This is a genomic window from Polaromonas sp. P4_F9 (assembly GCF_056401235.1).
Map to the genome: position 1 here is coordinate 114,671 of NZ_JBFUJT010000003.1, position 57,671 is coordinate 172,341.

The window sequence follows — 57,671 nt, forward strand, 5'->3', positions numbered from 1 at the left end:
TGAAGGGGTCAACAACAGCAAGGGCTTGGCCTTCGTTATCACGCCGGACAGTCCGTGGTATGAGCGACTCAGAAACGAACCCGATAGCCTGCTGCGGCCATACATCACCGGCGACGACATCACCAGCTCGGCCTTGAATCGAATCGGCCGTTGGGCATTGGACATCGGCGACCGCAGGCTGAATGAGATCGCTCGACGTTGGCCGGTTGCTCACCGCTTCATCACTGAAGTGGTGCAACCCACTCGCACGGTCGTAGCACTCAAAAGTTACAAGGGGTTGATCGATCGATGGTGGCAATTCTGGAACCACCGAACGGACCTGACGCGCAGACTGCGGCAGCAAGAACGCTTCATTGCTTTTGCAAAGGTCACGAAGTACCCGTTTTGCATGCTGGCGCCATCGGACTGGATTTACACGAACAAGGTTCTGCTAATTGGCTATGAAAGAGCTGATATTTTCGCCGTTTGTCTAAGTTCATTATTCCGAAATTGGCTTTATGCATTCTCGGTGCGCAGCCTAGGCGCTGATACCAACACGCTCACTCTTTCGATTCGAGAGTCCGTATCGACGTTCTCGCTTCCGAATGAAACTGTATCTGAAACAGGTTGCCAGTCGGCAATACGCTTTCAAGAAGTTGCCGTCGCATGGAGTGCGACGCATGGATGCGGATTGACAGATGCTTTAAATGCAGTGAATACGCCAAGCTGCGATGATCCTGTAATTAATGAGCTGCGCCAGCTAATAGCTTCTATCGATACCGAAGTCGTATTGGCCTACGGTTGGGCTGATCTTGGCATCGCCTACGGATTCCATGAATTCAGCGGTGGTTCTGTCAATGATCCTTGGCGTTGGGCGCTCTCGGACGATACAAATAACGAGATATTGCGACGCCTGACCTCGCTAAACAGGGAGCGTTATACCAATGGCCTCGCGGAGGTGGCGCAAGAGGGGCGGAATAGCCGGACGACTGGCGGCCGTAGGGGACGAAGGCCAATACGCCAGCCTGATACTCGAAACGATGGTCTTTTCTAATAGGGACGACACGTCAATGACAGACATCTACAGAATGACGGTCGATCTGAACGTGCTCGACCACCTCGGGATCAACCTATACAGCAACATCGCCGCCGTTCTGACCGAGGCCGTCGCGAATGCCTGGGATGCCGACGCCGAGACCGTCGACATCAAGATTGACCCGGACGGCAATTGGATTGAGATCGTCGATGACGGCATCGGTATGTCGGTCCAGGACATGAACGGCAAGTACCTGCGGGTCGGTTATCGGCGGCGTGATGAAGACGTCGAGCATGGCAAGACCACGGCGAAGGGCCGACCCGTGATGGGCCGCAAAGGGCTTGGCAAGCTCTCACTGTTTTCGATCGCCAACGTCATTGAGGTTGAGTCGGCCAGGGATGGAGCAGCTCATGGCCTTCGCATGACCGTGGCTGGAATCCACGAGTCGGTTCAAAAGAAGGAACCGTTCTATAGCCCCGAGTCCCTGCTTGCTGAACAAATCACCGCCACCAAAGGCACCCGAATCGTCCTGCGCGACATCAAGCGGCAGCGGCTCGGCCGTGGAGCGCTGGCGCTGCGCAAGCGCCTGGCTCGCCGGTTTTCCGTGATCGGTGAGGCACACGGTTTCAAGATCAATCTCGACGGCCAGCCCATTACGTCTTCCGATCGTGGCGACCTACCGATGGTGCAGTTCCTCTGGCAGTTCGGTGATGGCGCGCTCGACCTGACTCCCGCCAGTCAGCTCCTGGAGCAGGAATCGCTGCCGAACCGCTTCGATGCCTGGGACACTGGTTGGATGGTCAGCGGCTGGATCGGCACAGCCAGGTTCCCCAAACAACTGGACAGTGAGGATGCCGGCAATCTGAATGGCATCGTCGTGTTCGCCCGTGGTCGACTGTTCCACGAGAACATCCTCGACAAGCTGAATGACGGGCGGCTCTACACGAAGTACCTGACCGGGCAGATTGAGGCCGATTTCCTTGATGCCGACGACGCGCCAGATATCGCAACCAGCGACCGACAGCGCGTGCAGGAAGATGACCCTCGATACGGGCAACTCATCGCCTTCCTGAAGTCGCGCCTTACGCAGGTCGAGAAGCGCTGGACGGAGTGGCGCAAGAAGCATGAAGTCGAAAAGGCGAAAGAGTCATCACCTGCCCTTGCAGAGTGGCTCGACACGCTCCCCGAGGGATACAAAAAGAGTGCAGAGACGCTGATCGCCAAGCTCAGTGCGCTGCCGCTTGATGAGGAAGAGGACAGGAAGCTCATGTATAGGCACGGCATCCTGGCTTTCGAGCGCATGAAGTTGCGTGGATCGACCGAGGAGTTCGTGACAAGCATCGAGAGTGCCGACAGGCTCCTGGCCGTGCTCGCCGACAGAGACTCACTTGAGGCTTCCCTATATCGGGACATCGTGAAGTCCCGTCTGGATGCGATCCGGGATTTCCAGACCATCATTGATGAGGACGCAAAAGAACGCGTGCTCCAGAAGTACCTGTTCGATCATCTCTGGTTGCTGGACCCGGCATGGGAGCGCGCCACAGGCAGCCCGATCATGGAATCGCGCCTGACGACGGAAGGCGTGTTGATCGAAGACATGACCGAGAAAGAGCGTTTGGGCCGCGTCGACCTCGCCTATCGCACCAATGCAGGCAAGCACGTCATCGTCGAACTCAAGAAGGTCGGTCGCAAGATGGGGTTGCTTGAGCTGGTGGAGCAAGGCCAGACCTACGTCGACAAGCTGAGAAAAATCCTGCGCGAGCAAAGCGATGTCAGCCCCAACATTGAGGTGATCTTCGTCCTTGGTAAAACCGTCGACGAAGAGGCATCGAACCCCGACCGCCTCAAGTCATCAATGACGTCGATCTCGCCGGGCAGCCGCATCGTCCATTACGACACCCTGATTCGGGGTGCTCAAGAGGCGTATTCGGCTTACATCGAAAAGAGCAAGTCCCTCGACAAGCTCGAAAAAATCGTGGACAGGATTTGAGGTAAGCGAGCTATGACCAAGACTCAAAATGCATGGATCGCCATTGATCATGGCCTAGTCACCGATTCGACGCTGGCACCCTATGCGCTACGACTGAAGGGCGAGCGTTCGCTTTACCAAGCCATCGCTGAAGACGATTGGGTATTGATTCAGAACACCGCTGGCCACATCACGCGAGTCGGTCGTGTGCTGCGAGTTCGTTCTGATTTGGAGACCACCACGATCTACTTCGATCGCATGTTGTTGGTCGATCCGACGGTTTCGATTGGTCTGACATCACTCACGCCGCCGTCCTCCGGCAGTGTTGGACGCATTCAATGGGCGGATTTCCTTGAGGCGCTCTCCAAGGCACTGCACAAGACCATCGCCGAAGTGCCGACTATTGAAGATCAGGCTTATATCCGCGAACTGCTGCAACTAGCAGTGATGGACGACTTGCTCGGCCCGGCTGGTGGTCCCCATGAGCGCATTGTCGACATGGGCGTGCGTGATCGCTACTTGGTTGGAAAACTGGCCCCGCGCGAGGCCGCACAGGGTGGGATTGAGGGGCTGGACGGGCCTTTGGCAAATGACGACACCGAAGAGCCCTCAGAGGCCAAGGCTCCCGGGCGGCACGAACCCGGTGCGGAGTTTGGAACGACAACGGGGCGTGTGGAGCCAGAGTCAGATTCGGCTGACGAGATTGATGCCGCCAGCAACCAGTCACTGGTGCCCAGCAGCGTCGGCATGACCTTTTGCGTGGATGGTGACGCCGACCGGATTGAGATTGAGGCCCGCTGGGGTCGGTATGAGCGCAGTGACGAGCACGAAATATTCCGCACCCGCAAGAATAAGGAAACCGGGGTCGAAGTGCAGACCAAAGCCAAGGTCTGGCAGCGCATTCCTTGCGGCGGCAAGATCGTGTTGCCGCTTACCGAAGGGGGCATTCCGCATCAGGCACCTGATCGTGCGTTTCCTGAAGTCCGGGTGCAGGGCTCCATTCGGGCCAAGAACGCCAATGGCGACCGCCTGGTCACGCTATTCCTGGTGAATGCACAGGAAGAGCCAGACACCAACCGCGATACAGCATGGGTGTTCCAGCCCGAACTGATCGTTCGTTCTGAGAAAGATGCTTCCAAGCGCGCCATTTTCCGGCGCAGGCCGGTGCTAGACGCAGACGGCATGGACCCTGAGCGCGAAGCGCTGGAGATGATTTACCGCAACCGTGTCGAATTCGCGGTAGGCCATGGCGTTGCCGTCCACGCCGAAACGGCGGATGACGTAACGCTGGCCACCGAGGTACGCACTACCGTGATGCCGCAGTACGAGGTGCAGGTGACGGAGACGCCCGGGCTTGATCCAAGCGATCGCCCTGCGATGCGCCAGATGGTCAGCAGCGGCCTACTCGACATGCAGCGGCTTGCAACGTTGGAAATCAACCCGCTGGTCGACGCATTGAGCATGCTGACCAAAGACTACGCGGCATGGATTGATGAGCAGCGTGCGCGCGTTGGAGCCGAAGTAACCGGCTACGACACGCAGTCGCAACAAGCGATGGATCGCTGCCAGGAGATCCACGCACGCCTGCAGCAGGGTATCGACACACTGAAAAGCAATGAGAAAGCGCTTGCTGCCTTCCGGTTTGCCAATCAAGCGATGGCCACACAACGTGTGCGCAGCCAATACGCGCTGGCCATGCGCCGGGGCGAAGATGTCACCATCGAAAAGTTCGACGTGCTGAAAAACCGCAGTTGGCGTCCATTCCAGTTGGCGTTTCTGCTGCTCTCAATCCCGTCACTGGCAGACCCAAGCCACCCTGATCGTGTTGAGGCTGTCGAGGCCTACGCCGATCTGCTGTGGTTCCCTACCGGCGGCGGTAAGACCGAGGCCTATTTGGGCGTGGCGGCCTTCACCATGGCCATCCGGCGCATGCAGGGCAATCTTGGCGGGTACGACAGTTCACGCGGTTTAGCCGTGATCATGCGTTACACACTCCGCCTGCTAACGCTGCAGCAATTCCAGCGCGCCACAGCCTTGATCTGTGCGATGGAAGTGTTGCGACGAGAGGCGCTGGACAAAGGCGACAAATCCCTCGGCACAGAACCCTTCACCATCGGCCTTTGGGTTGGCAATAAGGTCACGCCGGGAACGACTGAGGACAGCCACCGCGCCATTGAGGATGTACGCAACCCCGGCAAATACAATGCCGGAGCGGCATCGCCCGCGCAGCTCACCAGTTGCCCGTGGTGCGGTTCGGAAGTGACTCCCGGACGAGACGTTGAGGTCGATAGAGGCTCCGGCCGCACGTTCGTCTACTGTGGCGACAAGAAAAGCCACTGTGACTTTTCCAAGGGCAAGTCCTGCAAGCAGCCGCATCCGGGGATTCCGGTATTGGTTGTAGATGAAGAGATCTACCACCGTCCACCCACCATGATGATTGCGACGGTGGACAAGTTCGCCATGATGGCGTGGCGCGGCCAGGTGCGCACGCTGTTTGGTCGCGTGGGGCGGGAATGCGAGCGCCACGGCTTGCTCTGGCAGGGTGCCGATTGCAACGGCAATCACCAAGCTGGCAAGGGGCTACCGTCGACGAAGGTAAAAACCATCAGCCCGATCCGCCCGCCTGATCTGATCATTCAGGATGAGTTCCACCTGATCAGTGGGCCGTTGGGCACCATGGTGGGTTTGTACGAAACTGCCGTTGATGAGTTGTGTGGATGGACACTTGGTGGCAAAACCGTCAAACCGAAAATCATCGCCTCCACGGCGACGGTGCGCAAAGCCAAAGAACAAGTGAACAACGTCTTCATGCGTCGTGTTTCGGTGTTCCCGCCGCATGGCTTGGACGTGGAAGACAACTTCTTCTCGGTCCAGCGACCAATCGAGGACAAGCCAGGACGGCGCTACCTTGGGGTGTGCTCACCGGGTAGTTCACGGCCTGCGATGCTGATCCGTGTCTACACCGCATTCTTGACGGCAGCACAAGAGCTGTTCGACCACTTTGGTGAGCCTGCTGACCCGTACATGACCATGGTCGGCTACTTCAATTCCCTGCGTGAATTGGGCGGGATGAAGCGATTGGCAGAGGATGACGTGCAAACTCGTTCCTACCGCGTGCAGATGAGCATGGTTGAGCGGCCCGCACTTGCACAACGCAGTATCAGCAACATTCGAGAACTGACATCGCGTGTATCGAGCCAGGACATTCCTAAGTATCTGGATAATCTTGAAGTCAAGTTTAAGTCTGAATTCGACGCTGCAACGGGCAAGTATGTAACCCGCTGGCAAGAGGGTGACACACGTGCGATTGATGTGGTGCTGGCGACCAACATGCTGTCTGTGGGTGTTGACGTGAATAGACTCGGCTTGATGGCAGTGAACGGGCAGCCCAAAGGAACAGCCGAATACATTCAGGCCACCAGTCGTGTTGGGCGTTCCTTCCCAGGCTTGGTCTGCACGGTGTTGACTTGGGCCAGACCACGAGACCTGTCGCATTACGAAACCTTCGAGCATTACCACGCCACGTTCTACAAACACGTCGAGGCGCAATCGGTAACGCCATTCTCACCACGAGCGATGGATCGTGGTTTGACAGGTGCAATGCTTAGCCTGATGCGCCTGGAGAACGATGTCTTCAGCCCGAACGAAGGGGCTGGCCAACTGAGCATGTCCAATCAAGCCGAGATGATTGATGCAATCAAGATATTGGCGACTCGCGCGGGCAATGTTGCTGAAGACAATTCGCGCAAGCAATTGGCTGAGACTGAACTGAAAGAGCGTGCCGACGAGTGGGCGAAAGAAGTCAGCAAAGGTGGCCGCATCTTGGCCTACGAAAAACGCGGCCCTCAGAAAGACAGGACTGTTGCCCTGATCAAGTCCCCCGGTCTGCAAGCGTGGGATAACTGGACCGTGCCGATGTCGATGCGAGAAGTCGAGCCAGGCGTGCGCCTGATTATGAACACGAGCCATATCACGGACGATCACGATTGGAAGCCTCGTCCCGCAACGAAGGATGAGGATTAAACATGATCATCAACAACAAAACTCCAGTCGGAGAAGTACGTCCCAGCCAGTTGCTGTGGACCTATGGGCCAGGTGCATTGATTGACCTGCCGAGCCTGTCCGTGGTGACGCTTGGTATTGATAGATGGGAAAAGGACCGCTGCCAGCCAATTCAAGAGGCTCGGCTGCTCGCCGCCGTTCGGAAGGTTCTGGGGGCGCAGGTCGAGAACCTGCGAATGCCGCCATTCCAGAAGAGTGAACTCGCCGACGTCTGGTCGGCCGAGGCCAACATCGGCGTACCTGTGCGACCGTTTCCGCGCTGGATGCGCTGCGTGAAGTGCGGACTGCTGTCGCCCTTTGATGCCGGGCTGTTTGAGATCAAGGAAAACCGTTTCAGGCCGGAGAGAACCCGCTTTGTTCACAAAGGCTGTCGTGGCTCCAAAGGCGACCAGCCTGCAAAGGACGCGGATGCAGTACCCGCACGTTTCCTGCTGGCTTGCCGTGACGGTCACCTTGATGATTTTCCTTGGCACTACTTCGTCCATGGCGGCAACAGTTCGTGCAAGGGAACGCTGCGCTTCTTCGAGAGCGGTGCCTCACTGCAAACAGAAAATTTGTGGGTGAAATGTGATGCCTGTAGTGCGTCGAGAAGCATGGCCCATGCATTTGGCAAAGCAGGCAAGGAGAATCTACCGGCTTGCCGAGGACGCCATCCACATCTGGATCACTTCGATAACGACTGTGACGAAGAGGCTCGTGCAGTTCTGCTGGGGGCCACGAATAGCTGGTTCCCGATCACGCTGTCTGCGCTCGCGATCCCGCAGACGAAAGACCCTCTGAGCCAGTTAATACAGGATGGCTGGGAGTTCTTCGAAGAACTGGAGTCAGAAGCCGAAGTTTCCGTAACGGCAAAGACCTTGAAGAAGACCGGTGCGCTGCCTGGAATCGACAAGTACCCCGCGTCGGCAATCTGGTCTGCCATTGAGGCGCATCGATCCAGTGGCGGACAAGAAGTCGTAGGGGAAGCGGACATCAAGGGTCCCGAGTGGGATGTGTTGACCGAGGCCAACCCACCTACTGACTATCCCCATTTCATGAGCAAGAAGGTCGGCACGCCACCGAGATTCGGAGGCCATATCAGTCGAGTCTTGCTCCTTGAGCGACTGCGCGAGGTGAACGCATTGCTGGGCTTCACCCGTGTCGAAGCACCCGAAGAATCGGGCGATCCCAATGAGCGACCGCAAATGGCCAACCTCTCGCGCAGCAAACCCGATTGGGTGCCGGCCAACCAGGTCCATGGTGAAGGTATCTTCGTCCAGTTTGACGAGGCCTCTCTCGTTCAGTGGGAGGCCTTGGATGGCGTCAAAAAGATTGATCAAATGCTCCGTGGAGGCCACAGAGGATGGCGCAATTCACGTCATCTCGACCAGGATGAGGGCTACCCCGGCATTCGCTATGCCATGCTCCACACGCTCTCACATCTGCTCATTCGAGAGTTGGCCCTTGAGTGCGGGTATAACGCGGCGAGCATTCGTGAGCGAATCTACGCAGACACTTCTGCCGAGCAATCTCAAGCAGGTATCCTGATCTACACCGCCGCTGCTGACTCTGATGGAACGCTGGGCGGTCTCGTCGATCTTGGCAAGCCAGAAAATCTCGGTCGATTGCTGGAGCAGGCGCTGAACCGCTCGAAGATCTGTTCGTCAGACCCGCTTTGCTCAGAGCATGATCCAGAAAAAGACCGGTCATTGCATGGCGCTGCTTGCCATGCCTGCTCCTTGGTGGCTGAGACTTCATGCGAGCGCGGCAATCGCTACTTGGACCGGTCACTGCTGATACCAACGCTCGAATGCGCTGACGCAGCTTTCTTCAAGGGCTTCTGACATGGAGAAACTCTTGGATGCTATTGCAGCCGTAGTCTTTTTGGTTTCTCCTGATAAGGTCCAAGCGATTGCTGCGCGAGTTCGCCGGACCGAAGCCAATAAAGCCGCTACGGCACTCGCTGGTGTCGTCGGGACACCGGTAGCTTCAGGAGTGATCGATCAACTTATCCAAGCCTGGCGCTCCACCTCGGTCAGTGCTGAAGAACTCGCGTCAATGCTGCTCGCAGCCGTTCATGTTTTTACAAAGGCATCGAACGAACAGTCCACCGAACTCGTCTGGACCGGGCCGACAACACCCTTCGTTGCAGCTCGTCGAACGGAACAGGCGCTTCTGCAAGTGATCAATGTCGCCAATTCAGCATTGTTCATCACGAGTTTCGTCGCTTACGACGTCTCCTCAATTGTGAAAGCATTGAATGCAGCGTGCGAACGAGGCGTGGTTATTTCCATGTTGCTGGAATCTTCCCAGGACCACGGTGGAAGCATCAACATTGATGTGATCGGAAAGATGCGCACGCTTGTCCCAACGGCCCAACTCTATGCCTGGCGCGAAAAGGCCGATGCATTTTCCGACGGTCGAGTACATGCAAAAGTCGCTGTGGCTGACGGTAGCACGTGCTTTATTACCAGTGCGAATCTGACCAGGTACGCGATGGACAAGAACATGGAGGCTGGAGTGCTCATCTCAGGAGGACGCATTCCGAAATTACTATACGAGCACTTACGTTCCCTCGTTGACACGAAAATTGTCGCTCCAGTTTGACAGCGCTGCACTTGAACGGTTTTTTTATACTTTCAGGTAGGCGGCGACCTCCTTAAATGTAACGATTTCTCCATTCTTGTCGATTATCGTTTCATCCGTAGTGGTGGCCTACGGTATCAATCTTATAGCGGGCTTGCGTCATACAAGCAGCATATGACGATTCAACGGCGGCGACAGGCCGTACGTCAAATGGTTACTACGGACGCGGGTTCGACCGTGAAAATGCCACGAGATAGGCTTCACGATTCGTGCCTGCGACAGAAATAATCATCGTTGTACTCCCCTCTTAGCCGACCCTCGCCGGAGCAGGTTTTTCCATACTCGCGGCGCCCCCAAACTCGTGATGTCTAAAGCGGTGCCGCATCGGTGCCGCTTCGAACCTTGACGACAGGCCGATCCTGAGTCGCGAGTAACGCGCTGATGGCACATCGAAATGGGTTGAATCGAATAATCACAAGAGGGGATGCGGCATGGTGCCGACCGGCGTACTGACTGGCCAGATCATGATGGTCTTCGCCACCGTATTGCTGGGGCTATGGAGTGCAACCCAGTGGACGGCGGCTGCACTGGGATACCAGATGCGCCTCGGCGCGCCATGGTTCGACCTGCTGGGCACACCCATCTATCACCCGTGGCGGCTGTTCGAGTGGTGGTATTTCTTCGATGCCTATGCGCCCGACATCTTCCTGCGCGGCGGTGCCATCGCAGCGTGCAGCGGCTTCGCCGGTGCCATGGTGGCCATCACCATGGCGGTGTGGCGCGCCCGGCAATCCAAGCTGGTCACGACCTACGGTTCGGCGCGCTGGGCGCTGCCCGCTGAAATCCGCCGTTCCGGGCTGACCGGCCCTGCCGGCGTTTTCCTGGGCCGCAAAGATGGCGACTACCTACGTCACGAGGGTCCCGAGCATGTGATGGCCTTCGCGCCGACCCGTTCCGGCAAGGGTGTCGGCCTGGTGGTGCCGACGCTACTTTCGTGGCCCGGCTCCGCCGTGATCCACGACATCAAGGGCGAGAACTGGACCTTGACCGCCGGTTGGCGCTCACGCTTCTCGCATTGCCTGCTGTTCAACCCGACCGACGCACGCTCGGCTGCGTACAACCCGCTGCTCGAAGTGCGGCGCGGCATGCACGAAGTACGCGACGTGCAGAACATCGCCGACATCCTGGTCGATCCCGAAGGCGCGCTGGAGCGGCGCAATCATTGGGAGAAAACTTCGCACGCACTGCTGGTCGGCGCGATCCTGCATGTGCTCTATGCCGGCGAAGACAAAACGCTGCGCGGCGTCGCCAATTTTCTGTCCGATCCGGCCTGCCCGTTCGAGGTGACGCTGCACCGGATGATGACGACACGGCACCTGGGCGAAACGACGCACCCGGTTGTCGCATCGGCGGCGCGCGAGGTGCTCAATAAGAGCGACAACGAACGCTCCGGCGTGCTGTCCACCGCGATGAGTTTCTTGGGCCTGTACCGCGATCCCACCGTGGCCGAAGTCACCTCACGCTGCGACTGGCGCATCGCCGACTTGATTGATGCCGACCACCCGGTGTCGCTGTACCTGGTGGTACCGCCCTCGGACATCAGCCGCACCAAGCCGTTGATCCGCCTGATTCTCAATCAGATCGGCCGACGCCTGACCGAATCACTCGATGGCTCGGACGGCATTGCCCGCCGCCACAAGTTGCTGCTGATGCTCGACGAGTTCCCGGCACTGGGTCGGCTCGACTTCTTCGAGTCCGCCCTGGCCTTCATGGCCGGCTACGGCCTGCGTGCCTTTCTGATCGCCCAGTCCTTGAATCAGATCGACAAGGCCTACGGCCAAAACCATTCGATCCTCGACAACTGCCATGTGCGGATCGCGTTCGCCACCAACGACGAACGCACGGCCAAACGTATTTCGGAAGCACTGGGCACGGCAACCGAATTGCGCGCGCAGCGCAACTACGCGGGCCATCGGTTGGCCCCGTGGCTCGGTCACTTGATGGTATCGCGGCAAGAGACGGCACGACCGCTGCTCACGCCCGGCGAGATCATGCAACTGCCACCCGACGACGAAGTGGTGATGGTGTCCGGCCATCCACCGATCAAGGCGCAAAAAATCCGCTACTACCTGGATGCGAATTTCAAGACGCGCATGCAGGCACCGCCGCCATTGCAACTCGGGCACTACGCCGATGCCCCGCCACCGCGGCCGGACGACTGGGCCGGACTGGCGATACCCGCCGCACCGATTCTCGGCTTGGTCCTCGCCGCACACGGCGAGACCATCGACGACGGTGGCCACCAGCAGCAGCCGGAACTGGCCGAAGTCGTGTTCACGCCAGAGCGCGAACACGCAGCGGACGACCTGGGTCTACTTGATGACGACGACTTGCCGTTGCCCACCCAACTCGATCCACGCCTGCAACGAACGGCGCGGCTGGCCGCCCTTGACCCTGATGACGGAATATCCCTATGAGCCGCACACGTCTGAACCTTTTCATCGAGCACGAGCACGCCAAGCGGCTTGACGAGCTGGCGACCATGAAGGGCTTGTCCAAGTCTTCGATTATTGCCGCCGCACTGGCCTCGTTCCTGTCACCCGACTCCGGCGACCAGCGCGAAGCGGCCATCGCCAAGCGGCTGGATCGCTTGTCTCGCCAGCTCGACAAACTGGAGCGGGATCAGAACATCCTGATCGAGACGCTGGCGCTCTACGTGCGCTACTTCCTGACCGTCAGCACCCCAGTGCCGGAAGCGCATCAGGAAGCAGCACGCGCTCAGGGCCGCGCACGCTTCGAGCAGTTTGTCGAACAGCTCGGTCGGCATCTACTGCGCGGGCGCAGCCTGGTCAAGGACGTGGTCGAGGAAATCCAGCCCGACCCTAGCCAGTTCTTCGGTCAGCAGGAGAAGCCCAACGGAACCGCCGCTGCCGATGAAGCGGGAGCGGCACCATGAGCAGCCCGCCGCGCGATCAAGGCTTGTCGGCCTCGCTGGCACTGGATCGCCGCGTGCGCATGCTGCGCACGGCGATGGGGCCGGACATCGCCAAGGCATTGAACGACCCCGACGTGGTGGAAGTCATGCTCAACCCCGACGGTTCGCTGTGGATCGATCGGTTGAGCAGTGGGCGCGAACCGCTGGGTGTCAGCCTCACGCCCGCCGACGGCGAACGCATCATCCGACTGGTCGCCGCCCATGTGCGTGCCGAAGTGCATGCGGGCAAGCCGCTGTTATCCGCCGAACTGCCCGAAACGGGCGAACGCTTCGAAGGCGCGCTGCCGCCCGTGGCGCCGGCGCCGATCTTCGCGCTGCGCAAGCGCGCGATCAACGTGATCCGGCTCGACGCCTACGTGGCCGACGGCATCCTGACCGAGGCGCAAGCGGCCTTCCTGCGGACAGCCGTGCGCGAGCGCCAAAACATCCTGATCGCGGGCGGCACCAGCACCGGCAAGACCACGCTGGCCAATGCCCTACTCGACGAGATCGCGGCCACCGACGACCGCGTGATCGTGCTCGAAGACACGGTGGAGCTGCAATGCACGGCACGCGACCACGTCCCGCTGCGCACCCGTGCCGGTGTCGTGACCATGGCCGAGCTGGTGCGTTCGACCCTGCGCCTGCGGCCGGACCGCATCGTCGTGGGCGAAGTGCGCGGCGCCGAAGCGCTCGACCTGCTCAAGGCGTGGGGCACCGGCCACCCAGGAGGCATCGCGACCGTCCATGCCGGTTCCGCCGCGGGCGCGTTGCTGCGGCTGGAACAACTGATTCTTGAAGTCGCCGTGACCGCACCACGCGCCCTGATCGCCGAGGCCGTGAACGTCATCGTCTACATCGCCGGTCGCGGCCATGCGCGCCGCGTGCAGGAAATCGCCCGCGTCACCGGCTTCGACAGTCACGGCTACCAGCTCAGCACGGAGCTGATGCCTTCCTTCCCCTCACTTTCATCAATTCCCGGAGAACCGTCATGACACCTTCGCACACTTCCGTAAATCCGCTTCTGCACAACGCTCGGCTTCAGGTCGGCATGCAGATCATCGTCATGGCGGCGCTGCTGCTGTGCGTGGTGCTGCCCGCGCATGCGGCGGGTTCAAACATGCCGTGGGAGGCACCGCTGCAATCGGTGCTGGAGTCCATCCAGGGGCCGGTGGCCCGCATCATCGCGGTGATCATCATCATTACCACCGGCCTGACGCTGGCGTTCGGCGACACCAGCGGTGGCTTCCGCAAGCTGGTGCAGATCGTCTTCGGCCTGTCGATCGCGTTCGCTGCGTCCTCGTTCTTCCTGACCTTCTTCAGCTTCGCCGGCGGAGCGGTAATCGCATGAACGCGCTGCCTGCTGACGCACCTGGCTTTGAAGTGCCGCTGCACCGTTCGTTGACCGAACCCATTTTGCTGGGCGGCGCACCACGCACGGTAGCGATTGCCAACGGCACGCTGGCCGCTGCGGTCGGTCTCGGGTTGCAACTCTGGCTCCCCGGTCTTGCGCTGTGGATCGTCGGCCACTCGTTGGCGGTCTGGGGCGCGCGCTTGGACGCGCAGTTCATGGCGGTTTTCGCTCGACACATCAAGCACCGCATGCTGTTGGACGTATGAGGCAAAGACCATGATGCACCTTGCCGAATACCGCAAACGCCCCGCCCTGCTGGCAGACTGGTTGCCCTGGGCTGGACTGGTCGCGCCGGGTGTCGTACTCAACAAGGACGGCTCGTTCCAGCGCACGGCGCGGTTTCGCGGGCCGGACCTGGACAGCGCGACACAGGGCGAACTGATCGCCACGTCGGCGCGATTGAACAACGCGCTGCGTCGGCTGGGGTCGGGCTGGGCGCTGTTCGTGGAAGCCGAACGGCGCGAAGCGGCGGACTACCCGGAGTCGGTGTTTCCCGAGCCACTGTCGTGGCTGGTCGATGAAGAGCGCCGCGCCGTTTTTGAGGAAGCCGATAGCCACTTCGAGAGCACGTACCACCTGACGCTGCTCTATCTGCCGCCCGAGGAATCAACGGCCCGAGCAGCCAAGCTGCTGTACGAGAACACCAAGGTCGAAGGCGTGGATTGGCGCGAACGGCTGGAGGGCTTCGTGTCGGAGACCGAACGCTTCTTCGGTTTGCTCGAAGGCGTGATGCCGGAGATCGCCTGGCTCGACGATGGTCAGACCTTGACTTACCTGCATGCCTGCGTGTCCACGCGCCGCCATTCGGTGGCCGTGCCCGAAGTGCCGATGCACCTTGATGCGCTGCTGACCGACGAACCGCTGACGGGCGGGCTTGCACCGATGCTCGGGAGCCAACACCTGCGCGTGGTGTCAGTGCGTGGTTTTCCGACCTCGACCTGGCCCGGCTTGCTCGACGACCTCAACCGCCTTGGTTTTGCCTACCGCTGGAGCACGCGCTTCCTGTGCCTGGACAAGGCCGAGGCGGAAAAGGAACTGACGCGGCTGCGCCGCCAGTGGTTCGCCAAGCGCAAGAACATCGTCGCGCTGCTGCGCGAAACTATCTTTCAACAAGAAAGCCCGCTGGTGGATTCCGATGCCTCGAACAAGGCAGCGGATGCCGACGCCGCTTTGCAGGAGCTGGGCAGTGACCAGGTGTCATTCGGCTACGTCACCGCAACCGTGACGGTACTCGATACCGATGCGACGGCCGCCGACGAGAAGTTGCGCGCAGTGGAGCGGACTATCCAGGGCCGCGGCTTTGTGACGATCCCCGAAACCTTGAACGCGGTCGATGCCTGGCTGTCGTCGATTCCGGGACACGCCTACGCCAACGTGCGCCAGCCCATAGTCTCAACTTTGAATCTGGCCCACATGATGCCGGTGTCGGCAGTGTGGGCCGGTCAAGAGCGCAATGCGCATCTTGACGGCCCACCGTTGATCGTGACCCGCACCGATGGCGCGACGCCGTTCCGGCTGGTCACGCACATCGGAGACGTGGGCAACACGCTGGTGGTCGGCCCCATCGGCATGGGCAAGTCGGTACTGCTGGCCACTTTGGCCATGCAGTTCCGCCGCTATGCCGGTTCGCGCATCTTCGCGTTTGACATGGGGCGTTCGATTCGCGCCACCGTGCTCGGGCTCGGTGGCGAACACTACGACCTGGGCGCAGATGGTGCTATCGCCTTCCAGCCGCTGGCCCGCATCGATCAGGACAGCTACCGCGCCTGGGCGGCCGAGTGGGTCGAAGGACGTTTGATTCACGAAGGCGTGGCCGTTGGGCCAGACGTGAAGGACGCTGTGTGGTCGGCACTGAACAGTCTCGCCAGCGCGCCGCTCGATCAGCGCACCATGACCGGCTTGTCTGTGCTGCTGCAATCGAACGCGCTGCGGCAAGCCTTGCAACCCTATGTGCTGGGTGGTGCGCACGGCAAGCTGCTCGATGCCGACCATGACCGGCTGGGTTTCGCCGACGTGCAAGCGTTCGAGATGGAAGAACTGATGCACAGCAAGGCGGCTGCGCTGGCCGTGCTGCGCTACCTGTTCGCGCGCTTCGAGGAACGCCTTGACGGCGCCCCAACACTGTTGATCCTGGATGAGGCATGGCTGTTCCTCGATGACCCGGTGTTCGCCGCGCGCATTCGCCAGTGGCTGAAGACGCTGCGCAAGAAGAACGTGTCGGTAATCTTCGCCACGCAATCGCTGGCGGACATCAAAGATTCCAGTATTGCGCCAGCCATCATCGAGAGCTGCGTGAACCGCATTTTCTTGCCCAATCCGCAGGCAACCGAGCCGCAGATTCGCTCAATCTACGAAGGCTTCGGCCTCAATGCGCGGCAGATCGATATCGTGGCAACCGCCCAGCCCAAGCGCGATTACTACTACCAGTCGCGGCTCGGCAACCGGGTCTTCGACCTGGGGCTTGGGCCGGTGGCGCTGGCATTTGCCGGTGCAGCCAAGCCCGAAGACCAACGCGCTATCGACACCGTTTCCGCGTCGGTGCCGCCTGCGGACTTCGCAGCCACCTGGCTGCGCCATCGCGGCCTTGACTGGGCCGCAGACCTGATCCCCTCTTACCCGTCGTCCCCCTTCACACCCCAGGAGAAGCAGCCATGAAGAAAACCTTGCTTGCCATTGCCGCCGCCGTTCTCGTGACTGCCATGCCGACTGCGCAAGCGCAGTGGGTCGTGATCGATCCGACCAATCTCGTGCAGAACATCATGACGGCCGCCCGAGCGTTGGAGCAGATCAACAACCAGATCAAGCAGCTTCAGAACGAGGCGCAGATGCTGATGAACGACGCCAAGAATCTGACCAGTCTGAATTTCAGCGCGCTTAATCAGCTACGTGCAGCGCTGTCTGCGACGAACCAGCTCATTCAACAGGCGCAAGGGCTGGCTTTCAATGTGTCGCAAATGGAAGCCGAGTTCACGCGACTCTATCCCGGTGCCTACTCAGCCTCCACCTCGGGTAGCCAGATGGCAACCGACGCCCGCACGCGCTGGCGCAACTCGTTGGAGGCGCTGCGCACCGCGACCAAAGTGCAGTCACAAGCAGTACAGAACTTTGCATCCGACGAACAGACCTTGACGGACCTCGTGAACCGCAGCCAGTCGGCCGTTGGCGCGCTGCAGGCCACGCAGGCGACGAACCAATTGCTGGCGCTGCAATCCCGCCAAGCCATCCAGGCGCAGCAGCTCCAGATCACGCAGGACCGCGCCGCCGCGCTGGAACAAGCACGGCAGGTAGCAGTCCAAGAGCGGGCGCGCGAAGTGCGTCGGCGCTTTCAGGGCGACGGCACACCCTACACGCCCGCCGCCGTCAACTACTACAACCCATGAGGACTCAACCATGAAAATCATTCTCGCCGTTACCGCCTGCACCCTGCTACTGGCCGCGTGCAGCAAGCCGGCACCCACCGAGTCCGTCGAATCGCTGATGGCCGATCCCGAGCGCCTCAAAGCACTGCGCGCGCAATGCAAGGCCGACCACGACAAGGTCGGCGACGCGCTATGCAAGATGGCGGCCGAGGCCACGCGGCGGCGTTTCATGGGCAGCGGCACACCGTACACGCCTGCCCCACCTTCCGCGCCGAAGGAATAAGCTATGAACGACTTGTCGGTCATCGACCACTTCCTCGATGTCTTCTCGCGCTACATCGACTCGGGTTTCGGGTTGCTGCATGGCGAGGTGGCGTTTCTCACCGCCACGCTGGTGGTGATCGACATGACGCTGGCCGGACTGTTTTGGGCCATGGGCGGCGAAGAGGTAATCGGCAAGCTGCTCAAGAAGACACTGTACGTCGGTGCCTTCGCTTTCATCATCGGCAACTTCAACAATCTGGCAGGCATTCTGTTCCGCTCCTTTGCCGGGCTCGGGCTGGTGGCATCGGGTTCCACGCTGACGCAAGCGCAATTTCTGCGACCGGGTCTACTGGCCAAGGTCGGCGTCGATGCGGCACGGCCCATCATGGCGCAGATCAGCGACATGACCGGCTTTCCGGAAGTGTTCGCGCACCTCGACGTCATCTCGGTGCTGTTCCTCGCCTGGCTGGTGGTGATCGTCAGTTTCTTCGTGTTGGCGGTGCAGCTTTTCGTCACGCTGATCGAATTCAAACTGACCACACTCGCGGGCTTCGTGCTGGTGCCGTTTGCGCTGTGGAACAAGACCTCATTCCTCGCTGAACGGGTGCTTGGCAATGTGGTGTCGTCGGGCATCAAGGTGCTGGTGCTGGCGGTCATTGTGGGCATCGGCACAGGGCTGTTTGCACAGTTTCAGGTGCCGCCCGGTACCGAGCCATCCATCGACCTGGCGCTGACCATCATGCTGGCCTCGCTGGCGATGCTGGGACTGGGGATCTTCGGGCCTGGCATCGCGACCGGGCTGGTGTCGGGCGCACCGCAGCTCGGCGCTGGCGCTGCGGTCGGAACGGCGCTGGGCGTCGCTGGTTTGGCGGTGGCCGGTGGTGCCGCTATCGCAACAGGTGGCGCAGCGGTAGCAGCGGGTGCGCGCATGGTGCCGGGTGCCGCACGCGCGGCCATCGGTGGCGCTGCATCGGCCGGCCGCGCGACCAGCTCAATGGCAAGCGGTGCGAAGTCCGCCTACCAGGCCGGTGCTGCGGCATCGGGTGGTAGCGGTGTTCGCGCTGCTGGCGCGGGTCTCGCCAATGCGGCCAAGAGCGGTGCCGGTGCCGTCGGCCAGCGCGTCGCATCCAGTGCTAAAGCGGTCAAGGACCGCGTAGCGAATTTCGTCGCCGCGGCTGCTGCTGCGCCGACGGCTTCGGCCGGTTCTACCGAATCGGCCGAAGCCAAACCCCCTGCGGCAGAGCCATCTTGGGCCAAACAAWTGCGGCGCAAACAGCAAGCAAGCCGTGCGGTCTCGACGGCGGCACACGCGCTGCGTTCAGGCGACCACGGCGGCAGCGGCGCCAGCCCGAGTCTGCGCGATGAATCCAACTCCTGACTCCAACACCTGACTCGAACCCTTGAGGAGATAAATTCATGCTATTCAAACGACCCCAGGTGCGCTACTCGGAAACGCCCGAACCCGTCACCCCCTACCAAGCTGCCGGGCAGGTCTGGGACCAGCGCATCGGCAGTGCCCGCGTGCAGGCAAAGAACTGGCGACTGATGGCATTCGGCTGCTTGTCGCTGGCACTGCTGATGGCGGGCGGTCTGGTGTGGCGCTCAGCGCAATCCATCGTCACGCCTTATGTGGTGGAAGTGGCCGCCGGCGGCCAGGTGCGCGCGGTTGGCGAAGCGGCCACGCCCTACAAGCCGAACGACGCGCAGATCGCCTACCACCTGGCGCGCTTTCTCACCAACGTGCGCTCGCTGTCGATCGATCCGATCATCGTGCGCCAAAACTGGCTGGAAGCCTACGACTACACGACGGACAAGGGTGCGGCCACGCTGAACGACTATGCACGCACCAACGATCCGTTCGCGCGCATCGGCCAGATCTCGACGGCCGTGGAAATCACCAGTGTGGTTCGCGCCAGCGAATCCTCGTTCCAGGTGCGCTGGATTGAGCGCAACTACACGAACGGTTCGCCCTCGGGCACCGAGCGCTGGACCGCCGTGCTGTCCGTGGTGTTGCAGCCGCCGCGCACCGAAGAGCGATTGCGAAAAAACCCGCTGGGAATCTATATCAACGGCCTGTCCTGGAGCCGTGAACTCGACGCGACCGAAGGAGTAAAGAAACCATGAAAACCAAAATCCGCATTTACGCTTTACCGTTGATCCTGAGTGTCGCCGTGGCATCCGTCACCGGCTGCGCCACGCATGGCAAGCCACCGCCGGACATCACGCTGGATGAATCTGTCGCCGCGCACGCGTTGGCCGAACCGCCCAAACCCATCGAGGTAGTCGAAGTGCCGAAACTGCTGCCGCTGCCCGAGCAGTTGAAGTCCTTGCGGAACGTACCCGAAGACAAAACGGTGGCTGAATCACCCGACGAGAAAACGCGCGTGGCGCGCGCCAATGCCGAAGCGCGCGTGGCACCAAGCCGCGAGGGTTACATCAACGCCATCCAGGTCTGGCCTTATGCGGACGGCGCGCTGTATCAGGTCTACACGAGTCCGGGCCGCGTCACTGTCATCGCCTTGCAGCAGGGCGAAGAACTGGTGACAGTCTCGGCCGGTGACACCGTGCGCTGGATCGTCGGCGACACGGCCAGCGGCGCGGGCGCCAGCCTGCGTGTGAACATCCTTGTGAAACCCACACGCGTGGGTTTGAAGACGAACCTGGTCATCACTACCAATCGCCGCACGTACCTGCTCGAACTGTCTTCGACGCCGCAGGCGTGGATGGCGTCCGCATCGTGGGATTACCCGAAGGACCGCTTACTGGCCTTGCAGAAGCAGGCACAGCAAGGCCAGGCGGCAGCGCCGGTGGACTCGGGCTTGTCGCTGGATCAGATCAAGTTCCGCTACGCGATTTCCGGCGACAGCCCACCGTGGAAGCCGCTGCGCGCCTTCGACGACGGCGAGCGGGTCTACATCCAGTTCCCCGCTGGCATCGCGCAGGGCGAGTTGCCGCCGCTGTTCGTGATCGGGTCGCAGGGCGATGGCCAGCTCGTGAACTACCGCTTCCGTTCGCCGTACTACGTGGTGGATCGGTTGTTCGGTGCGGCCGAGTTGCGGCTGGGTGCGGACAAGGCTGCCGTGGTTCGCATCGAGCGCACCGATGGCGTGAGCACGGCACGGAGGCATTGAGCATGAGCACGCCCGACACACCACCACCAACTGGGCCGAATAAGGCCGACCCGGACACCATGGCTCTGCGCGCTTCGCCGCGCCCGGTAACGCGGCTGAACCGGCGCATGCTGGCCGTCCTTGCGGGAACATTGGGTGCGGTCGTGTTGGGTGGCACGCTGTGGTCGCTGCAATCGCACAAGCGCGAGCGCAACGCTGCCGCCGAGCTGTACAACGTGGATCGCGTCTCTCGTGCCGAGAGTCTCGACCAGTTGCCCAAGGACTATTCCAAGGTGCCGGTGGCTGCCAAGCCGGTACCCGCCTTGGGCGAGCCATTGCCGGGCGACTTGGGTCCAGCCATACTTGCGCAGCGCAATGCGGGAGCGCCCGCGCAGACTGGGCACATTGCGCAGCCAGGTGATGCCGAGGAGGCAGCGCGTTCGGGGGTTTTCTTTCGCAGCGGTGCGGCAAAGGCAGCACCGTCGCCCACTGCGAGTACGGCCATGTCCGAGCCGGTATCGGGCAACCAGCCATTCAATCCGATGGCCCCTGCGGTCGCATCGGCGCAGCCGACCGACCCGACGGCAGTGCAAAACCGGCAGGATCAGAAGCAGGCGTTTGTCGCCAATGGCGGCGACACCGCGACCCGCAATCCGGCCAGCTTGCAACTGCCAGCCTCGCCCTACCAGGTGATGGCGGGCACCATCATTCCGGCAGCGCTGGTAACGGGCATCAACTCCGACTTGCCCGGACAGGTCATCGCCAACGTCACCGAGGCGGTCTACGACACGGCCACCGGTCGCTTCCTGCTGATTCCGCAGGGCTCGCGCCTGATCGGCCGCTACGACAGCCAGGTGTCGTTCGGCCAGCGGCGCGTGTTACTCGTGTGGACGCGGTTGATCCTGCCCGACACATCATCCATTTCGCTCGACCGCCTGCCTGGCATTGATCCGGCAGGTTATGCCGGACTGGAAGATGGCGTCGATTGGCATTGGGATCGCATTCTCGCCGGTGCTGCGTTGTCCACGCTGCTCGGCGTCGGTGCCGAACTGGCTGCGCCTGATCGTGGCGGCAGCGACGGCAAGGTCATCATCGCCACGCGCCAGAGCGCGCAGGACACAGTGAACCAGGTCGGTCAGGAAATCACAAAACGCAACGTGAGCATCCAGCCGACGCTCACTATCCGCCCCGGCTTCCCGATGCGGGTCATGGTGAACAAGGATCTGATCCTGCGGCCGTACCAGCCGCTGTTTTTCCAGAGGGGATCATCGCAATGAGTGTGTCCACCGGCAAGCTGCGGCTGGGGCCGCTGCCCAAGATCGCGACCGTCAAAGTCACCATCGCGCTCACCACCGCGTTGAAGGTCGATTTGGAACGCTACGCCGCGCTGCATGCGCAGACCTACGGCGAGCCGATCGATGCCGCCACGCTGATCCCGCACATGCTCGAAGCGTTCATGGCGCGGGATCGAGGGTTCAAGCGAGCAGCGCGACCGCGTACCGCCGTTGCGCAGAGACATGAAAAAGCCGCCCCTGGTTGAACGCGAGGCGTTCAGACCTCTTCTTGCTCTTCATACGCTTATCGCTGCTATGACGACTGGGCCTTCGACGCTGACTCCTTGGGGCTGGCGTCGATCAGGATGACGTCCTTGCAGGCGGTGAGCTTCAGACGTTTCAGGATGTCCATGACCCGCTGGAGTTCAGAGTCCGAGAAGTGCATGATTACCTTGATTGAGGTCTTCGCGTCGCTGGCCTTCTCGTAGATCTTCACCTGGTGCTGCAGGTTCTTTTCCAATGCCGTGTTCTTGGCGAGCTTGAATTCCACAAGATTCGAGTTCTTCTTGCCCTTCGAAACTTTGAAATCAACCGGCCCACGACCGTTGTTGACCTCGGCATTCAGATCATGGTCGTTGTCGAACCACGTGAGCCTGAACATCACATGCAGGTCAACCTCGCGCTGCACGGGCTTTCCGTTGATGTAGAACAGCCGCTGGCCGCCCTGGTCCTCGATGACATGCTTCAGGTACATCACGCGCTTCATGCTCTGCTCGTATGACGAGTCATAGCTGTAGAACTCTGTGCCCGCCAAATGCTCGCGGACCAATGCCCTGATGTTCTCGACGAACTGAAGCTGCGTCTCCCGCACCTTGGCGTCGGCTGACCGATGCGCCTCGGGGCCGTGCTCTTCCTTCCAACGGATGTAGTAGTCCAGCAGCTCTTGAAACTGCTCTATGGTCCTCAGCGCCGCGGCTCTCTTTTCCTTCTCTTTGGTCCGCTTGTCAATCTGCTTGTAAAAGTGGTCGTTGACCTGGGTTCGAAGCCCCTCATCGGGCAACGACACGCAGATGTCGTGGAACTTGTCCAGCAGGTCGGTTTGGTTGATCCACGCCTCGTCGCGCGTCAGTATCTCCTTCGGTGTCAGGATCACGTAGTCGCCGTTCGCAACGGGCAACTCGAAGTAGCCGGCCTGCCAGCGCTGGGTGTCGTAGGCAAACTGCACGCGCTCGATACGACAGCGCGTTCGCTGTTGCGGCTCAAGGTGCTTAAGGGCAAAGGCCTGCGTGTACTCCAGCAAGAAGCCCTTGATCAGGTTCGTCGTGAAGTCGCTGAGGTGATCACGGCCAACGCCGCCACTCAGCAGACCAAGCTTCTCTAAGTGGCTGCCGTTCGAGATGGTCTCGTTGCCGAAATCCTTGAACACCGATGTCAAGTTGCGCGCGAGGGTACGGGCGAAGTCGGGCCCGAGGCCCGTGCCGACATTGCCGGTCTTGCTGAAACCCAGCCAGTTTTGCTTGACCTCTTTGAAGAGAAGCCACTGCATGATTGAGCCTTCAGTCAGCTCGCCAGCAACAGCGCGGTCACGCAGGAAGCAGAGGTAGGTGATGATCTCGTCGTGCAGACCCTTGTAGACCGCGTTCTCGCTGTCGTACAGCAGAAACGGGTCCACGAACAACGGCAGGTCATTGACGAGCGCGACGTTGAAGGCGCCGTACTCCTCAAGGACCTCGGGCTCCAAGCCAAAGAAATCCGAGAAATAGATCTTCGGTCCCGCGTCTCCCTGCGTCATGAGCCCCCCCAGAGTGCCTGTTATGTAACAGCATCATACGGACCCTCCTCGGCGTCTACCGCCGTGGGGGCCCGCTGTCGGCGCAACTTTCGACTGGCGGCTCTGGCCGATCGCTCGGCCATTTGCTGCCTGATGGCGCAGAGAAGCGAAAGAGCCGTCCCGGTTAAGGACGGCTCTTAAATTGGTGCCCGAGGCCGGAATCGAACCGGCACGACTTGTTAAAGGTCGAGGGATTTTCTTACCACTTCGGCTTTCGCCGCCAGCGTGAACGCTGTTCGTGGTCTGGAGCACGCCTTCACCATAGTCTTTCGACTTTAGGTGCCCGCCGTCTGCTCTCTACACCTTCCCTCGAATCTTTCGATCCGGGGCTTGTCTCGGTGTTGGCTCGGATGCTTGCAGCATCCAGGGCGTTCGCCGAATTTGACGGGCTTCACCTCCGGGGTTTCCCCTGGAGGGCTCAAATTGCTTCAAGTCCCTTGTGTCTACCAATTTCACCACTCGGGCTAGCTTGGCTCGTTGCCGAACCAATGTTTCGCCTAACTACGCCAGGCTTGCTTCAAATGTACCGCTGTCCCGGCTCCTACATGACACCTAGCAGCCGGAGAGCCGTTGGCGCCACTTGCACGAAAGCCCGGGAAACCCGCGCCGTTTCTAGCTCTGCGCCCATATCGCCGATGGGAAAAAGACTTGACAAAGGAGTTTTTAAGTCCGCTGTGTCTACCTATTTCACCACTCAGGCCGAAACGTATCGTCGCAGTTCTGTATTGTCAAACAAAAAAGCCCCGTGACGGGGCTCAATGTTGATGACTGGATGGAGGCGCGGGCCGGAGTCGAACCGACCTACTCGGATTTGCAATCCGGTACATAACCGCTTTGTTACCGCGCCGTGTTTCTATCTGATTCACTCAATCGCCAAAGCCCGGAAGCTTTACCGACTATCGATTACCGAATGTCCCAAAGAAAAAGGACAGCATTTTTAAAGTGCTGCCCTTTTGAATTGGAGCGGGAGAAGAGTCTCGAACTCTCGACCTCAACCTTGGCAAGGTTGCGCTCTACCAACTGAGCTACTCCCGCGATAACAGCCTCAAATTATAGCGTAACTTTTCAGGCTTTTCAATAAATCGAAAAAAGTTTGCTTCTGTTTTGCTTCAATGCTTCACTGTGCCTGCAACTTCGGCAGGTGTAGCGACAGCAGCCGCAGCGGCAACAGCGACTTCTTCATCACTCAGCGGAATGGGCTGACGCTCCAGTGCAACCTGCAGCACCTGGTCTATCCACTTCACGGGCACGATGTTCAGGCCGCTTTTTACATTGTCCGGAATTTCCTGCAGATCCTTGGCATTTTCCTCCGGGATCAATACCGTCTTGATGCCACCGCGCAAGGCGGCAAGCAACTTTTCTTTCAGGCCGCCAATGGCGGTCACCTCACCACGCAAAGTGATCTCACCCGTCATCGCGACATCGCCGCGCACCGGAATACCTGTGAGGGCCGACACAAAGGCGGTTGTCATGGCAGCTCCGGCACTCGGCCCGTCCTTGGGCGTCGCACCGTCCGGCACGTGAATATGGATGTCCCGCTTCTCAAACATCTCATCTTTGATACCCAGCACCCTGGAGCGGCTGCGAACCACCGTACGCGCGGCCTCCACCGATTCCTTCATCACGTCGCCCAACAAGCCAGTACGCGTGATCACGCCTTTGCCGGGCATGAGGGCCGCCTCAATCGTCAGCAAATCGCCACCGACTTCCGTCCAGGCCAGGCCAACCACCTGGCCGACCTGATTCTGCTGTTCGGCACGGCCATAGTCGAATTTGCGCACGCCCAGGAAGTCGTTCAGGTTATCCGGTCCGACCACTACTTTGGCCACCATTTTCTTGAGCTGAATGCCCTTGACCACCTTGCGGCAGATTTTGGAGAGCTCCCGCTCCAGCGAACGCACACCGGCCTCCCGCGTGTAGTAACGCACGATGTCGCGTATGGCCTGCTCCTGCACTTCCAGCTCGCCTTCCTTGACGCCATTGTTCTTGAGCTGCTTGGGCAGCAGATAGCGCATTGCAATGCTGGTTTTCTCGTCTTCCGTGTAGCCCGCAAGCCGGATCACTTCCATGCGGTCCAGCAGGGCCGGAGGAATATTCATCGAGTTCGACGTTGCCACAAACATCACGTCGCTCAGGTCGAAATCGACCTCGACGTAATGATCACCGAAAGTGTGGTTTTGTTCGGGATCGAGCACCTCCAGCAAGGCGCTCGACGGATCACCGCGAAAGTCGGTGCCCAGCTTGTCGATCTCATCCAGCAGAAACAGGGGATTGCGGGTACCCGCCTTGGTCAGGCTTTGCAGCACCTTGCCGGGCAAGGCGCCAATATAGGTACGGCGGTGGCCACGAATCTCCGCCTCATCACGCATGCCGCCCAGAGCCATGCGTACGTATTTGCGCCCCGTCGCTTTGGCGATCGACTGGCCCAGAGAAGTCTTGCCCACGCCAGGAGGGCCCACCAGGCAAAGAATCGGGGCCTTGAGCTTGTCAACCCGCTGCTGCACCGCGAGGTATTCCACAATGCGGTCCTTGACTTTTTCAAGGCCATAGTGGTCTTCATTGAGCACATTCTCGGCGTTGACCAGATCGTGTTTGATCTTGGTCTTTTTGCTCCACGGCAAGCCGGTCAGTACATCGATGTAGGTGCGCACCACCGTCGCTTCAGCCGACATGGGAGACATCAGCTTGAGTTTTTTGAGTTCGCTTTCGGCTTTTTTGCGCGCATCCTGCGGCATCTTGGCCGACTTGATCTTCTTCTCGATCTCTTCGATGTCCGCGCCCTCTTCACCCTCACCCAGTTCTTTCTGGATGGCTTTCACCTGCTCATTGAGGTAAAAATCCCGCTGGTTCTTTTCCATCTGGCGCTTGACACGGCCACGGATTTTTTTGTCCACATTGAGGATGTCCACCTCGCGCTCAAGCTGCTCGTAAAGGTTTTCGAGCCGGGACTTGACGTTGTCGAGATCCAGAATGACCTGCTTGGCATCGAGTTTGAGCGGCAGGTGAGCGGCGATCGTATCGGCCAGCCGACCCGCATCGTCGATGCTGGAAATCGAGGTGAGGATTTCCGGCGGAATTTTCTTGTTGAGTTTGACGTAATGATCAAACTGCTGCATCACGGCGCGGCGCAAGGCTTCAATCTCGCTGCCCTTGTCGCCTACCACCACCACGGTGGGCTCAACAGGGGTGATATTGGCCGTGAAGTGCTGTTCGCCTTCCTCGATCTTATTGACCTTGGCGCGCTGCTGCCCCTCTACCAGGACCTTGACAGTGCCATCTGGCAGCTTGAGCAACTGCAGGATCGTGGCCACACAGCCCACCTCGAACATGTCCTCAACCGAGGGCTCATCCTTGGCTGCGGCCTTTTGGGCCACCAGCATGATGCGGCGTTCAGCTTCCATGGCCGATTCAAGCGCCTTGATGCTCTTGGGCCGACCCACAAACAGCGGAATGACCATGTGGGGAAAGACCACCACGTCCCGCAGAGGCAGAAGTGGCAAATCGATGGGTGTGGAAGGCAATGAAGTTTGTCCGGACATATAAAACCTTAAACGTAAGCCGTGGCGACCAGTTTCATGGCCAGGAGTAGCGTAGTCAACCCAGAAGTGGGGCGCAAGAATTGCTTTTCAAGCCTTGCACCCGCCCCTTTCCGGATCAGGCTTTCTTGGCAGTTTCGCGGTACACGAGCAAGGGTGCCTTGTTTTCCTCGATTGTGGACTCGTCCACCACAACCTTGTCGACATTGCTGGCATTGGGCAAGTCAAACATCGTGTCAATCAGTGACTGTTCAAGGATGGAGCGCAGGCCCCGTGCGCCCGTCTTGCGGGCCAGGGCCTTGCGGGCGATGGCCTTGAGCGCGGAAGGCCGGATTTCCAGGTCCACCCCTTCCATGGAAAGCAGCTTGCTGAACTGCTTGACCACCGCATTTTTCGGTTCGGTCAGGATCTGCACGAGGGCATCTTCAGTGAGTTCCGCCAGAGTCGCCACGACCGGCATGCGGCCCACCAGTTCGGGAATCAGGCCGAACTTGATCAGGTCTTCCGGCTCGACCTCCTTGAACGACTCCGTCAGCGAACGGGCCTTTTTGCTTTTCACGGAGGCGCCAAAGCCAATGCCCGAGGCTTCGGTGCGGTTTTCGATGACCTTTTCCAGGCCGGAGAACGCACCCCCACAGATAAACAGGATATTGGTCGTGTCGACCTGCAGGAAGTCCTGGTTGGGATGCTTGCGCCCGCCCTGTGGTGGCACCGATGCCATGGTGCCTTCAATCAGCTTGAGCAAAGCCTGTTGCACCCCCTCGCCCGACACGTCACGGGTAATGGAAGGGTTGTCGGATTTGCGCGATATCTTGTCGATTTCGTCGATGTAGACGATGCCCTGCTGGGCGCGCTCAACCTCGTAATTGCAGCTCTGCAGCAATTTCTGGATGATGTTTTCAACGTCTTCACCGACATAGCCCGCTTCCGTCAGCGTGGTGGCATCGGCCATGACGAAAGGAACGTTGAGCGTACGTGCCAGCGTTTGGGCCAGCAGGGTCTTGCCTGAACCTGTGGGCCCGATCAGCAAAATATTGCTCTTGGTCAGCTCCACATCGTCTTTTTTGGCCTTGTCCTTGTGGCGCAGGCGTTTGTAGTGGTTGTAGACAGCCACAGCCAGCGTACGCTTGGCGGGCTCCTGGCCAATCACATAGCCGTCCAGTGTCGCCTTGATTTCTGCCGGTGTCGGCAAATCGCTGCGCGTCTCGTGGACATCTTCGCCGGCAGGCAATTCGTCACGGATGATCTCGTTGCAAAGATCGATGCACTCGTCACAGATAAAGACCGAGGGACCAGCGATCAGTTTCTTAACTTCGTGCTGACTCTTGCCGCAGAAAGAGCAGTAAAGAGTCTTTTCGCCGGAGGAGCCTTTTTTCTCGGCCATTGGTGGGTTGCCTTTAAGGATGGCTAGAGGAGCTAGAGGAGTTGGAGGAAGTGTTACCTAATGATAACCAATAAAAAACGGCGTTTTCAGTTACAGAAAACGCCGTTGCTGCAGGGCAGCCTGAAGCTTTCCGGATTCAGGGGCGCTTGGAGATCACCTGGTCAACCAGGCCGTACGCCTTGGCGTCTTCCGCAAACAGGAAATAGTCGCGCTCGGTGTCGCGTTCAATTTTCTCGATCGGCTGGCCGGTGTTGTCCGCCAGGATGCGATTGAGCTGGTCGCGCGTTTTCAGAATGTCACGGGCGTGGATTTCAATGTCGGTCGCCTGGCCCTGCGCACCGCCCGAGGGCTGGTGAATCATCACACGCGAATTGGGCAGCGAAAAGCGCTTGCCCTTGGCACCCGCCGACAGGAGAAATGCCCCCATGCTGGCGGCCATGCCCACGCAGAGCGTCGAGACATCCGGCTTGATGAACTGCATGGTGTCGTAAATGGCCATGCCCGCCGTCACCGAACCACCCGGGGAGTTGATGTAGAAGGAAATGTCCTTGTCAGGATTTTCGCTTTCTAGGAACAGCAGCTGCGCCACCACAAGGTTGGCGGTCTGGTCATTGACCGGACCAACCAGGAAAATGACGCGCTCCTTGAGCAGGCGGGAGTAAATATCGTACGAACGCTCGCCACGCCCGGACTGCTCAATCACCATGGGCACCATGCCCAGGCCTTGCACATCCTGCGCGCCGGCTTGCGGGCCACCATAGGCGCCGCCATAAATGCTGTTTGGGACCATCATGTTTTCTCCAGAGATGTTTGTACTGTACCTAAAATAAATTGGGGCCTGTGCCCCCAACTTCAAGTCAGGCACAAGCCCCAACGTCAGGAGAAATTTCGCCTTATCAGTTCTGACCCATCAGGTCGTCGAACGAGATGGCTTTTTCATTGACCTTGGCTTTCCCAAGGACAAACTCCGTCACGTTGTTTTCAATGACAACGGCTTCCACTTCAGCCATGCGGCGGTTGTCGCCAAGGTACCAGCGCACCACATCCTGGGGTTTTTCATAGCTGGCAGCCAACTCTTCAATGTGGGCCTTGAGTTGCTCGGGTTTGGCCTGCAGGCTGTTGGCGCGAACCAGTTCGGCCACCACCAGGCCCAGGCGCACGCGTTTTTCAGCTTGGGGGCGGAAGACGTCGTCAGGAATTGGCGCCTTGTCGGCATCCTTGATGCCGCGCTGCTTCAGGTCGGCGCGCGCGCCTTCGATCATGCGGTCGACTTCGGCCTGCACGCTGGATTTTGGCAGTTCGAGTTCGGCATTGGCCACCAGTGCGTCCATCACGGCGTTTTTGTTGCGGGCCAGCAAGCGGAACTTGACTTCACGCTCGAGGTTTTTCTTGATGTCGGCGCGCAGGGCTTCCACAGTCCCATCCGCGATGCCCAGCGACTTGGCCAGCGCCTCGTTGACTTCGGGCAGATGAGCTGCTTCGATTTTCTTGACTGTCACCAGAAAGTCAGCCTGCTTGCCGGCAACGTCCTTGCCGTGGTAGTCAGCCGGGAAGTTCAGCGGGAAAGTCTTGCTCTCGCCGCTTTTCATGCCGCGCACGGCATCTTCAAACTCCTTGAGCATCTGGCCTTCACCGACCAGAAACTGGAAATCTTCGGCCTTGCCGCCGGCAAAGGTTTCGCCGTCGATCTTGCCTTCAAAGTCGATGGTGGCGCGGTCGCCATCCTGGGCAGGCGCATCGGCTGCGCGCTGGGCAAACGTGCGGCGCTGCTTGCGCAGGATATCCACGGTCTTGTCGATAGCCGCATCGCTCACTTCAGCGCTGACCTTTTCGACTTCCGCCTGGGTCAGGTCGGCAATCTTGACGTCGGGATAGACCTCGAATACGGCGTCAAATACCAGTTCGCCTTCGGGGGCGCCCTCTTTTTCGCTGATGCGCGGCTGGCCCGCAACACGCAGCTTGGCTTCGTTGGCGGCCACGGCAAACGCTTCGCCCACCTTGTCGTTCATGACTTCGTAATGCACCGAGTAGCCGTAGCGCTGGGCCACCACATTCATGGGCACCTTGCCGGGACGGAAACCGTCCATCTTCACCGTACGGGCCAGGCGCTTGAGGCGCGTATCGACTTCCGACTGGATGGTATTGAGGGGCAGCGTCAGCGTCATTTTGCGCTCGAGCTTTTCAAGGGTTTCAACAGTCACGGCCATGATGGTTTCCTAAAATCAAAAAATATTCAAAACAGGGCTTGCACCTGACATGCTGCGGCAATACCGCAATGCCTGAAGGCCCGGAAGCAGCACTTAACCTGCTTCCCGTAAACCCTCAAGGATGGTGCGCGGGGGGGGACTCGAACCCCCACACTGTTGCCAGCGTCAGGACCTAAACCTGGTGCGTCTACCAATTTCGCCACCCGCGCGCCTGAAATAAAAACGGGAATCCGAAAAACCTCCGAATCCCCGCTTGAAATCGGTCAACTCTCTATTTTAGCCGTTATCGCAGCCCGATTTCACGGGCATCGACCCGCCGGTGCCATTCAGGAGACTGCCAGGGGGTTCTCCGGCTCGCGCTTGACGCGAAACCACGCCGCATACATGGCCGGCAACGCCAGCAATGTCAGCACCGTCGCCACCACCAGTCCCCCCATGATGGCCACGGCCATGGGACCCCAGAACACGCTGCGCGACAGCGGAATCATGGCCAGCACCGCAGCTGCGGCCGTCAGCACGATAGGCCGCAACCGGCGCACGGCTGACTCGACAATCGCATCCCAGGCGGGTACGCCCCGGGCACGATCCTGCTCGATCTGATCGATGAGAATCACGGAATTGYGCTGGATCATGCCCATGAGCGCGATCACGCCGAGCAAAGCGACAAAACCGAACGGCCGTCCCAATAAAATCAGCGCCCCGGCCACACCTGCGATGCCAAGCGGGCCGGTCAAAAATACCAGCATGGCGCGGCTGAAGCTGTGCAATTGCAGCATCAGCAGCGTGAAGGTCAGGAAGAGCATGACGGGAATGCCCGCAGCAATGGACGCCGAGCCCTTGCTGCTTTCTTCCACCGCGCCCGCTACCTCGATGCGGTAGCCCGTCATGCCGCTGCCGTGCCATTGGGTCTCCAGCGCCTTGAGCCTGGGCATCAGCTCCTGGGTCACCGTTGCGCCCTGAAGCCCTTCGACAATGTCACTTTGCACCGTGATGGCGTAATCGCGGTTTTCGCGCCACATCACCCCCGGCTCCCAGGTGAAGACCGGCTTGGCGATTTGCGTCAGCGGAATCGAGCGCCCGGAAGCCGTGGGCAGGTAAGCGTTGGCAATGTCGGTGATGGCGTTGCGCTCGTCCAGCGGCTGACGCAGCACAATGTCGATCAGCTTGTCGCCTTCGCGGAACTGGCCCACCGGGGTGCCCGCCAGAATGGTCCGGGAGGCCTGGGCAATGGACTGGCTGCTCACGCCCAGCGCACGTGCTTTCGACTGGTCCACCTCCAGGCGCAACACCTTGACCGATTCGTTCCAGTTGTCATTGACGCCGCGCGTGTTCGCACTTTCCCGCATCACCGCCTTGACCTCGTCGGCACGCTCGCGCAGGACCAGCGGGTCAATACCCACGACCCGGAACTGCACCGGGTACGGCACCGGCGGTCCGTTGGGCAGCAACTTGACGCGGCCCCGCACCTCAGGGAACTCGGTTGCCAGCAGGGCCGGCAGCTTGATGCGCAGGGTTTCGCGCACCTTCAGGTCCTTGGCCAGCACAATCATCTGCGACACGTTGGTCTGCGGGAATACCTGGTCCAGCGGCAAATAAAAGCGCGGCACACCCGAACCCACCCAGGTGCTGACCGAAGTCACGCCCTCTTCCCGCATCAGGCGCTGCTCGACGCGCCGGGCGGTGGCCTCGTTGGCCGCAAAAGAGGTGCCCTCGGGGAACCAGATGTCCACCATGATCTCGGGGCGGCTGGAGTCGGGGAAAAACTGCTGCTGCACCTTGCCCATGCCCACAATGCCCAAAGCAAAGAGCAGCACCGTGGCGCCGATCGTGATCCAGCGATGCTGCACGCACCAGTTCACGGTTTTGCGAAAGGTGTTGTAAAAGGGGCTATTGAACATCTCGTGCGGGCTGTCCAGGCCGGCAGCGACCTCCTTGACGTGCGGTGGTACCCTGAGCAGCAGCGTGCCCAGGTAAGGGACAAAGTACACCGACACAATCCAGCTGAGCACGAGCGCAATCACGGTCACCGCAAAAATCGCAAAGGTGTATTCGCCGGTTGTCGACTTGGCCAGGCCGATGGGCAAAAACCCGACCGCGGTGATGAGCGTGCCCGTCAGCATGGGCATTGCGGTTATTTCATACGCAAAGGTGGCGGCGCGCACCTTGTCATAGCCCTCTTCCATCTTGCGCACCATCATTTCCACGGCAATGATGGCGTCGTCCACCAGCAGGCCCAGCGCAATGATCAGGGATCCCAGAGATATCTTGTGCAGGCCGATACCGTAGTACCACATGGCCAGAAAGGTCATGCCCAGCACCAGCGGAATGGTGATGCCCACGACCAGTCCGGGCCGCATGTCGATGTAATAGCGCCGCCATAGCGGAAGACGGCCAGGGCCCTCATGCTGGCGCTTGTGCAGGCCCAGGCTGATAAAGCTGACCGCCAGCACAATCACCACAGCCTCGATCAACACCCCGACAAATTCATTCACAGACCTTGCCACCGCCTTGGGCTGATCCTGCACATGGACCAGCTTGATACCGGCAGGCAATCCGCTGGTGATGCTTGCGGACAATTTCTCCAGCGACTTGCCCAGCCCGATGATGTCGCCGCCCTTGACCATGGACACGCCCAGCGCGATCACTTCCTTGCCCTGGTGGTGAACCTTGACAGTCGGGGGATCGACATAGCCTCGCCTGATTTCAGCAATGTCACCCAGGCGCAGTTGGCTGCCTCCGGCGCTGGTTCCCGCCCCGTAACCTGCACCGCGAATTGGCATGGCGCGCAGCTGTTCCACCGCTTCGAACTGGCCGGCTACCCGTACCTGCACCACATCCAGCGGGGTCTGCACGGCACCCGCCGATTCGATGGCATTTTGCTGGCCCAGTTGCGACAGCACCTGATTGAAATCCAGCCCCAGCTGCGCCAGGCGTTTCTGGGAAATTTCAATGAAAACCTTTTCGTCCTGTACGCCGAACAGTTCAACCTTGTTGACATCCGGCACACGCAGCAGGCGCTGGCGCACATCGTCCGCAAAGGTCTTGAGCTCAGCATAGTTGAACCCATCGGATTCCAGGGCGTAAATCACGCCATAGACATCACCAAAATCGTCGTTGAAAAAGGGGCCCTGAATACCGCCCGGCAGGGTGCCACGCATGTCGCTGACCTTCTTGCGCACCGAGTACCAGACGTTGGCCACGTCGCCGGGTTTGGAGGAATCCTTGATCTGGAAAATGATTTGCGACTCGCCCGGCTTCGAATAGCTGCGTATCTTGTCGGCATAGGGCACTTCCTGCAGCGTGCGCTCCAGCTTGTCAGTCACCTGCTCGGCGACCTGTTGCGCGGTGGCGCCGGGCCAGTAGGTGCGCACCACCATGGCCCTGAAGGTGAACGGCGGATCTTCGTCCTGCCCGAGCTGGAAATAGGAAGCAAAACCCAGCGCCATCAGCACGACCAGCAGGTAGCGCGTCAGCGCCGCATGCTCCAGCGCCCAGCGGGACAGATTGAACCGGGGAGAAGGAAGATCGCTGTTGGCAGCGTTGTTGCCAGGGTTGTTGCCGGCCTGGCTGCCGGTGCCTGCCTGCGTCATGCCGGCCTCACTTCGCAACCGACGCAGATGCGCTGGAAGCCAAAGCAGCCGTCGCAGGTTTTGCTATCGAATCAGGACCTGTTTGCGCCGGACTGGCGGTCGTCACCGCCACGCTGGGCCGGTAAATAGTGACTTTCTGTCCGGGCGACAGCACATGCACGCCGGCGCTGACCACCAGCATGCCCGGCTGCAGGCCCGATGCCACCACCACATCGTTGCCGTCGGCAGTGGCGACCTGGATCACCTGCGGCTTGACGGTCATGCTGGCTTTGTCGAGCACCCACACCGCCGTGGCATTGCCTTCCTGGCGCAAGGCCGTGGTCGGCAGCTTGATGACCGGCATACCGACGACGTCGCCCACTTCGGGCACGACGGACACCGTGGCACCCAGGACGGGCGGCTCCTTGGCGTCGATGGAAACCTTGACAGGGTAAGTCCGCGTCACCGGATCGCTGCTCGCAGCCACCTCACGCACCTTGCCGGGTAAATCGGTGTGTTGCGCCCACATGCGAATCCTGACGGGTGCACCGACCTTGATGCCGGCCACCTTGTCCTCAGGCACCGAGAACACCACGTCGCGAACGCCGTCGGCCGCAATGCGCACCACCGGCACCCCCGCTGCCACCACCTGGCCCGGCTCGGCCTCTACCGCGGTCACCACACCCGAGACATCGGCCACCAGCGCGGCATAACCGGCCTGGTTGCTCTGCACGGCCAGCTGCGACTGGGCCTGCTCCAGTTGTGCCTGGGCCGCCTTGAAGGTCGTTTCGCGGCGCTCCAGTTCCGCACCACTGATGAAATTCTGGTCTTTCAGCTCTTTGTAGCGCTTGAAATCAGCCGCAGCGAGATCCCGGTTGGTCGTTGCCGTTGCAACCTGGGCGCGGGCTGCATCGGCGGCCAGCTTGTAATCCTGCGGGTCCAGTTGGGCCAGCACCTGGCCGGCCTTGACGCGCTGGCCCAGCTCGGCCTGCCGCTTGATGATCTTGCCCCCGACCCTGAAACCCAGACGGGACTCGACCTGGGCCCTGACCTCCCCCGCATACTCGTGGCTGGAAGAAAACGCACCAGTCCCTACAGTCATGACCTTCACGGCACGTACCGGCTCCTCAGGTGGAGCGGATGGGGAACAGGCGGCCAGTACGACAGCGATGCTCACCAGCGAAAAGACGGTTTTTTTCATGGTCTGGTTCAGATGAAGAATCGGGACAGAAGATCGGATCAGGGGATCAGGCCAGGCAATTACTGACTGACCGGTTAGTAATCTAGGATAAATGGGGAGGCTTGTCAAGCACTTGGCCTCGGCATAAATCACCCGAGTACCGGGGGAAATTTACCCGCGACAGGACCGACGAGACACGTTGGGATACCAAGACACGGCTGACGCCGCCCGTGCGAGGACGTCAAGGAGAGCGCAGCCTCGAAGTTGCTCAAACGATGGGGCCCCACGCGCCGAATCAATGTTTAGGTTGATCGGACACGGGGCAGAGCGGCAGCAAGGTGCCACCAGTTTGGGCGCAGGTTTCAGCGCCCGAGCGGGGCTGCCCGCCCTGTCGTCAGCTCACCGCGCATGCGTACTTGCGCGCACTTGCACGTCACTGCACGCTTTCGCACGCAGTCGTGGGCGGGCAGCGCTGCCCGTCTCCATGGAACCCTGGAGCAGTCGCCAGGGGAGTCAACCCGGCAAGGCGGCCGGCAAGGCGGAGAAAGGATCAGGCCTGCGCCGCAATCACGCTGATCTCCACCTGGTATTCGGTTGCGGCCAGACGGGCGCTGTGCACGGTGGCGCGTGCCGGGGTGTTGCCGGGCGTTACCCAGGCCTCCCAGGCGCGGTTCATGTCGGCAAAGGTGTCCATGTCGGTCAGCCAGATGGTCGCACTCAGTATGCGGGTCTTGTCGCTGCCGGCAGCGGCCAACAGGCGGTCGATGCTCGCCAGGACTTGCTGCGTCTGGGTGAAGACGCTGGGCCCGGCATCGTGGTCGGCTACCTGGCCGGCCAGGTAAATGGTTTTCTGGTGCACGACCGCTTGCGACATGCGGGGGCCGGTTTCAATGCGCTGGATGGACATAGGGGTCTTCCTCGTAGGTGTTGTAAGGTGAAAAGTAAAAAACAGAGGGAATGATTCCCGCCGGTTATCGGTTCGCCATGGCCGGCGACAACGCAACCAGGCACAGTATCTCGAACAGCATCTGCGCGCCCACCAGAGCCGTGTTGCCGGAAGGGTCATTCTGTGGGGCGACCTCCATCACGTCGCCGCCGACGATATTCAGGCCCGCCAGGCCGCGCAGCAAGGTGAGCACTTCGCGCGGGCTCAGGCCACCGACCTCGGGCGTGCCCGTGCCGGGCGCATACGCAGGGTCCAGGCTGTCCACGTCAAACGTCACATAGGTCGGGCCGTCGCCCACCACTTCGCGGGTGCGCCGGATCACAGCCTCCACCCCCATTTTCGAGAACTCTTCAGCATGGATGACGGTCATGCCGGAGTCAAACGAAAACTCCCACAAATACTCGGCCCCGCCCCGAATGCCGATCTGGACGCAGCGGCGCGGATCCAGCACGCCCGCCAGCACGGCTTCCCGGAAGGGGCCGCCGTGGTGAAATTTGGAGCCCTCGTAGGTTCCGGCGGTGTCGCAGTGGGCATCAATATGCACCATACCCACCGGCCGGTCGCGTCCCACCGCTTTCAGGATGGAGCCCGTGATCGAATGGTCACCGCCCACAGCCAGCGGAATCACACCCGCTTTCACAACCTGGTTGAAGCAGGCCTCGATGTCGGCGTGGCATTCGTCCAGGCTGAAACGGCTGCGCATGGGCACATCGCCCACGTCGGCCATCTTCAGGCGAGTCACCGGCGCCAGGCCCAGCGCATGCTCGTAAGGCCCGATACGCTCCACATTGCGCACGGCGCGCGGCCCCAGGCGGGCCCCGGCGCGGTTGGTCACGCCCAGGTCCATCGGCACGCCGATCAAGGCCACATCGAGGCCCGCCAGATTCGGCTCGGGCTGGGCCAGGCCATCCGCGCGGTAAGGGGCATCGAGAAACGTGGGGACGTCGGCAAACGGCCACTTGCGGCGGTCCGAGCTGCTGAAGATCTGTTCAGCGACGGTCTTGAATGCCGGGTCAAACATGTCGGCGCCCGAAGCGCCGGCATAACGGGCCCGCAACCGGGCCAAATGTTCTGCGTTGGTAGCTGCGTTGGTAGTCATGGAATGCATGGAATGGTTCATGTTGGAAAAAATCGGGAGGTTGGCAGCTGCCGCCGCTCACACCTGCGGCGCTGCGCTGCTGCGCGACAGCCGGTCCAGGCACAGCCGCGCAGCGGCCAGGTCTTCCAGTGCGGCTCCAACGGATTTGAAGACGGTGATATCGGTGTCGCGGCGCGCAATGGGTGCGTCCGCCCGGCACAGGTCAGCCAGCTCGCCCCGAATACGGTTGCGCACCAGCGCACCGGACGCCAGCGCCTGGATCAGGTCGCCCGCCTCCGCCAAGCCGCCGGCGGTGGTGTCGCACCAGACCGAGGCTGCGCGTGAGAACACCTGGTCATCGGCCTCGCGCATCTGCGGCGTGAAGGCGCCGACCAGGTCCACATGCGTGCCTGGACGCAGCCACTCACCGCGCAACAGCGAGGTTTTCGACAGCGTGGCGCAGCTGATGATGTCGGCCTGCGTGCAAGCCTCATCCAGCGCGGTGACAGGCTCGGCATTCACGCCCTGCGCCCGCAAGGCGTCCGCACTCTCCTGCGCCTTGGCTGGTGACCTGCCCCACACCAGCACGCGCTCAATCGGGCGCACCTGGGCATGGGCCAGGGGCAGGTACTGCGACAGTCGCCCCGTCCCGACCATCAGCAGCGTGCGGCTGTCCGGGCGCGAGAGAAACCGGCTGGCCAAGGCTGAGGCGGCCGCCGTGCGGCGCGCCGTCAATTCGCCAGCATCGAGCACCGCCTGCGGACGGCCGCTGGCGCCCTCCATCAACACGTAAAGCCCGTGAATGGAGGGAAGGTTCAGCCTGTGGTTATCCGGATAGACCGCCACGAGCTTGACCCCCACCCCTAAACCAGGGCTCCAGGCCGGCATGGACAGCAACACCGGTGTGCTGGCGCTGCCCATGCCCTCCATGTGGTAATGGCCCCGCGTGGGCGTGCTCAGGTCAGTCGCGGCAAAGGCGCTGTGCAGGGCCTGCAGCAGTTCCGGCCAAGGCAAGTGGCTGGCCACGCTGGCGGCATCGACAAAAACCGGGGAAATCGTGGATGGAGAATTTTCCATGACGCCCTCCCCGTTCAAGCCGCGAACACCGAACAGCGTTCGGCATCGATCAGCACATTCACACGCTGCCCGCAGCGCGCGCTTTGAAACTGGGCATCGCCGCCATGGCAACGCAGGCGCTCATCGCCACAGCGCAGGATCAGTTCCGACTTGGCGCCGAGGTCGCGCAGAAAATCAATCTCCCCCCTGATGCTGTTGGGCCGCACCGGTGCATCGGCATGGGCCGGCTCGAACCTGAGGTCTTCGGAGCGCACGGCCAGCGTCACGGCGCTGCCGGCCGGCAAGCTGGTGGGAAGCGCCAGGGAGCTGCCCAGCACCTCGATCACGCCCGGGCCGCGCACCATGCCGGGCAGCAGGTTGGCGGCTCCGAGGAACTCGGCCACGAACGCATTGGCCGGTTTGCGGTACACCTGCGAGGGCGTATCGCATTGCTGGACGCGCCCGCCCTTGAGCACGACCAGGCGATCCGACAGCATCATGGCTTCGTGCTGGTCGTGCGTCACCACGACGGTGGTCACGCCAAACTGCTGCTGCAGTTGCCTGAGCTCGATCTGCATGCTGTCGCGCAATTGGGCATCCAGGGCCGACAGCGGCTCGTCCAGCAAAAACAGCTTGGGCGGAACGGCCAGCGCACGCGCAATGGCCACGCGCTGGCGCTGCCCGCCGGAGAGTGCCGACACCGGGCGGTCCGCAATTGCCGGAAGTTGCACCATGTGCAGCAGTTCTTCCACGCGGCTGGCGCGCTGCGCCGCGGCGACTCCCTTGAGCTTCATGCCGTAGGCAATGTTTTCGGCCACCGTCATGTGCGGGAACAGCGCCAGCGACTGAAACACCATGCCAAAGCCGCGCAGATGCGGAGCCACATGGCTGATCTCCTGGCCGTCCAGCAGCAGCTGGCCGCTGCTGGCACTCTCGAAGCCGGAAATGATGCGCAGCAGCGTGGTCTTGCCGCAACCCGAGGGGCCGAGCAAACATACAAATTCCCCGCGGGCGATGGTCAGGTCAACATCGCTGAGGACGTTCGCCGTGCCGAAGCGTTTGCTGACGCCCCGGAGTTCCAGATGTTTGTCCATATGCAAAATTCCTTCGTTAATCAGATTCCTGGAGGCAGCGCTCAAAACAGGCTGCCCTTGCCAGCCACAAGTTTGTCGACCCAGGCGATCAGCGCCACGTCCAGGGCAATGATCAGGGTCGAAATGGCGAGGGTGGTGGGATCCAGCGACGAGACGGTGCGGCTGTACATCCAGATCGGCAGCGTGCGCACGTCGATCGTGTACATGAAGAAGGTCACCGTGAACTCGTTGAAGGAAATGATGAAGGCGAAGATCAGTCCGGCCATGATTCCCGGCTTCATCAGCGGCACCACGACATGCAGGATGGCGCGCAACGGCGAGGCCCCCAGCGACATGGCGGCTTCTTCCAGGTCCACCCCGACGCCGTTCATGGCACTCAGGCAATTGCGTAAAACAAAAGGCAGCGCCAGCGTGATGTGCGGAATGGCCAGACGGAACAAGCCCAGGTCAACGCCCGTTTCACGACTGAGCGCTTCGGTCATGAGCAGGTAGGCCACGCCCAGCACCACCAGCGGAAACACGATGGGCAGGGTGAACAGCAGCTCGGCCAGGTGGCGCCAGCGCCCGTGGCTGCGCACCACGGCATAAGACAGCGGCACACAGACACTGACGCTGGCCAGCATGGTGATGAGGCCCACGATCAGGCTGCTGGTCATGGCGCTGAAGGCCGACATCGTGCCCTCACTCTTGTCGCCAAACAGCACATCGAAAGCGGCGCCGTACCAGCGCAACGACAGGGACTGCGGCGGAAAATCCAGGTTGGTGCCGCCCGAGAACGACATGATCAGGATGATCACCACCGGCAGCGCCGCAATGAGCAGGCCCAGCCCGGCCAGGGTGCCCATGACCCAGCCAAAGGATCCGCGGCCGGCACGGGGAGTGGCTGGGGACGTAGCTGGAGCAGTCACTGAAGGGGTGATTGAAGTTGCCGTTGCCATCATCGTGCTCCCTGCCATTGGCTGGTGCGTGTGGACAGCCAAGTGGCTGCCATCAGGGTTGCCAGCGTGATGGCGATGAGGGTGACGCCCGCCGCCGCCGCGCCTGCCCAGTCAAACATCGGTGAAATCATGTCGCGGATGGCCACACCCATGGTCTGGACACGGCGGCCGCCGAGCAGCAGCGGCACGGCGAAAGCGCTGGCGTTGAAGGCAAACACAATCGAGGCCGCCCCGATCAGCCCGGGTTTGAGCAGCGGCAGCGTGATGTCGCGAAACGAGCGCCAAGGCGCGGCCCCCAGGCTGGCACTGGCCTCCAGGTATTGCGCCGAGATGGCCCGCATCGAGCCCAGAATCGGAAACACGGCCAGCGGCAAGGCGGTTTGCACCAGGCCCACCAGCACACCGATTTCATTGAACAGCAACTGCACCGGGCGGTCCAGCACACCGAGCTTGAGCAATACGCCATTGATGATGCCGTTGGGCCCCAGCACCATGATCCAGCCATAGGACTGGATCAGCAGGTTCAGGATCATGGGCAGCAGGATGAGGCTGGTGACCACGCGTCGCCAGATGGGCTGGGTGATCGCCGCCATCAGCATGGCCACGGGCACCGCCAGCACCAGGCAGATGACCGTGCTCAGCGCCGCCAGCTTGAGCGTCAGGACGACCGAGCGAAGAAAAAACGGGTCGAGCAGGCCCAGGTAACGCTCCAGGCTGAAACCGTCAATGGACTGCGTGTCCGCCGAAAAGGAAAAGCGCAGCACAAAAACGACGGCCAGCAGAAAAGGCAGCAGGAGGACAACGGCCGGCAGCGCCAGCAAGGCCAGCCGGAGGCGGCCAGAATTCAGAGTGGACATGGTCAAAACTTTCCTGACGACCGGGCCACGGGAAGCGGTCCGGCCGTTTATCAACTGCAAGCGATCAGGAGAAGGTCTGCGTATAACGCTTGATCCAGCTGTCGCGTACCGAGGCAATCACTGCCTTGTCGTGAATCACCGCGGTGGAGCCGAGCTGCTCGGGCTTGATGATGAAGGGGCTTTTTTGCGCCTCAGGCGAGAGCACGGCCTTGAGGTTGACCGGCCCGTTGAGCACGTCCTCGGCCATTTTTCCCTGCACAACGGGGTCCAGCGAGTGGTTGATGAAGGCATGGATCAGGGACGATTCGCCGGGATGGGCCTTGGGCATGATGGTGTACATCAGGTCGGCAAAAAAACCTTCCTTCAGGTTGTACGTGGCGCCCAGGCCGGAATTGGGATCCTTGAGCTCCTTGGCAAAGAAGGCCGGGGCATACACCGCGCCAATGTCCAGCGAGTTGGAGCGGAACAGTTCGGCGATTTGCGTCGGGTTCTCGCCAAAGGTCAGCACCCGGTCCTTGAGCTCGGCCAGCTTCTTGAACCCCCCTTCCACATTGGTCGCGCTGCCGCCGGTCAGCTTGGCTGCGGCCACGATGGTGTCCAGCGAATCCGTCCAGGTCGCCGGCGGCAAAAACACCCGCTTGGCGTATTTGGGGTTCCACATTTCCTCGTAGCTGGTCGGCGCCGCCTTGAAGGTACGGGTGTTGTACAGCATGCCGCCGGTCCACAGCAGGTAGCCAATGCCGTGGCCATCGGCACCGGTGCGAAACCGTGCATCCACACTCTGGAGGTTGGGCAACTGGTTCAGGTCGGGCTTTTCCAGCAGGCCGGCATTGGCCAGGGTCACGGCGCCGACACCCGCCAGCGTGATCACGTCGTATTGCGGGCGATTTCCGCCCGCCTTGAGCTTGGCCACCATTTCGGACGTGCTGCCTGTGCGGTCAGCAATGACCTTGGCACCGGTCTGTGCCTCAAACGTTTGCGCAATGTTGCGTAGCACCGCCAGGCCCGTATCGTCCGACCAGGTCAGAATGCGCAGGGTTTTCCCTGAGAACTTGCGATTTTGGGCGAGCGCATTGAGTGCCGGAAAGCCCAGCGCCGTCGAGGCCAGCGCAGCGCCTGCCTTGACCAAGGTGCGCCGTTGGATATCGTGTGTCATATCGGTTTCTCCTGTGTGGGTGTACATATAAGAATAATTTGTTGACTTGCTAAATACCCGTTTCGCAGCCCTCAAAAAATCTCAAAGTCATCGTAATGGCTCTGCTAAAGTAGCGATAGTCACAAAATTGTCGCGTACCTATCAATAAAACTGAATGCAAGACTTGGACCCGCACCTGTTGCGCGCATTCTTGTCGGTGATTGACGTCGGCACCGTCAATGGCGCTGCCGCCGCACTGCACCGCACCCAGGCGGCCGTCAGCATGCAGATCCGGCGCCTGGAAGATATTGCGGGCGCCCCGCTCTTCGAACGCTCGCCCAAGGGCCTGACGGCCAACGCCGAGGGGCGGGTTCTGGAGCCCTATGCGCGTGAAATCCTGACCCTCAATGAAGAAGCCCGGCAGCGCATCAGCGGCCAGCGCATGGAAGGCCGCGTCAAGCTGGGGGTGGTGGAAGACTTTGCGGCAACGCGGCTGATTGAGATTTTGAAGTCCTTTCGCGACCAGAACCCCAAGGTGCATCTGGACCTGATCATCGCGGGCAACCGGCAGCTGGCCGCGCTGTTTGAGCAGGACAAACTCGATTTGCTGATTTGTGACACCCAGGAGGTGGCGCACAAGCCCCTGGTCGAGTGGCCCGAGCAACTCCTGTGGGTGGTGCGCTCCGACCTGACGCTGCCGCCGGACGATGCCTTGCCGGTGGTCCTCTTCACCGACGCCTGCCCCTGGCGCACCCGGGTCATGGAGTCGCTGGCCGACGCCCAGTTGCGCTGGAGCATGGTGTGCGAGGCTTCCACGCTGGTGGCCATGGCTACCGCTGTGCAGGTGGGCATCGGCATCGGGCCCATGATTTCAGCCACCATTCCGCCCGGTTGCCGCGTGCTCACGGCAACGCCTGAATTCCCGAACCCGATTCAAATCGGGATTGGCCTGTATGCCCGCACCGGGGCCTCGGAGGAAGCGACTTACCTCGCCGATTTCATGACCCGCATGCCAGGCAGGCTGGCGGTTTGACGGGCATGCCAGTGACATCAAGACCTTTACCGCAAAACCCGGCCGGCACGGACGCGCCCGCGACCTCAACCGCTACGCCCACGCGCAAGGCGGGTGTCGACCATTACGAAAACTTCCCGGTCGCCTCTGTCCTGTGCCCGCCGCGCCTGCGCCCTGCCATCGCCGCCATCTATTGGTTCGCCCGCACCGCAGACGACATCGCCGACGAGGGCGATGCCCTACCCCAGACCCGTCTGGACGACCTGGCCGCCTACCATGCGGACCTGATGGCGACCGCAGCCGGTCTCTCACCCTCCCCGCGCTGGGCCGCCGTGTTTGACCAGTTGAGCCCGGTGATCACGCAATTTGCCCTGCCGGTGCATTTGCTGGCCGACCTGCTCAGCGCCTTTGAGCAGGACGTGGTGAAACAGCGCTACGCCAGTCAGGCCGAACTGCTCGACTACTGCAAGCGCTCAGCCAACCCGGTGGGCCGTTTGCTGCTGCACCTGTATGGTGTGCACGACGGCGACTCGCTGCAGATGAGCGACAACATCTGCAGCGCCCTGCAACTGATCAACTTCTGGCAAGACCTGAGCGTGGACATTCCGCGCGGACGCATCTACCTGCCGGCCGATGCCTGGGCGCGCCATGGCGTCGACGAAACGCAACTGCTGGCTTTGGACAGCAACCCGGCTACTACTAATTTAATAGCTGACTGCGTCCAGTCCGCAAGGGCCGCCATGCTGAAAGGCTCACCACTGGCTAAAAGAATACCGGGGCGCGGCGGCTGGGAACTGCGGCTGGTGGTGCAAGGCGGTCTGCGCATCCTGGACAAAATCGAAGCGCTGAACTTCGATACCCTTGCACAGCGCCCCAAGCTCGGGCCCTGGGATGTGGTGGTGATGGGATGGCGCGCACTGTGGATGTGAGGGACGTGAGGGATCGGCGTGATGTGAGAAATATGCACATGCCCGTAGGCCCGATTGCGTCATTTTCGCGTGCAACAATTGCCGCATGAAGCCAGAGCAATATGTCCAACAAAAAGCCGCTGCATCCGGTAGCAGTTTCTATTACGCCTTCCTGTTTTTACCCCCCGAGCGGCGCGCCGCCATCACCGCGTTTTACGCCTTCTGCCGCGAAATAGACGATGTGGTCGATGAAGTGACCGACCCCGGCGTGGCGCGAACCAAGCTGGCCTGGTGGCAGGCTGAGGTGGCCAAATCGTATGCCGGCAGTCCGACGCATCCGGTCATGCAGGCGCTGATGCCCCTGGCCGGGAGCTACGGCATTGAAGCGCGCCATTTACAGGCGGTCATCGAGGGCTGCCAGATGGACCTGGAGCAGAACCGCTACCTCGACTTCCCCGGTCTCATGCAATATTGCCACCTGGTGGCGGGCATCGTCGGCGAGGTAGCCGCGCGCATTTTTGGCCAGACGGACGAAGCCACCACCACCTACGCACACAAGCTGGGCCTGGCGTTTCAGCTCACCAACATCATCCGCGATGTGGGTGAAGATGCGATGCGGGGCCGCATCTACCTGCCCATCAACGAGCTCCAGCAGTTTGATGTGAAGGCGCACGAGATCCTGAAACGCCAGTATTCCGAACGCTTTACCGCGCTCATGCAGTTTCAGACCCAGCGCGCACTGGCGCTGTATGACGAGGCGCTGGCCCTGCTGCCCCCGGCCGATCGCCGGGCCCAGAAGCCCGGCCTGATGATGGCCAGCATTTACCGCACACTGCTGCGCGAGATCGCCGCCGACGGCTATCAGGTGCTGCACCAGCGGGTCAGCCTCACACCCCTGCGCAAATTTTGGCTGGCGTGGAAAACGCAGGCCTTTGGGCGGGTGGTTTAGATAATGGCCCCCACGCTCGTCGCTTCGCGTACTTCGCGAGGCCTTGCAGGCCGCGGCTTGCGAGACGCTTCGCCCCTGTCGCCTGTCCAAACCTGCTCAAACAGGTTTGGAGCCGCAGGCTCCAGCCCCTCGGGGGCTATTTTTCCTAGGGGCGGCCCGTCGGAAAAATGCCTTTCGCCTGGAACATGAGAGTCGCCGTCGTGGGTGCCGGGTGGGCGGGCTGCGCCGCAGCCGTCGAGGCCACGCGCCTGGGTTACCAGGTCACCCTTTTTGAGGCGTCCCGCACCGCTGGCGGGCGGGCTCGCCGCTTGGGCGGCACTGTGGCGGGCCGGTCTGTCCCGCTCGACAATGGCCAACACATCCTGATCGGCGCCTATGCCGAAACCCTGCGCCTGATGAAAGACCTGGGCGTTGACGTGAATGCTGCCATGCTGCGTCTGCCCTTGAGCATGCGCTTTCCCAATGGCAGCGGCCTGCAGTTGCCCCGGTGGCCGGCGCCGCTGGATGCACTCGCCGGCATCCTCGTGGCCCGTGGCTGGTCATGGGCGGACAAGCTGTCGCTGCTCAAGGTGGCACTGGGCTGGAAACTCAAGGGATTTCAGTGCGATCTGGGCCAGTCGGTGACCGATATATGCCAGGGCCTGACACCTGGCGCCATGGCCTCGCTGATCGAGCCTTTGTGCGTGTCGGCGCTGAACACGCCGGCGCAATGCGCCAGTGGCCAGGTGTTCCTGCGCGTGATCCGTGATGCGCTGTTTCTGCAGAGCGGCGGCTCCAACCTACTCTTGCCCCGCAAGGACTTGAGCGCGCTGCTGCCGGACGCCGCGCTGGCCTGGCTCCATGAGCAGGGCAGCCCCGCACAACTGGGGGCTCGCGTGCTCACCATCGCACCCCTCGGGTCAGGCTGGGTCGTGACCACCGATAGCAGCGTCGCTTTTGATTGCGTGGTGCTTGCCTGTCCGCCCCACGAGGCAGCGCGCCTTGTCGAAGGCAGTGGCGTGCCGGCTGACGAGTGGCTCATGCAGACGCGTGGCTTGCAGCACGAGGCCCTCACCACCGTTTATGCCCATGCGTCCGATGCGCGCCTGGCCCAGCCCATGCTGGCGCTGCCTTCAAGTGCCACGGAGCCGGCCCAATTCGTGTTCGACCGCGGACAACTCGGCGGCCCCGCGGGCTTGCTGGCGTTCGTGATCAGTGCCAGTTCGGGCGACAGCGCCACACTGACACAGCAGGTGCTGGCGCAAGCCGCGCGGCAGTTGGGACTGAATTCGCTGAACCCGCTGCAGCCGGTGCAGACCATTGTGGAAAAGCGTGCGACCTTTGCCTGCACCCCCGGCGTGCAGCGGCCCGGCGCCGCCGTCGCGCCGGGCCTGATGGCCTGCGGGGACTACATTGCCGGGCCGTATCCGGCCACCCTGGAAGGCGCGGTGCGCTCCGGCCTGGAAGTGGCCAGGCGCCTGCACTGAACGATCCGACGCTTTGTGGCCTCCCGGATCATCAAGGTCACGCACTTTGCGCCATGGCCCTGACGAGCTTATAAGCAGGGCGCGCCAGACAGGCGCGCAGCCATTGAGCCGTGCGCGGGCGCTGCGCCATCAATTCGGTGGCACTCTGCGCCCATGTCAGCACGGAAGCCACGCAGATATCGGCCACGGTAAAACGCTCGCCGGCCAGATAACTCCGCGTTTGCAAATGCTGCTCCAGCACGCCCAACGGACCGGCCAGCCGCCGCTCGGCTTCATCGGCCAGTTGGGGCTTGCGCCGTTCAGCCGGCATCAGCACCCGGTGCATCAGGATGGTCAGCGCATCCTTTTCGCACTCGGTCACCACCCAGAAGCTCCAGCGCAAAATCTCGGCCAGCTCGGCATGGCTCCGCGCCGCCAGCATGGGGGTGTTGGCATCACGTTGTGCCGCCAGCGATCGTGCGCCAGGGGGCTTGAACCGCTCGGCCAGGTACAGCGCGCACGCCATGGACTCCCAGACCAGCACACCGTCATCATCAACCACGGGAATGCGGCCATTCGGGTTGATCGCCAGAAATTCCGGCGTGCGCGTAGCACCGGCCAGATAAGGCAGGGGAATATGTTCGTAGGCCAGGCCCAGCTCCTGGGCCACCCACAGCGGCCGTGCCGCACGCGAGGCCGCTGTGCCATAGATTTTGAGGGTCATGTCAATCAACTCCAGGACGGCCCGTCCCCTTCATCGGGGGAAAAGGTCACACAATTCGGTGAGCGAGGCCACTGTTTCATGGGGTTCACCTGCGTGCGTCCATAAATGCTCTGTCCGGTTTACCCACACCGTCTGCATGCCGCAGTTAAGAGCCCCCAGCACATCCAGCGTGGCGTCGTCACCCACATGCAGCAGTTGAGCAGGCTCCACCTCGACGGACCCTGCGGCCGCGTGAAAAATCCGGGGATCGGGCTTGCCCACGCCAAACTGCTGGGCACTGATGCTGGTGCGGAAATAGTTGCCGATACCAATGCGCTGAATATCCGCATTGCCGTTGGACAGGGCCACCAGCGGAAAGCGGCTGGACAAAAATTCGAGGGCCAGCAAGGCATCTTCGAACAGCGTGACCCGGTTGCGCTCGGCATAAAAAACCGCGAACGCATCTTCAGCCAGCAGGGGATTTTCCCGGGAGCGATAGAGCGCCAGCCGGATGGCCTCGCGCCGGATGGCACTCAGGTTGTGCTTGAGTTCGGGACGCGAACGCATCACGTGCTCACGAATCTCATGCCGAGCCGCGGGATTGGCAAACAGCGCAGCGGTCATCGGCGCATGCTGGCTGAGCCAGTCGTCAAGCACCTTTTCGGCCCGTTCAATGGCGGGCCAGATCGGCCACAGGGTATCGTCGAGGTCCAGCGAGATGGCTTTGATGATGGTCAGGTCAAGCATAGGTAAGTTCATGGATACGGTGTTGCGCCACCCCGCACTAGAATAACCCATGTCTTTTGCCTCAGAGCCGTCCTTCGTTCATGGCAAGCCACCGGCTGCATCCTCCACCACCGCCATCCTGCTCTGCAACCTCGGTACACCCGATGCGCCCACCGCGCCCGCGCTGCGCCGCTACCTCGCCGAATTTTTAAGTGACCCGCGCGTGGTCGAAATCCCCAGGCCTGTCTGGTGGCTGATCCTGCACGGCATCATCCTGCGCCTGCGCCCCAAAAAATCCGCCGCCAAATACGCCAGCATCTGGACGCCCGAGGGCTCACCGCTGAAGGTCTGGACGCAAAAGCAGGCCCTGATGTTGCGTGGCTACCTGGCGACGCGCGGGCACACCGTGGAGGTGCGTTACGCCATGCGTTACGGCAACCCATCGATTGCCTCGCAGCTGGACCAGCTCAAGGCGGACGGCGCCACCCGTATCCTCATCCTGCCGGCCTATCCGCAGTACAGCGGCACCACGACCGCCAGCGTGTTCGACGCGGTTTACAGCTGGGCCGCGCGGATACGCCGGATTCCCGAGTTTCGCTTCGTCAACAACTACCACGATGACCCCGGCTACATCAACGCGCTGGCCGACCGGATTCGCACGCACTGGCGGCACTACGGCCAGGCCGGGCAACTGGTCATGAGCTTTCACGGCGTGCCCGAGCGCACGCTCAAGCTGGGTGACCCTTACCACTGCGAATGCCACAAGACAGCGCGCCTGGTGGCCGAAAAGCTGGGGCTGGGAAAGGACCGCTACAAGGTCACCTTCCAGTCACGCTTTGGCAAGGCCAAATGGCTGGAACCCTATACCGAACCCACGCTGATCAAGATGGCGCAGGCCGGTATTCAGCGGGTCGATGTGGTGTGCCCGGGTTTTACCGGCGACTGCCTGGAAACGCTGGAAGAAATCGCAATGGAAGCGCGCCACGCCTTTTTACAGGCGGGCGGCAAGGAGTTTTACTACATCGAGTGCCTGAACGACAGCCCCGTGTGGATGGCTGCGCTGGCAGAGTTCAGCGCGCAGCAACTGGCGGGCTGGCCAACCGGGACACCAACGGAGGCCGAAGCCTTGCACCGCTCACGCGAACGGGCAGTGGCCTTGGGTGCGCCACGCTAGCGTGGTGTTGCAAACCCGGCTTTTTCAGCCCTGCTTGAGCGGCCTTTTCATTTTCACAGGCTCGACCAGTCGTCCCATCAAATTCCAGAGCAGCACCACCAGCACCAACCCGACGGTGCCGAAAACCAGCGAAGGCAGCAAGCTGCCGCCAATGGTCCAGGCCGGTGGCGCCTTGCTGGTAACGCAAACAAAATCCGCAGCGGCCATGCCGGTGTAATGCATGGCGCACACCGCCAGGCCCATGATCAAGGCAGCCACAAAACGGTAGGTCGCCTTGCGGATGTTGAACGCAATCCAGAGAGCCGCCGCCGCCGCACAGATGGCGATCACGACACTGCCGGCCACCATCGACCAGTTGAACACCATCTCAGCGCGCAAATGCATGGCATACATGCCGCCGTAATGCATCACGCAAACGCCCAGCCCTGCCAGCACGCTTCCCGCCAACCAGCCCCCGATACTGAACTGGCTTCTGCCGCCTGCCAGCCGCAGGGCGATGCCGGAAATAAGCACGGCCGCCAGCAACGACGCGAAGGTCAGCGTGCCGTCATAAACTACGGTCATGGGCAAGCGGTAGCCCAGCATGCCGATGAAGTGCATGGACCAGATACCGACGCCGCCCAAAGACACCGCGGCACCGATCACCATATCGTGGTCAATGGACCCATCGCTGCGGCGAATATGCCCTGCGTGGTAAAGCGCCATCAAGGACCCCATCACCGCCACGACGTAAGACCCCAGCACATACATCAGGTTGTATTGCGCGGGCAAGATATCGCCAGGATTGAAAGCCATATTTCCTCCTCGAAATTTAACATCACCAGTTTTATAGGCACCAGCTTGCAAGCTCGTTTTGATGCATCAAACCGCATCCGCGGGCCCCGCGTGATGCTATCAGTGAGCACATGGCGCGTCACAGGTGGATGGGTGTTGTTTCAGGGAAATAGTGACAATTTCGAGGGCATGAAATTCGCTTGACAACCTGCACCCGCGAACTTTTGTGCGGTGCAAGCCAGACAAATTCAAGCATGTTGTCAAAAATATTATGCTTTTTACTTACATGCCTAATGATTTTCGACGCTTATGCAAAAGTGACTGCTTGGCCACGCTGATTAAATTTTTGTGGCGAGTGCGTCACGATTTTTGAACACGCGGCAAAAAGCTTTACGACAACGACTTTTAGCCGACAGACCGCATCAGTGGGTCGCTGGATGAAGCAGACGCTTTCGATGCGCAGGTGGCCCCGCGCAGATATCTCAGGCTTTCAGCTTTAGCAGATGCACCATCACCCGCGAAGTCGTCATGTCAAAGTCGATAAAGCTGCCAAAGGCGGGGCCGGCAAGCCAGGAAGACTCCCAGTGGTTCTGTTTCAGGGTTTTCAGCCACGAGTCATGCAACGTGGCAGCCTTCACGGCTTCAATCATCTCTGCCTGGCGTGCAGCCGTCACGCCCTGTCCGGTGAACACACCCCGCCAGTTGGCCATGTCCACGCCCACTCCCTGCTCGCGAATCGCGGGAATACCAAACACCGAGCGTTTGGACGACACCCCAATGGCGCGCAATTTCCCGCTGGCCAGCTGTTCACTGAATTCGCTGAAGCCTGAAATGCCGGCCACCGCCTTGCCACTCAGCACCGCCTGCACCACCTCGGTACCGCCCGCAAATGGCAGGTAGACGAGTTCCTCCGGTTTGCTCTGCGAGCCCCGCATGAACACGCCGGCAAACACATGGTCCACGCCGCCGGCCGAGCCACCGGCAATCGGCACTTCCTTGGGGTTGGCGCGCATACGCGCCGCCAGGTCGCTCACGGTGCGAATTGGGGAATTGGCATCCACCACCACCACCAGGTAGTCACTGGTCAGGCGGGCGATGGGCTGAATGCGGGTCATGTCGACAGCGGGCTTTTGCAAAGCTACCGCGCCCACCATGACCATGCCACCCATCAGCAGGGTGTTGGGGTCGTTGCTGTACTTTTCGGCGTAATGGGCCAGACCAATCGTGCCGCCCTTGCCACCCTTGTTCTCATACTCGATCTCATCGGTCGCACCCGCGCCCAACAGCGCCGTACCGAGGGCGCGGCCGGTCTGGTCCCAGCCTCCGCCGGCGTTGGCCGGGATGACGATGCGCAGCTTGGGCGCCAGTTTGACCACCTTGCTCTTGGCGGAAGCCGCTCCCGCGCTGGCCGCGCCGGGTTTGGGCGATTGGGCCCAGAGCGACCCCGTGCCGCCCAGTGCGGCGATGGCCAGTCCACCCAAAGCGGTGCGTCGTTGAATTTTCAGCATGTTTTGCTCCAGTGATCCAGTGAACTTGATGGGTCTCTCAACGCAAAAGTTATGCCGGCGCCTTGCGCATCGACCAGAACTTCGCCAGCCGCGGCAATACCAGCACGGTCGCGATGACCACGATGAGGGTGATCGACATGGGGCGCTGGAAAAACACCACCGCGCTGCCCTCGCCGATGGACATGGCATTGCGCAACTGCGCTTCCGCCAGTGGCCCGAGAATCATGCCAACGACCACCGGTGCGGTCGGAAAGTCAAAACGGCGCATCAACACACCCAGCACGCCGATGCCATACAGCAGGAACAGGTCAAACGCACTTTGGCGCATGCCATAGGCTCCCACCGTTGCAAAGATCAGGATGCCGGCATACAGCTGCGGCTTCGGTATCTTCAGCAGCTTGACCCAGAATCCGACCATCGGCAGGTTCAGCACCAGCAGCATCACGTTGCCAATGTAGAGGGAGGCTATCAGCGCCCACACCAGAGCCGCCGAGGTGGTGAACAGCTGCGGGCCGGGCTGGATGCCGTAGTTCTGGAAAGCGCCCAACAGGATGGCCGTGGTATTGGAGGTGGGAATGCCGAGCGTCAGCAGCGGAATCAGCGCGGCAGTCACGGTGGCGTTGTTGGCGGCCTCGGGTCCAGCCACACCTTCAATGGCGCCGGTGCTGCCAAACTCCGCCCTGTCCTTCGGATCCTTGGCCAGCTTTTTTTCCATCGCATAGCTCAGGAAGGTGGGTATCTCGGTCCCGCCGGCCGGAATGCAGCCGAACGGCGTACCAATGGCCGTGCCGCGCAGCCAGGCCGGGATCGAACGCTTCCAGTCGCGCGCCGTCATGTGCACACGGCTCAGCCGGTTCTGCTCCTCCACGACCCGGCCTTCGTACAGCACCGCGTACAGCACTTCCGCCACGGCGAACAATCCAACCGCCACCAGCACGATTTCAATGCCGTCCAGAAACTCGGGAATGCCGCCGGTGTAGCGGCTCTGGCCTGAAATCTGGTCGAGACCGACACAACCCGCAGCCAGGCCGATGAACAGTGCCGTAATGCCGCGCAGCGTGCTCTTGCCGAGCACCGCGCTCACGGTGGTGAAGGCCAGCAGCATCAGCAGAAAATATTCCGGTGGGCCGAGCTTGACCGCGAAGTCCGCCACAAAGGGTGCGAACAGCGTGACGATGACGGTGGCGATGGTGCCGGCGACAAAGGAGCCTATGGCGGCCGTGGCAAGCGCAGCACCCGCACGGCCGCTCTTGGCCATCTTGTTGCCCTCCATGGCCGTGACCATGCTCGCCGTTTCACCGGGCGTGTTCAGCAGGATGGAGGTGGTGGAGCCGCCGTACATGGCTCCGTAATAAATACCCGAGAAGAAAATCATCGAAGCCGTGACATCGACCTTGGCGGTGATGGGCAACAGCATGGCCACCGCCACGGCCGGGCCGATGCCAGGCAGTACGCCGACGGCTGTGCCCAGGGCACAGCCCACCAGGCACCAGAGAAGATTGGCAGGGGTAATCGCGAGCGCGAAGCCATGCATCAATGCGTTGAAGATATCCATGTCAGAGCCACCCAGTTGCTGTCAGGCCCGGCAGGTTGATGGCCAGGAATTGCGTGAACATCCAGAACACCGGCGCTGAAATGAGCAGACCGGTCACAATGTCCATGACCCAGGTGCGCGCCGCGCCCGACGGCTGACCGCTGGCGCGCCGCAGGCCCTGCACCGCCAGCAGGTAGCACAGCGTGCAGCTCAGGATGAAGCCGATCGTAGTGAGCAGCGCCGCATTGAGCAGCAAGCCAGCGGAGACCCAGACAAAGCCTGGCCAGTAAGCCCGCACAGCGCCAGAGGGCGCGTCCAGCTCACGAAAGCCCCCACTGCGCGCTTCCCAGATGATCCACCCGCCGCAGACGGTGAGCATGATCGAAACCAGCCACGGCAGAAAATTGGGGCCGACACCGCCGTAACCTGCCACAGAAGAAATGCTGACGGCGCCGAAAGCCAGCGCTAGGCCGGTAAGCAGCACACCGGCTCCCACCAGGGTTTGCGGCCAGACGGCCTCCGCGGCGGCTCGCGCGGCCTGATCGGATGGCCCGTCGGCCAGGGCATTTGAAGTTGTCATTGTTATGGTCCCCAAACATGTCGAACTGAATATGAAAACGGCACGCCGCCTGGGTCAGGCGACGCGCCGCGGGAGGGTGGAGGCCGCAGCCTCAGACCATGCCGGACTTGACCATGGTGGCACGCAGGCTGGCAAAGTCGTCATCGACGAATTTGTCAAAGGCCGGGCCCGTCAGCACTGCGGGGGTCCAGTTGTTCTTTTCGGAAGCTTCCAGCCAGCTCTTGGACTTGACGGCCTTGAGGATCATCTCGGTGAGCACCTTGCGCTGCTCGGCCGAAATGCCGGGGGCGCCGTAAACGCCGCGCCAGTTGCCGATCACCACGTTCACGCCCTGCTCCTTCAGCGTGGGCACATTGACGCCCTTCAGGCGTGTTTCGGAGGTGACCGCTAGCGCCTTCATCTTGCCGGAATTGATGTACTCCGAGAATTCGCTGTAGCCGCTGCCGCCAATTGTCACGTTGCCGCCCAGAATGGCAGCGGTGGCCTCTCCGCCTCCGCGGAAAGCCACGTAATTGATTTTGGAAGGGTCCACGCCCGCTTCACGTGCAATCATGGCCGCCGCAATGTGCTCGGTGGAGCCGCGCGAGCCGCCACCCCATTTCACGCTGCCGGGGTCTTTCTTGAGCTGCTCGATGACGTCTTTCATCGATTTGAACGGCGAGTTGGCAGGCAGCACAAACACGTTGTATTCGCTGGTCAGGCGGGCGATCGGTGTGGCCTGCGACAGGCTGACCGGCGGCTTGCCGGTGATCAGGCCACCCAGCATCACGGCGCCCATGACCATCAGCGCATTGCCATCGCCCTTGCTGCCGTTGACAAACTGGGCCAGGCCCAGCGCGCCAGCGGCGCCGCCCTTGTTTTCGTAGGTCACGGTCGCTGCCGCACCGGAATCCATCAAGGCCTTGCCCAGGGCACGGCCGGTGGTGTCCCAGCCGCCGCCGGGATTGGCCGGAATCATCATCTTCACGTTGGCTGCTGCCAGGGCCGGCAGGGGCAAGGCCCCCGCAGCGGCCAGCGCGGCCATGGATTTCAAAAAGGTATCGCGACGCATGGATTGTCTCCTTGGATATGTGGTAACCCCGCCATCATGCGCCTCCTTCCTGTCAAACGGCTGTCCGGAAGCATTGGGGAAAGTGCTAATGTCCTGCCCATGACGCCGACCATGAAATTGCTGCTGATCGAGGACGATGCCTCCATGCAGACCGCCCTGCAGCGCGCGCTGAGCCGGCGCGGCATCGAGGTCGCGGGCTGTACCGATGGCCGGCAGGCGATCGCTCAATGGACCACCGTGCAGCCCGACGTGGTCGTGCTCGACCTCAGCCTGCCGGGGATGGACGGCCTGCAGGTGCTGGAACAGGCGCGCCGGCAGGGGCTGGCCACACCGGTGCTCATCCTGACGGCCCGCGGCACCGTGGGTGACCGCATCATCGGCCTGAACACGGGTGCGGACGACTACCTGCCCAAACCGTTTGACCTGGACGAGCTGGAAGCCCGCCTGCGCGCCCTCAGCCGCAGGCGCCCTGCGTCGGGCACTGAATCAGGCCCTGCCCCACAATTCGTGGGCAATCTTCGCTATGAAAAAGACAGCGGTGCGATCTACTATCGCGACCAGGTCCTGGAGCTCACCCCGCGCGAACTGGCCTTGCTGCAGACACTGATCGTCAAGCCCGGCCATGCGGTGTCCAAGGAACGGTTATTTGAACTGGTGTTTCCGGGCGAAGCCGATGTGCAGTACGAAGCGGTGGAAGTGGTGGTCTACCGTCTGCGCAAAAAACTCGCCCATACCGGCGTCACGCTGGTCACCCTGCGCGGCCTGGGTTACCTGCTGAAAGTGGATGCATGAACCTCACCGCGATGAAGCCATGAACGCCGAAGCATCCAGCAGCAGCGCCGGCGTCAAGGACGGGGAACACAGGGAAGCGCCTCCTTTCGACGCCGGGCCATCCCAAACCGCCCCTTCCCCCGCGAAGGGCAGCGAAGCACCCGCCATGGCGAGCGCGGGAGCCATGTCCCTGCGCCGGTACCTGCTGATGGGCATCCTGCTGCCTGTCGGCCTGCTGGTGGTGGTCAACACCGTAAGCCTTTACCAGCAGGCGTTGGCTGCCGTCAACACGGCCTACGACCGCACCCTGCTGGCATCCGCGAAATCGATTGGCGAGCAGCTTGATGTGTCGGGTTACGACGAGCATTCCGAGTTGCGCGTGACGGTGCCCTATGCAGCGCTTGAAGCGTTCGAGGCCGACAACCAGAGCCGCCTCTTTTACCGCGTATCCAGCCTGAACGGCGAAATGGTCTCAGGCTTTGCACAACTGCCCTTCTGGCGGGGCCGCATCCCGTCCAGGCCGCCCTACTCCGCGCTGGTGGATTTTTACGACGACTTTTTTCTGGAAGACCCTGTGCGCGTGGCGGTGCTGCTTCAGCCGGTGGCGAGCCCCAACGGGCGCGCCATGGCCGTCATCCAGGTGGCCGAAACACTGGAGTTGCGCAAGACGCTGGCCCGCAAGATCCTGATCGACACGCTCTGGCGCCAGGCCGTGTTACTGGCCGTGATTGCCCTGGTGGCCGTGATCGTGGTGCAGCGCGCCACCCGGCCGGTGCGCCGGCTCAGCGCCCAATTGCAGGCCCGGCCCGAAGGCGACCTGACAGCCATCGCCGCACCCGATGCGCCGCGCGAACTGCAACCGCTGGTCGACGCCACCAACGAGGTGATGGGCCGCCTGCAACACCTGCTGGAACACCAGAAACGCTTTGTGCGCGACGCGGCGCACCAGTTGCGCACGCCACTGGCCGTGCTCAAGGTGCAGGTGCAGTCTGCGTTGCGCGGCGACATCGATGCACGTGAAGCCCTGGGTGAGATCAACCAGACAGTGGACCGCGCCACCACGCTGGCCAACCAGATGCTGGCGCTGGCCAAGGTCGAGCAGCTGCGCCAGCAGGCCGACCTGCAGGTCATCGACCTGGCGCAGGTCGTGCGCTCAGTGGCGCTGGACATCTCACCCCTGATTGCCGAAAAAGACATCGACTTTGAAATCGAGACAGTCCCCGCCCCCATCCTGTCGCATGAGTGGATGCTGGGCGAGCTCTCACGCAACCTGCTTCACAACGCCATCAAACACACGCCGGCCGGCGGGACGCTGGCGGTGCGCATCGTGCGCGATGCCGTGTATGTCGCCCTGACCATCAGCGACGGCGGCCCCGGTATTTCAGCCGAGCTGTCGGCACGCCTGTACCAGCCTTTTTCAGCGGGCAATGTGCGCCACGGCTCCGGGCTGGGGCTGGCCATCTGCAGGGAAATCACCGAGGCGCTGGGCGGCACCATCTCCCTGGAGAATCGCGTGGTGCATGGCCAGGTGACGGGGCTGGATGCCACGGTTCGCCTGCCGCTGGCCGGGTAGGCGCCCAACGCTTCGGTCCATGGAGGACACGGGCCCAACGGGTTTTCCCGATTCGGATGACCTCATGGAAAACCCGGGGGCTGAATTTGAAYCCTTGAAAACCGGTCGACCTGATCCAAAATGCCCATTGATGGATAAATTACGCA

The 57,671-nt window shown here is 61.3% G+C and carries 47 protein-coding genes and 3 tRNA genes (2 of these 50 running past the window's edge); 26 read left to right on the plus strand and 24 right to left on the minus strand.

What is annotated here, in order from left to right:
- The 18 genes from AC1DUB_RS04220 to AC1DUB_RS04305 all read left to right on the plus strand — a co-directional run.
- A protein-coding gene (locus tag AC1DUB_RS04220; protein ID WP_477728446.1) for an Eco57I restriction-modification methylase domain-containing protein crosses the window boundary here: on the plus strand, positions 1-1,033 show its 3' end. It extends 3,047 nt beyond the left edge of the window; 1,033 of the gene's 4,080 nt are visible here — the last part of the coding sequence; the start codon falls outside the window, past its left edge; the stop codon is at positions 1,031-1,033.
- Positions 1,034-1,049: 16 nt separating this feature from the next.
- Positions 1,050-3,005, plus strand: a complete 1,956-nt coding sequence (locus tag AC1DUB_RS04225) for a BbrUII/HgiDII family restriction enzyme (RefSeq protein WP_477728447.1) — start codon at positions 1,050-1,052, stop codon at positions 3,003-3,005.
- A 12-nt stretch (positions 3,006-3,017) separates the two neighbouring features.
- Complete coding sequence (drmA, locus tag AC1DUB_RS04230) at positions 3,018-7,007, plus strand: DISARM system helicase DrmA (RefSeq protein WP_477728448.1); 3,990 nt, start codon at positions 3,018-3,020, stop codon at positions 7,005-7,007.
- Positions 7,008-7,009: 2 nt separating this feature from the next.
- Positions 7,010-8,869 carry a DrmB family protein gene (gene drmB / locus AC1DUB_RS04235; protein ID WP_477728449.1) on the plus strand — a complete coding sequence of 620 codons (1,860 nt, stop codon included), beginning with the start codon at positions 7,010-7,012 and terminating at the stop codon, positions 8,867-8,869.
- A gap of 13 nt (positions 8,870-8,882) precedes the next feature.
- Complete coding sequence (gene drmC, locus AC1DUB_RS04240; RefSeq protein WP_477728450.1) at positions 8,883-9,632, plus strand: DISARM system phospholipase D-like protein DrmC; 750 nt, start codon at positions 8,883-8,885, stop codon at positions 9,630-9,632.
- A gap of 470 nt (positions 9,633-10,102) precedes the next feature.
- Positions 10,103-12,088 (plus strand): conjugal transfer protein TraG, encoded by a 1,986-nt coding sequence (locus AC1DUB_RS04245; RefSeq protein WP_477728451.1) that lies wholly within the window; start codon positions 10,103-10,105, stop codon positions 12,086-12,088.
- Complete coding sequence (locus AC1DUB_RS04250) at positions 12,085-12,567, plus strand: CopG family transcriptional regulator (RefSeq protein ID WP_477728452.1); 483 nt, start codon at positions 12,085-12,087, stop codon at positions 12,565-12,567. Before AC1DUB_RS04245 ends, AC1DUB_RS04250 begins: the two co-directional genes overlap by 4 nt.
- Positions 12,564-13,580, plus strand: a complete 1,017-nt coding sequence (gene trbB, locus AC1DUB_RS04255) for a P-type conjugative transfer ATPase TrbB (RefSeq protein ID WP_477728453.1) — start codon at positions 12,564-12,566, stop codon at positions 13,578-13,580. Before AC1DUB_RS04250 ends, trbB begins: the two co-directional genes overlap by 4 nt.
- A 56-nt stretch (positions 13,581-13,636) precedes the next feature.
- A complete protein-coding gene (locus AC1DUB_RS04260) occupies positions 13,637-13,936 on the plus strand; it encodes a TrbC/VirB2 family type IV secretion system protein (protein WP_477728535.1) in 300 nt (99 codons plus the stop codon).
- Positions 13,933-14,205 (plus strand): VirB3 family type IV secretion system protein, encoded by a 273-nt coding sequence (locus AC1DUB_RS04265; protein WP_300060117.1) that lies wholly within the window; start codon positions 13,933-13,935, stop codon positions 14,203-14,205. Before AC1DUB_RS04260 ends, AC1DUB_RS04265 begins: the two co-directional genes overlap by 4 nt.
- Positions 14,206-14,215: 10 nt before the next feature.
- Positions 14,216-16,654 carry a conjugal transfer protein TrbE gene (gene trbE, locus AC1DUB_RS04270; protein ID WP_477728454.1) on the plus strand — a complete coding sequence of 813 codons (2,439 nt, stop codon included), beginning with the start codon at positions 14,216-14,218 and terminating at the stop codon, positions 16,652-16,654.
- Positions 16,651-17,379 (plus strand): P-type conjugative transfer protein TrbJ, encoded by a 729-nt coding sequence (gene trbJ / locus AC1DUB_RS04275; RefSeq protein ID WP_477728455.1) that lies wholly within the window; start codon positions 16,651-16,653, stop codon positions 17,377-17,379. The genes trbE and trbJ overlap by 4 nt, the downstream gene beginning before the upstream one ends.
- 10 nt (positions 17,380-17,389) lie before the next feature.
- On the plus strand, positions 17,390-17,641 hold the full coding sequence (locus AC1DUB_RS04280) for an EexN family lipoprotein (protein ID WP_477728456.1): 252 nt from the start codon (positions 17,390-17,392) through the stop codon (positions 17,639-17,641).
- A gap of 3 nt (positions 17,642-17,644) precedes the next feature.
- Positions 17,645-19,000, plus strand: coding sequence for a P-type conjugative transfer protein TrbL (trbL, locus tag AC1DUB_RS04285; RefSeq protein ID WP_477728457.1), 1,356 nt, complete (start codon positions 17,645-17,647; stop codon positions 18,998-19,000).
- A 38-nt stretch (positions 19,001-19,038) separates the two neighbouring features.
- Positions 19,039-19,746: a conjugal transfer protein TrbF gene (trbF, locus tag AC1DUB_RS04290; protein WP_477728458.1), complete on the plus strand. Its 708-nt coding sequence runs from the start codon at positions 19,039-19,041 to the stop codon at positions 19,744-19,746.
- Positions 19,743-20,753: a P-type conjugative transfer protein TrbG gene (trbG, locus tag AC1DUB_RS04295; RefSeq protein WP_477728459.1), complete on the plus strand. Its 1,011-nt coding sequence runs from the start codon at positions 19,743-19,745 to the stop codon at positions 20,751-20,753. The genes trbF and trbG overlap by 4 nt, the downstream gene beginning before the upstream one ends.
- 2 nt (positions 20,754-20,755) lie before the next feature.
- Entirely contained in the window at positions 20,756-22,009 is a 1,254-nt protein-coding gene (locus AC1DUB_RS04300) for a TraB/TrbI/VirB10 family type IV secretion system protein (protein WP_477728460.1), read from the plus strand.
- Positions 22,006-22,272, plus strand: coding sequence for a DUF2274 domain-containing protein (locus tag AC1DUB_RS04305; protein WP_477728461.1), 267 nt, complete (start codon positions 22,006-22,008; stop codon positions 22,270-22,272). The genes AC1DUB_RS04300 and AC1DUB_RS04305 overlap by 4 nt, the downstream gene beginning before the upstream one ends.
- A 47-nt stretch (positions 22,273-22,319) precedes the next feature.
- On the opposite strand, the gene AC1DUB_RS04310 is transcribed toward AC1DUB_RS04305, so the two are convergent.
- From AC1DUB_RS04310 to AC1DUB_RS04390, 17 genes are all read right to left on the minus strand, one after another.
- Positions 22,320-23,798, minus strand: a complete 1,479-nt coding sequence (locus tag AC1DUB_RS04310; protein ID WP_477728462.1) for a hypothetical protein — start codon at positions 23,796-23,798, stop codon at positions 22,320-22,322.
- An 812-nt stretch (positions 23,799-24,610) separates the two neighbouring features.
- Positions 24,611-24,684 (minus strand) — tRNA-Cys (locus AC1DUB_RS04315).
- Positions 24,685-24,796: 112 nt separating this feature from the next.
- Positions 24,797-24,872 (minus strand) — tRNA-Gly (locus AC1DUB_RS04320).
- Positions 24,873-24,946: 74 nt separating this feature from the next.
- Positions 24,947-27,376 (minus strand): endopeptidase La, encoded by a 2,430-nt coding sequence (gene lon / locus AC1DUB_RS04325; RefSeq protein ID WP_477717062.1) that lies wholly within the window; start codon positions 27,374-27,376, stop codon positions 24,947-24,949.
- Positions 27,377-27,491: 115 nt separating this feature from the next.
- On the minus strand, positions 27,492-28,757 hold the full coding sequence (clpX, locus tag AC1DUB_RS04330) for an ATP-dependent Clp protease ATP-binding subunit ClpX (RefSeq protein WP_477717063.1): 1,266 nt from the start codon (positions 28,755-28,757) through the stop codon (positions 27,492-27,494).
- 136 nt (positions 28,758-28,893) lie between these two features.
- On the minus strand, positions 28,894-29,550 hold the full coding sequence (gene clpP, locus AC1DUB_RS04335) for an ATP-dependent Clp endopeptidase proteolytic subunit ClpP (RefSeq protein ID WP_477717064.1): 657 nt from the start codon (positions 29,548-29,550) through the stop codon (positions 28,894-28,896).
- Positions 29,551-29,653: 103 nt separating this feature from the next.
- Positions 29,654-30,964, minus strand: coding sequence for a trigger factor (tig, locus tag AC1DUB_RS04340; RefSeq protein ID WP_477717065.1), 1,311 nt, complete (start codon positions 30,962-30,964; stop codon positions 29,654-29,656).
- 122 nt (positions 30,965-31,086) lie between these two features.
- A tRNA-Leu gene (locus AC1DUB_RS04345) sits at positions 31,087-31,173 on the minus strand.
- Between the two features lie 117 nt (positions 31,174-31,290).
- Positions 31,291-34,554, minus strand: a complete 3,264-nt coding sequence (locus AC1DUB_RS04350) for an efflux RND transporter permease subunit (protein ID WP_477728463.1) — start codon at positions 34,552-34,554, stop codon at positions 31,291-31,293.
- Between the two features lie 7 nt (positions 34,555-34,561).
- Positions 34,562-35,734 carry an efflux RND transporter periplasmic adaptor subunit gene (locus AC1DUB_RS04355; protein ID WP_477728464.1) on the minus strand — a complete coding sequence of 391 codons (1,173 nt, stop codon included), beginning with the start codon at positions 35,732-35,734 and terminating at the stop codon, positions 34,562-34,564.
- Between the two features lie 529 nt (positions 35,735-36,263).
- Positions 36,264-36,620, minus strand: a complete 357-nt coding sequence (locus AC1DUB_RS04360; RefSeq protein ID WP_477728465.1) for a RidA family protein — start codon at positions 36,618-36,620, stop codon at positions 36,264-36,266.
- 64 nt (positions 36,621-36,684) lie between these two features.
- The gene (speB, locus tag AC1DUB_RS04365) at positions 36,685-37,767 is read right to left on the minus strand and encodes an agmatinase (RefSeq protein WP_477728466.1); all 1,083 of its coding nucleotides are present in this window, start codon (positions 37,765-37,767) and stop codon (positions 36,685-36,687) included.
- Between the two features lie 48 nt (positions 37,768-37,815).
- Entirely contained in the window at positions 37,816-38,814 is a 999-nt protein-coding gene (gene lhpI, locus AC1DUB_RS04370; protein ID WP_477728467.1) for a bifunctional Delta(1)-pyrroline-2-carboxylate/Delta(1)-piperideine-2-carboxylate reductase, read from the minus strand.
- A 14-nt stretch (positions 38,815-38,828) separates the two neighbouring features.
- The gene (locus tag AC1DUB_RS04375; protein WP_477728468.1) at positions 38,829-39,887 is read right to left on the minus strand and encodes an ABC transporter ATP-binding protein; all 1,059 of its coding nucleotides are present in this window, start codon (positions 39,885-39,887) and stop codon (positions 38,829-38,831) included.
- Positions 39,888-39,928: 41 nt separating this feature from the next.
- The gene (locus AC1DUB_RS04380) at positions 39,929-40,732 is read right to left on the minus strand and encodes an ABC transporter permease (RefSeq protein ID WP_477728469.1); all 804 of its coding nucleotides are present in this window, start codon (positions 40,730-40,732) and stop codon (positions 39,929-39,931) included.
- A gap of 92 nt (positions 40,733-40,824) precedes the next feature.
- Positions 40,825-41,682, minus strand: coding sequence for an ABC transporter permease (locus AC1DUB_RS04385; protein WP_477728470.1), 858 nt, complete (start codon positions 41,680-41,682; stop codon positions 40,825-40,827).
- A gap of 64 nt (positions 41,683-41,746) precedes the next feature.
- Positions 41,747-42,838 carry an ABC transporter substrate-binding protein gene (locus AC1DUB_RS04390; protein WP_477717073.1) on the minus strand — a complete coding sequence of 364 codons (1,092 nt, stop codon included), beginning with the start codon at positions 42,836-42,838 and terminating at the stop codon, positions 41,747-41,749.
- 154 nt (positions 42,839-42,992) lie between these two features.
- Here AC1DUB_RS04390 and AC1DUB_RS04395 point away from each other — a divergent pair, with 154 nt between their 5' ends.
- From AC1DUB_RS04395 to hpnE, 4 genes are all read left to right on the plus strand, one after another.
- A complete protein-coding gene (locus tag AC1DUB_RS04395; protein ID WP_477728471.1) occupies positions 42,993-43,850 on the plus strand; it encodes a LysR substrate-binding domain-containing protein in 858 nt (285 codons plus the stop codon).
- 5 nt (positions 43,851-43,855) lie between these two features.
- A complete protein-coding gene (hpnC, locus tag AC1DUB_RS04400; RefSeq protein WP_477728472.1) occupies positions 43,856-44,758 on the plus strand; it encodes a squalene synthase HpnC in 903 nt (300 codons plus the stop codon).
- 85 nt (positions 44,759-44,843) lie between these two features.
- Positions 44,844-45,686, plus strand: a complete 843-nt coding sequence (gene hpnD / locus AC1DUB_RS04405; protein ID WP_477728473.1) for a presqualene diphosphate synthase HpnD — start codon at positions 44,844-44,846, stop codon at positions 45,684-45,686.
- A 185-nt stretch (positions 45,687-45,871) separates the two neighbouring features.
- The gene (gene hpnE / locus AC1DUB_RS04410; RefSeq protein WP_477728474.1) at positions 45,872-47,152 is read left to right on the plus strand and encodes a hydroxysqualene dehydroxylase HpnE; all 1,281 of its coding nucleotides are present in this window, start codon (positions 45,872-45,874) and stop codon (positions 47,150-47,152) included.
- Between the two features lie 37 nt (positions 47,153-47,189).
- Here hpnE and AC1DUB_RS04415 read toward each other — a convergent pair whose 3' ends face one another.
- Both AC1DUB_RS04415 and AC1DUB_RS04420 read right to left on the minus strand, forming a co-directional pair.
- A complete protein-coding gene (locus tag AC1DUB_RS04415) occupies positions 47,190-47,855 on the minus strand; it encodes a glutathione S-transferase family protein (RefSeq protein WP_477728475.1) in 666 nt (221 codons plus the stop codon).
- A gap of 30 nt (positions 47,856-47,885) precedes the next feature.
- The gene (locus AC1DUB_RS04420; protein WP_477728476.1) at positions 47,886-48,581 is read right to left on the minus strand and encodes an HAD family hydrolase; all 696 of its coding nucleotides are present in this window, start codon (positions 48,579-48,581) and stop codon (positions 47,886-47,888) included.
- A gap of 49 nt (positions 48,582-48,630) precedes the next feature.
- On the opposite strand from AC1DUB_RS04420, the gene hemH reads away from it, so the two are divergent.
- Positions 48,631-49,734 carry a ferrochelatase gene (gene hemH, locus AC1DUB_RS04425; protein ID WP_477728477.1) on the plus strand — a complete coding sequence of 368 codons (1,104 nt, stop codon included), beginning with the start codon at positions 48,631-48,633 and terminating at the stop codon, positions 49,732-49,734.
- A 24-nt stretch (positions 49,735-49,758) separates the two neighbouring features.
- Here hemH and AC1DUB_RS04430 read toward each other — a convergent pair whose 3' ends face one another.
- From AC1DUB_RS04430 to AC1DUB_RS04450, 5 genes are all read right to left on the minus strand, one after another.
- Positions 49,759-50,529, minus strand: a complete 771-nt coding sequence (locus AC1DUB_RS04430) for an MHYT domain-containing protein (RefSeq protein WP_477728478.1) — start codon at positions 50,527-50,529, stop codon at positions 49,759-49,761.
- Between the two features lie 461 nt (positions 50,530-50,990).
- On the minus strand, positions 50,991-52,016 hold the full coding sequence (locus AC1DUB_RS04435) for a Bug family tripartite tricarboxylate transporter substrate binding protein (protein WP_477728479.1): 1,026 nt from the start codon (positions 52,014-52,016) through the stop codon (positions 50,991-50,993).
- A 49-nt stretch (positions 52,017-52,065) separates the two neighbouring features.
- Positions 52,066-53,571 (minus strand): tripartite tricarboxylate transporter permease, encoded by a 1,506-nt coding sequence (locus tag AC1DUB_RS04440; RefSeq protein WP_477728480.1) that lies wholly within the window; start codon positions 53,569-53,571, stop codon positions 52,066-52,068.
- Between the two features lies 1 nt (position 53,572).
- Positions 53,573-54,130, minus strand: coding sequence for a tripartite tricarboxylate transporter TctB family protein (locus AC1DUB_RS04445; protein ID WP_477728481.1), 558 nt, complete (start codon positions 54,128-54,130; stop codon positions 53,573-53,575).
- Positions 54,131-54,221: 91 nt separating this feature from the next.
- Positions 54,222-55,181, minus strand: coding sequence for a Bug family tripartite tricarboxylate transporter substrate binding protein (locus AC1DUB_RS04450; protein ID WP_477728482.1), 960 nt, complete (start codon positions 55,179-55,181; stop codon positions 54,222-54,224).
- Between the two features lie 111 nt (positions 55,182-55,292).
- On the opposite strand from AC1DUB_RS04450, the gene AC1DUB_RS04455 reads away from it, so the two are divergent.
- The 3 genes from AC1DUB_RS04455 to AC1DUB_RS04465 form a co-directional block, all read left to right on the plus strand.
- A complete protein-coding gene (locus AC1DUB_RS04455) occupies positions 55,293-55,973 on the plus strand; it encodes a response regulator (RefSeq protein ID WP_477717086.1) in 681 nt (226 codons plus the stop codon).
- Between the two features lie 163 nt (positions 55,974-56,136).
- Entirely contained in the window at positions 56,137-57,525 is a 1,389-nt protein-coding gene (locus AC1DUB_RS04460) for a sensor histidine kinase (RefSeq protein ID WP_477728536.1), read from the plus strand.
- Positions 57,526-57,655: 130 nt separating this feature from the next.
- Positions 57,656-57,671, plus strand: the start of a protein-coding gene (locus AC1DUB_RS04465; protein WP_477728483.1) for an RNA-binding S4 domain-containing protein. Its footprint extends 398 nt past the window's final position; the window shows 16 of its 414 coding nt (coding positions 1-16); the start codon lies at positions 57,656-57,658; its stop codon lies beyond the right edge, outside the window.

Bases quoted from the DNA above. Each gene is read 5' to 3' on its own strand.
- trbE (WP_477728454.1), top strand. From the start codon at position 14,216: ATGATGCACCTTGCCGAATACCGCAAACGCCCCGCCCTGCTGGCAGAC.
- trbB (WP_477728453.1), top strand. From the start codon at position 12,564: ATGAGCAGCCCGCCGCGCGATCAAGGCTTGTCGGCCTCGCTGGCACTG.
- AC1DUB_RS04455 (WP_477717086.1), top strand. From the start codon at position 55,293: ATGAAATTGCTGCTGATCGAGGACGATGCCTCCATGCAGACCGCCCTG.
- hemH (WP_477728477.1), top strand. From the start codon at position 48,631: ATGTCTTTTGCCTCAGAGCCGTCCTTCGTTCATGGCAAGCCACCGGCT.
- AC1DUB_RS04385 (WP_477728470.1), bottom strand. From the start codon at position 41,682: ATGTCCACTCTGAATTCTGGCCGCCTCCGGCTGGCCTTGCTGGCGCTG.
- tig (WP_477717065.1), bottom strand. From the start codon at position 30,964: ATGGCCGTGACTGTTGAAACCCTTGAAAAGCTCGAGCGCAAAATGACG.
- AC1DUB_RS04245 (WP_477728451.1), top strand. From the start codon at position 10,103: ATGGTGCCGACCGGCGTACTGACTGGCCAGATCATGATGGTCTTCGCC.
- trbF (WP_477728458.1), top strand. From the start codon at position 19,039: ATGCTATTCAAACGACCCCAGGTGCGCTACTCGGAAACGCCCGAACCC.
- AC1DUB_RS04420 (WP_477728476.1), bottom strand. From the start codon at position 48,581: ATGCTTGACCTGACCATCATCAAAGCCATCTCGCTGGACCTCGACGAT.
- AC1DUB_RS04225 (WP_477728447.1), top strand. From the start codon at position 1,050: ATGACAGACATCTACAGAATGACGGTCGATCTGAACGTGCTCGACCAC.
- drmA (WP_477728448.1), top strand. From the start codon at position 3,018: ATGACCAAGACTCAAAATGCATGGATCGCCATTGATCATGGCCTAGTC.
- hpnE (WP_477728474.1), top strand. From the start codon at position 45,872: ATGAGAGTCGCCGTCGTGGGTGCCGGGTGGGCGGGCTGCGCCGCAGCC.
- AC1DUB_RS04375 (WP_477728468.1), bottom strand. From the start codon at position 39,887: ATGGACAAACATCTGGAACTCCGGGGCGTCAGCAAACGCTTCGGCACG.
- AC1DUB_RS04280 (WP_477728456.1), top strand. From the start codon at position 17,390: ATGAAAATCATTCTCGCCGTTACCGCCTGCACCCTGCTACTGGCCGCG.
- AC1DUB_RS04450 (WP_477728482.1), bottom strand. From the start codon at position 55,181: ATGCGTCGCGATACCTTTTTGAAATCCATGGCCGCGCTGGCCGCTGCG.
- hpnD (WP_477728473.1), top strand. From the start codon at position 44,844: ATGAAGCCAGAGCAATATGTCCAACAAAAAGCCGCTGCATCCGGTAGC.
- lon (WP_477717062.1), bottom strand. From the start codon at position 27,376: ATGTCCGGACAAACTTCATTGCCTTCCACACCCATCGATTTGCCACTT.
- trbJ (WP_477728455.1), top strand. From the start codon at position 16,651: ATGAAGAAAACCTTGCTTGCCATTGCCGCCGCCGTTCTCGTGACTGCC.
- AC1DUB_RS04430 (WP_477728478.1), bottom strand. From the start codon at position 50,529: ATGGCTTTCAATCCTGGCGATATCTTGCCCGCGCAATACAACCTGATG.
- AC1DUB_RS04310 (WP_477728462.1), bottom strand. From the start codon at position 23,798: ATGACGCAGGGAGACGCGGGACCGAAGATCTATTTCTCGGATTTCTTT.
- AC1DUB_RS04390 (WP_477717073.1), bottom strand. From the start codon at position 42,838: ATGACACACGATATCCAACGGCGCACCTTGGTCAAGGCAGGCGCTGCG.
- AC1DUB_RS04380 (WP_477728469.1), bottom strand. From the start codon at position 40,732: ATGGGCACCCTGGCCGGGCTGGGCCTGCTCATTGCGGCGCTGCCGGTG.
- AC1DUB_RS04250 (WP_477728452.1), top strand. From the start codon at position 12,085: ATGAGCCGCACACGTCTGAACCTTTTCATCGAGCACGAGCACGCCAAG.
- AC1DUB_RS04460 (WP_477728536.1), top strand. From the start codon at position 56,137: ATGTCCCTGCGCCGGTACCTGCTGATGGGCATCCTGCTGCCTGTCGGC.
- AC1DUB_RS04300 (WP_477728460.1), top strand. From the start codon at position 20,756: ATGAGCACGCCCGACACACCACCACCAACTGGGCCGAATAAGGCCGAC.
- AC1DUB_RS04265 (WP_300060117.1), top strand. From the start codon at position 13,933: ATGAACGCGCTGCCTGCTGACGCACCTGGCTTTGAAGTGCCGCTGCAC.
- AC1DUB_RS04435 (WP_477728479.1), bottom strand. From the start codon at position 52,016: ATGCTGAAAATTCAACGACGCACCGCTTTGGGTGGACTGGCCATCGCC.
- AC1DUB_RS04305 (WP_477728461.1), top strand. From the start codon at position 22,006: ATGAGTGTGTCCACCGGCAAGCTGCGGCTGGGGCCGCTGCCCAAGATC.
- clpX (WP_477717063.1), bottom strand. From the start codon at position 28,757: ATGGCCGAGAAAAAAGGCTCCTCCGGCGAAAAGACTCTTTACTGCTCT.
- AC1DUB_RS04415 (WP_477728475.1), bottom strand. From the start codon at position 47,855: ATGACCCTCAAAATCTATGGCACAGCGGCCTCGCGTGCGGCACGGCCG.
- AC1DUB_RS04445 (WP_477728481.1), bottom strand. From the start codon at position 54,130: ATGACAACTTCAAATGCCCTGGCCGACGGGCCATCCGATCAGGCCGCG.
- AC1DUB_RS04355 (WP_477728464.1), bottom strand. From the start codon at position 35,734: ATGAAAAAAACCGTCTTTTCGCTGGTGAGCATCGCTGTCGTACTGGCC.
- trbG (WP_477728459.1), top strand. From the start codon at position 19,743: ATGAAAACCAAAATCCGCATTTACGCTTTACCGTTGATCCTGAGTGTC.
- AC1DUB_RS04260 (WP_477728535.1), top strand. From the start codon at position 13,637: ATGCAGATCATCGTCATGGCGGCGCTGCTGCTGTGCGTGGTGCTGCCC.
- AC1DUB_RS04395 (WP_477728471.1), top strand. From the start codon at position 42,993: ATGCAAGACTTGGACCCGCACCTGTTGCGCGCATTCTTGTCGGTGATT.
- AC1DUB_RS04440 (WP_477728480.1), bottom strand. From the start codon at position 53,571: ATGGATATCTTCAACGCATTGATGCATGGCTTCGCGCTCGCGATTACC.
- speB (WP_477728466.1), bottom strand. From the start codon at position 37,767: ATGCATTCCATGACTACCAACGCAGCTACCAACGCAGAACATTTGGCC.
- lhpI (WP_477728467.1), bottom strand. From the start codon at position 38,814: ATGGAAAATTCTCCATCCACGATTTCCCCGGTTTTTGTCGATGCCGCC.
- drmB (WP_477728449.1), top strand. From the start codon at position 7,010: ATGATCATCAACAACAAAACTCCAGTCGGAGAAGTACGTCCCAGCCAG.
- AC1DUB_RS04360 (WP_477728465.1), bottom strand. From the start codon at position 36,620: ATGTCCATCCAGCGCATTGAAACCGGCCCCCGCATGTCGCAAGCGGTC.
- clpP (WP_477717064.1), bottom strand. From the start codon at position 29,550: ATGATGGTCCCAAACAGCATTTATGGCGGCGCCTATGGTGGCCCGCAA.
- hpnC (WP_477728472.1), top strand. From the start codon at position 43,856: ATGCCAGTGACATCAAGACCTTTACCGCAAAACCCGGCCGGCACGGAC.